At 67.3% G+C, this 57,671-nt stretch carries 44 protein-coding genes, 1 other RNA gene and 4 pseudogenes (2 of these 49 cut by a window edge); 29 read left to right on the top strand and 20 right to left on the bottom strand.

What is annotated here, in order from left to right; all coding sequences use genetic code 11:
- The 8 genes and pseudogenes from ACCQ00_RS21805 to ACCQ00_RS21770 form a co-directional block, all read left to right on the top strand.
- Positions 1 to 546 (top strand): annotated as a pseudogene (locus tag ACCQ00_RS21805) (MFS transporter) (it extends 765 nt beyond the left edge of the window).
- Positions 547 to 571: 25 nt separating this feature from the next.
- A complete protein-coding gene (locus ACCQ00_RS21800) occupies positions 572 to 1,741 on the top strand; it encodes a glycerate kinase (RefSeq protein ID WP_039571247.1) in 1,170 nt (389 codons plus the stop codon).
- A 237-nt stretch (positions 1,742 to 1,978) separates the two neighbouring features.
- Positions 1,979 to 3,169 carry a sugar diacid recognition domain-containing protein gene (locus tag ACCQ00_RS21795; protein ID WP_039583611.1) on the top strand — a complete coding sequence of 397 codons (1,191 nt, stop codon included), beginning with the start codon at positions 1,979 to 1,981 and terminating at the stop codon, positions 3,167 to 3,169.
- Between the two features lie 113 nt (positions 3,170 to 3,282).
- A complete protein-coding gene (locus tag ACCQ00_RS21790; RefSeq protein ID WP_039571241.1) occupies positions 3,283 to 5,031 on the top strand; it encodes a sensor domain-containing diguanylate cyclase in 1,749 nt (582 codons plus the stop codon).
- A gap of 109 nt (positions 5,032 to 5,140) precedes the next feature.
- Positions 5,141 to 5,530, top strand: a complete 390-nt coding sequence (locus ACCQ00_RS21785) for a DUF2628 domain-containing protein (RefSeq protein ID WP_008573104.1) — start codon at positions 5,141 to 5,143, stop codon at positions 5,528 to 5,530.
- 200 nt (positions 5,531 to 5,730) lie between these two features.
- Positions 5,731 to 5,923, top strand: a pseudogene (locus ACCQ00_RS21780) (hypothetical protein).
- 284 nt (positions 5,924 to 6,207) lie between these two features.
- The gene (locus ACCQ00_RS21775) at positions 6,208 to 6,336 is read left to right on the top strand and encodes a hypothetical protein (RefSeq protein ID WP_256359328.1); all 129 of its coding nucleotides are present in this window, start codon (positions 6,208 to 6,210) and stop codon (positions 6,334 to 6,336) included.
- Positions 6,337 to 6,569: 233 nt separating this feature from the next.
- Positions 6,570 to 8,959, top strand: a pseudogene (locus tag ACCQ00_RS21770) (GH92 family glycosyl hydrolase).
- 687 nt (positions 8,960 to 9,646) lie between these two features.
- Here the strand turns inward: ACCQ00_RS21770 and ACCQ00_RS21765 are convergent.
- The 5 genes from ACCQ00_RS21765 to ACCQ00_RS21745 all read right to left on the bottom strand — a co-directional run bounded on the left by ACCQ00_RS21765 (position 9,647) and on the right by ACCQ00_RS21745 (position 14,068).
- Positions 9,647 to 11,059, bottom strand: a complete 1,413-nt coding sequence (locus ACCQ00_RS21765) for an amino acid permease (protein ID WP_372354034.1) — start codon at positions 11,057 to 11,059, stop codon at positions 9,647 to 9,649.
- Between the two features lie 225 nt (positions 11,060 to 11,284).
- Positions 11,285 to 11,665: a hypothetical protein gene (locus ACCQ00_RS21760; protein WP_017156001.1), complete on the bottom strand. Its 381-nt coding sequence runs from the start codon at positions 11,663 to 11,665 to the stop codon at positions 11,285 to 11,287.
- A gap of 119 nt (positions 11,666 to 11,784) precedes the next feature.
- Positions 11,785 to 12,405, bottom strand: a complete 621-nt coding sequence (locus ACCQ00_RS21755) for a glutathione S-transferase family protein (RefSeq protein ID WP_039571234.1) — start codon at positions 12,403 to 12,405, stop codon at positions 11,785 to 11,787.
- Positions 12,406 to 12,568: 163 nt separating this feature from the next.
- Positions 12,569 to 12,799: a hypothetical protein gene (locus ACCQ00_RS21750; RefSeq protein ID WP_017156003.1), complete on the bottom strand. Its 231-nt coding sequence runs from the start codon at positions 12,797 to 12,799 to the stop codon at positions 12,569 to 12,571.
- Positions 12,800 to 13,135: 336 nt separating this feature from the next.
- Positions 13,136 to 14,068: a LysR family transcriptional regulator gene (locus ACCQ00_RS21745; protein ID WP_039571284.1), complete on the bottom strand. Its 933-nt coding sequence runs from the start codon at positions 14,066 to 14,068 to the stop codon at positions 13,136 to 13,138.
- A gap of 96 nt (positions 14,069 to 14,164) precedes the next feature.
- Between ACCQ00_RS21745 and ACCQ00_RS21740 the strand changes: the two genes are divergently transcribed.
- The 6 genes from ACCQ00_RS21740 (at position 14,165) to ACCQ00_RS21715 (ending at position 19,507) form a co-directional block, all read left to right on the top strand.
- Positions 14,165 to 15,172: a zinc-binding alcohol dehydrogenase family protein gene (locus tag ACCQ00_RS21740; RefSeq protein ID WP_039571231.1), complete on the top strand. Its 1,008-nt coding sequence runs from the start codon at positions 14,165 to 14,167 to the stop codon at positions 15,170 to 15,172.
- Between the two features lie 228 nt (positions 15,173 to 15,400).
- Positions 15,401 to 16,933, top strand: a complete 1,533-nt coding sequence (locus ACCQ00_RS21735; RefSeq protein WP_180301640.1) for a DNA recombination protein RmuC — start codon at positions 15,401 to 15,403, stop codon at positions 16,931 to 16,933.
- A gap of 215 nt (positions 16,934 to 17,148) precedes the next feature.
- The gene (locus ACCQ00_RS21730; RefSeq protein WP_039571219.1) at positions 17,149 to 17,526 is read left to right on the top strand and encodes a hypothetical protein; all 378 of its coding nucleotides are present in this window, start codon (positions 17,149 to 17,151) and stop codon (positions 17,524 to 17,526) included.
- A gap of 153 nt (positions 17,527 to 17,679) precedes the next feature.
- Positions 17,680 to 18,225, top strand: a complete 546-nt coding sequence (locus ACCQ00_RS21725; protein WP_039583607.1) for a glutathione peroxidase — start codon at positions 17,680 to 17,682, stop codon at positions 18,223 to 18,225.
- 30 nt (positions 18,226 to 18,255) lie between these two features.
- The gene (locus tag ACCQ00_RS21720) at positions 18,256 to 18,423 is read left to right on the top strand and encodes a hypothetical protein (protein WP_157926379.1); all 168 of its coding nucleotides are present in this window, start codon (positions 18,256 to 18,258) and stop codon (positions 18,421 to 18,423) included.
- Positions 18,420 to 19,507, top strand: a protein-coding gene (locus ACCQ00_RS21715) for an IS3 family transposase (protein ID WP_372354033.1) whose coding sequence is annotated in 2 segments (ribosomal slippage) — positions 18,420 to 18,672 and positions 18,672 to 19,507 — 1,089 coding nt in all. Because the reading frame shifts where the segments join, the coding sequence is not laid out codon by codon here. Before ACCQ00_RS21720 ends, ACCQ00_RS21715 begins: the two co-directional genes overlap by 4 nt.
- Before the next feature lie 271 nt (positions 19,508 to 19,778).
- Here the strand turns inward: ACCQ00_RS21715 and ACCQ00_RS21710 are convergent.
- From ACCQ00_RS21710 to ACCQ00_RS21685, 6 genes are read right to left on the bottom strand one after another with little or no spacing between them, the layout of a single operon-like run.
- Positions 19,779 to 20,834 carry an MlaA family lipoprotein gene (locus ACCQ00_RS21710; RefSeq protein WP_039569025.1) on the bottom strand — a complete coding sequence of 352 codons (1,056 nt, stop codon included), beginning with the start codon at positions 20,832 to 20,834 and terminating at the stop codon, positions 19,779 to 19,781.
- A 10-nt stretch (positions 20,835 to 20,844) separates the two neighbouring features.
- Positions 20,845 to 21,135 carry an STAS domain-containing protein gene (locus ACCQ00_RS21705; protein ID WP_039569023.1) on the bottom strand — a complete coding sequence of 97 codons (291 nt, stop codon included), beginning with the start codon at positions 21,133 to 21,135 and terminating at the stop codon, positions 20,845 to 20,847.
- A complete protein-coding gene (locus tag ACCQ00_RS21700; protein WP_011349189.1) occupies positions 21,125 to 21,787 on the bottom strand; it encodes an MlaC/ttg2D family ABC transporter substrate-binding protein in 663 nt (220 codons plus the stop codon). Before ACCQ00_RS21700 ends, ACCQ00_RS21705 begins: the two co-directional genes overlap by 11 nt.
- Positions 21,784 to 22,329, bottom strand: coding sequence for an outer membrane lipid asymmetry maintenance protein MlaD (gene mlaD / locus ACCQ00_RS21695; protein ID WP_005912377.1), 546 nt, complete (start codon positions 22,327 to 22,329; stop codon positions 21,784 to 21,786). The genes ACCQ00_RS21700 and mlaD overlap by 4 nt, the downstream gene beginning before the upstream one ends.
- Before the next feature lie 11 nt (positions 22,330 to 22,340).
- The gene (locus tag ACCQ00_RS21690) at positions 22,341 to 23,090 is read right to left on the bottom strand and encodes an MlaE family lipid ABC transporter permease subunit (RefSeq protein ID WP_011349188.1); all 750 of its coding nucleotides are present in this window, start codon (positions 23,088 to 23,090) and stop codon (positions 22,341 to 22,343) included.
- Entirely contained in the window at positions 23,090 to 23,884 is a 795-nt protein-coding gene (locus tag ACCQ00_RS21685; protein ID WP_017156015.1) for an ABC transporter ATP-binding protein, read from the bottom strand. Before ACCQ00_RS21685 ends, ACCQ00_RS21690 begins: the two co-directional genes overlap by 1 nt.
- A gap of 381 nt (positions 23,885 to 24,265) precedes the next feature.
- On the opposite strand from ACCQ00_RS21685, the gene ACCQ00_RS21680 reads away from it, so the two are divergent.
- Positions 24,266 to 24,553 (top strand): DUF6916 family protein, encoded by a 288-nt coding sequence (locus ACCQ00_RS21680; RefSeq protein WP_017158959.1) that lies wholly within the window; start codon positions 24,266 to 24,268, stop codon positions 24,551 to 24,553.
- A gap of 18 nt (positions 24,554 to 24,571) precedes the next feature.
- Here the strand turns inward: ACCQ00_RS21680 and ACCQ00_RS21675 are convergent, their stop codons facing one another.
- The 4 genes and pseudogenes from ACCQ00_RS21675 to ACCQ00_RS21660 all read right to left on the bottom strand — a co-directional run bounded on the left by ACCQ00_RS21675 (position 24,572) and on the right by ACCQ00_RS21660 (position 26,851).
- The gene (locus ACCQ00_RS21675) at positions 24,572 to 25,120 is read right to left on the bottom strand and encodes a GNAT family N-acetyltransferase (RefSeq protein ID WP_039569019.1); all 549 of its coding nucleotides are present in this window, start codon (positions 25,118 to 25,120) and stop codon (positions 24,572 to 24,574) included.
- Between the two features lie 9 nt (positions 25,121 to 25,129).
- A pseudogene (locus tag ACCQ00_RS21670) lies at positions 25,130 to 25,665 on the bottom strand (phage tail protein).
- Positions 25,666 to 25,724: 59 nt separating this feature from the next.
- The gene (locus ACCQ00_RS21665) at positions 25,725 to 26,252 is read right to left on the bottom strand and encodes a phage tail protein (protein ID WP_039569016.1); all 528 of its coding nucleotides are present in this window, start codon (positions 26,250 to 26,252) and stop codon (positions 25,725 to 25,727) included.
- Positions 26,253 to 26,299: 47 nt separating this feature from the next.
- Complete coding sequence (locus tag ACCQ00_RS21660; protein ID WP_017165353.1) at positions 26,300 to 26,851, bottom strand: phage tail protein; 552 nt, start codon at positions 26,849 to 26,851, stop codon at positions 26,300 to 26,302.
- Positions 26,852 to 27,148: 297 nt separating this feature from the next.
- On the opposite strand from ACCQ00_RS21660, the gene ACCQ00_RS21655 reads away from it, so the two are divergent.
- From ACCQ00_RS21655 to xopQ, 7 genes are all read left to right on the top strand, one after another.
- The gene (locus tag ACCQ00_RS21655; RefSeq protein WP_039569012.1) at positions 27,149 to 31,888 is read left to right on the top strand and encodes a putative Ig domain-containing protein; all 4,740 of its coding nucleotides are present in this window, start codon (positions 27,149 to 27,151) and stop codon (positions 31,886 to 31,888) included.
- A gap of 352 nt (positions 31,889 to 32,240) precedes the next feature.
- Positions 32,241 to 35,645 carry an exodeoxyribonuclease V subunit gamma gene (gene recC / locus ACCQ00_RS21650; RefSeq protein ID WP_039569011.1) on the top strand — a complete coding sequence of 1,135 codons (3,405 nt, stop codon included), beginning with the start codon at positions 32,241 to 32,243 and terminating at the stop codon, positions 35,643 to 35,645.
- Positions 35,642 to 39,628 carry an exodeoxyribonuclease V subunit beta gene (gene recB, locus ACCQ00_RS21645; RefSeq protein WP_039569010.1) on the top strand — a complete coding sequence of 1,329 codons (3,987 nt, stop codon included), beginning with the start codon at positions 35,642 to 35,644 and terminating at the stop codon, positions 39,626 to 39,628. The genes recC and recB overlap by 4 nt, the downstream gene beginning before the upstream one ends.
- 187 nt (positions 39,629 to 39,815) lie before the next feature.
- Positions 39,816 to 42,323, top strand: a complete 2,508-nt coding sequence (locus tag ACCQ00_RS21640; RefSeq protein ID WP_372354032.1) for an AAA family ATPase — start codon at positions 39,816 to 39,818, stop codon at positions 42,321 to 42,323.
- A 264-nt stretch (positions 42,324 to 42,587) separates the two neighbouring features.
- On the top strand, positions 42,588 to 42,701 hold the full coding sequence (locus tag ACCQ00_RS21635) for a hypothetical protein (RefSeq protein WP_017156024.1): 114 nt from the start codon (positions 42,588 to 42,590) through the stop codon (positions 42,699 to 42,701).
- Between the two features lie 17 nt (positions 42,702 to 42,718).
- Positions 42,719 to 43,009 (top strand): HigA family addiction module antitoxin, encoded by a 291-nt coding sequence (locus tag ACCQ00_RS21630; protein WP_017156025.1) that lies wholly within the window; start codon positions 42,719 to 42,721, stop codon positions 43,007 to 43,009.
- Between the two features lie 354 nt (positions 43,010 to 43,363).
- Positions 43,364 to 44,752, top strand: coding sequence for a type III secretion system effector XopQ (gene xopQ, locus ACCQ00_RS21625; protein WP_039574546.1), 1,389 nt, complete (start codon positions 43,364 to 43,366; stop codon positions 44,750 to 44,752).
- Positions 44,753 to 44,854: 102 nt separating this feature from the next.
- Here the strand turns inward: xopQ and ACCQ00_RS21620 are convergent, their stop codons facing one another.
- From ACCQ00_RS21620 to ACCQ00_RS21605, 4 genes are all read right to left on the bottom strand, one after another.
- Complete coding sequence (locus ACCQ00_RS21620) at positions 44,855 to 45,034, bottom strand: hypothetical protein (RefSeq protein ID WP_039574549.1); 180 nt, start codon at positions 45,032 to 45,034, stop codon at positions 44,855 to 44,857.
- Positions 45,035 to 45,101: 67 nt separating this feature from the next.
- Complete coding sequence (locus ACCQ00_RS21615) at positions 45,102 to 47,027, bottom strand: M61 family metallopeptidase (RefSeq protein ID WP_039574551.1); 1,926 nt, start codon at positions 47,025 to 47,027, stop codon at positions 45,102 to 45,104.
- A 176-nt stretch (positions 47,028 to 47,203) separates the two neighbouring features.
- A non-coding RNA gene (locus ACCQ00_RS21610) (sX9 sRNA) lies at positions 47,204 to 47,280 on the bottom strand.
- Between the two features lie 61 nt (positions 47,281 to 47,341).
- Positions 47,342 to 47,674: a hypothetical protein gene (locus tag ACCQ00_RS21605; protein WP_003482333.1), complete on the bottom strand. Its 333-nt coding sequence runs from the start codon at positions 47,672 to 47,674 to the stop codon at positions 47,342 to 47,344.
- A 214-nt stretch (positions 47,675 to 47,888) separates the two neighbouring features.
- Between ACCQ00_RS21605 and ACCQ00_RS21600 the strand changes: the two genes are divergently transcribed.
- Together ACCQ00_RS21600 and ACCQ00_RS21595 are read left to right on the top strand one after the other, a co-directional pair.
- Positions 47,889 to 48,239 carry a hypothetical protein gene (locus ACCQ00_RS21600; protein WP_236493384.1) on the top strand — a complete coding sequence of 117 codons (351 nt, stop codon included), beginning with the start codon at positions 47,889 to 47,891 and terminating at the stop codon, positions 48,237 to 48,239.
- A gap of 427 nt (positions 48,240 to 48,666) precedes the next feature.
- Entirely contained in the window at positions 48,667 to 49,185 is a 519-nt protein-coding gene (locus tag ACCQ00_RS21595; protein ID WP_039574553.1) for a hypothetical protein, read from the top strand.
- Positions 49,186 to 49,550: 365 nt separating this feature from the next.
- Here the strand turns inward: ACCQ00_RS21595 and ACCQ00_RS21590 are convergent, their stop codons facing one another.
- Positions 49,551 to 50,294, bottom strand: a complete 744-nt coding sequence (locus ACCQ00_RS21590; RefSeq protein ID WP_039574556.1) for an SDR family NAD(P)-dependent oxidoreductase — start codon at positions 50,292 to 50,294, stop codon at positions 49,551 to 49,553.
- Positions 50,295 to 50,378: 84 nt separating this feature from the next.
- On the opposite strand from ACCQ00_RS21590, the gene ACCQ00_RS21585 reads away from it, so the two are divergent.
- The 5 genes from ACCQ00_RS21585 to uca form a co-directional block, all read left to right on the top strand.
- Complete coding sequence (locus ACCQ00_RS21585; RefSeq protein WP_017158948.1) at positions 50,379 to 50,951, top strand: TetR/AcrR family transcriptional regulator; 573 nt, start codon at positions 50,379 to 50,381, stop codon at positions 50,949 to 50,951.
- Between the two features lie 116 nt (positions 50,952 to 51,067).
- On the top strand, positions 51,068 to 51,637 hold the full coding sequence (locus ACCQ00_RS21580) for a TetR/AcrR family transcriptional regulator (RefSeq protein ID WP_039574571.1): 570 nt from the start codon (positions 51,068 to 51,070) through the stop codon (positions 51,635 to 51,637).
- 63 nt (positions 51,638 to 51,700) lie between these two features.
- Complete coding sequence (locus ACCQ00_RS21575; RefSeq protein WP_039574558.1) at positions 51,701 to 52,177, top strand: nuclear transport factor 2 family protein; 477 nt, start codon at positions 51,701 to 51,703, stop codon at positions 52,175 to 52,177.
- Positions 52,178 to 52,526: 349 nt separating this feature from the next.
- Positions 52,527 to 54,326, top strand: coding sequence for an allophanate hydrolase (gene atzF, locus ACCQ00_RS21570; protein ID WP_039574561.1), 1,800 nt, complete (start codon positions 52,527 to 52,529; stop codon positions 54,324 to 54,326).
- A gap of 83 nt (positions 54,327 to 54,409) precedes the next feature.
- A protein-coding gene (uca, locus tag ACCQ00_RS21565) for an urea carboxylase (RefSeq protein ID WP_039574563.1) crosses the window boundary here: on the top strand, positions 54,410 to 57,671 show its 5' portion. The gene runs 386 nt beyond the window's last position; 3,262 of the gene's 3,648 nt are visible here — the first part of the coding sequence; its start codon is at positions 54,410 to 54,412; its stop codon lies beyond the right edge, outside the window.

Below are 57,671 nucleotides of genomic sequence, written 5' to 3'. Positions count from 1 at the left end.
CTGGGCACAGTGTACTTCTGCATCCAGAGCGGGGTGTATGCGATCAACTTCTGGCTGCCGTCGATCATCCAGGGCAGCGGCGTCACCGACCCGATCCGCATCGGTCTGATGAGCGCCATCCCGTACCTGGCTGCCGCGGTGTTCATGGTGTTGATGGGCCGCTCGGCCGACCGCCGCGGCGAGCGGCGCTGGCATCTGGTGGTTCCGCTGCTGATGGGCGCGGCCGGCCTGTGCATCGCCGCCAGCGTCACCGACAACCTGGGCCTGGCCTTGTTCGGCATGACCCTGGCCACGATGGGGGCGGTCAGCGGCTTGCCGCTGTTCTGGCCGCTGACCAACGGCTTTCTCACCGCCGCCGCCGCGGCCGGCGGGCTGGCGCTGATCAATTCCACCGGCCAGGTGGCCGGTTTCCTCAGCCCGTATCTGGTGGGCTGGATCAAGGACGCCACCCACAGCACCGAGGTGGCGCTGTACGTGCTGGCCGGCGCCATGCTGCTGGGTGCCGCGCTGGTGCTGCGGGTGCCGGCGCGCGCGGTGAACCGGTGATGCGTCCGTCCCAGCGAGTGTGCCCATGAAGATCGTCATTGCCCCCGATTCGTACAAGGAAAGCCTGTCTGCGCTGGACGTGGCCACGCAGATCGAGGCGGGCTTTCGCGAGGTCTTCCCCGACTGGCAGTACCACAAGGTGCCGGTTGCCGACGGCGGCGAAGGCACCGTCGACGCGCTGGTGGCCGCCACCGGCGGGCGGGTGGTCGCCTGCACCGTCAGCGGCCCGCTCGGCACCCCGGTGCAGGCGTTCTTCGGCCTGACCGGCGACGGCCGCACCGCGGTGATCGAAATGGCCGCCGCCAGCGGCCTGGCGCTGCTGCCGCCGGCCGAGCGCGCGCCGCTGCGCACCAGCACCGCGGGCGTGGGCGAGCTGATCCTGGCCGCCTTGGACGCCGGCGCACGGCGTTTCATCATCGGCATCGGCGGCAGCGCCACCAACGACGGCGGCGCCGGCCTGGCGCAGGCCTTGGGCGTGCGGCTGCTGGATCGCCAGGGCGAGGCGATCGGTCCGGGCGGCGGCGCGCTGGCCACGCTGGCGCGCATCGACACCGAAGGCATGGATGTGCGGCTGCAGGATTGCCAGTTCGAAGTGGCCTGCGACGTGGACAACCCGCTGATCGGGCCGACCGGTGCCTCGGCGGTGTTCGGCCCGCAGAAGGGTGCCACCCCCAGCATGGTGCGCCAGCTCGATCGCAACCTGCAGCACTACGCCGACCTGCTGCAGCGCGACCTGGGCGTACGGTTGCACGCGCTGCCCGGCGGCGGCGCGGCCGGCGGGCTGGGCGCGGCCTTGGTGGCGTATCTGGGCGCGCAGCTGCGGCCCGGAGTGGAGATCGTCGCCCAGGCGCTCGGGTTGGATGCGCTGGTCGCCCAGGCCGATCTGGTCATCACCGGCGAAGGTCGCCTGGACAGTCAGAGCCTGCATGGCAAGACCCCGGTCGGCGTGGCGCGGGTGGCGCAACGGCATGCCAAACCGGTGATCGCCATTGCCGGTTGCCTGGGCAACGGTGCTGCGCTGCTGCATGGCCACGGCATCGAGGCCATGTTCGCGGTGGTGCATCGTGCCTGCACGGTGGAACAGGCATTGGCCGAGGCCGCCAGCAATGTGCGCATCGCCGCGCGCAACGTGGCGGCAACGCTGCAGCTGGGCGGGGCATTGGCACAGGTCGGATCGGGGAGCGGGCGGGGCTGACGGCAGCGCCCGGACGGCTCGGACGGGCGGGGCGCATGCGCTCGCTTTCGAGTCGGGCCTCCTGGACAGCGGGCGCGCCCACTGCGTGTACAACCAAGCCGCGCGAAGGCTGCCGGCAGTCTTTGCACCGACCCGGGGCATCGGCCGCTGCGCCTCCACCGTCATACGCGTACGGAACACGTGCGACGCGAACATTCCACCGTAACCGCCCCCGATCGCGGCAACAGACCCCAGCCCATGCTCACGCTCGACCGCACCCTGGCGCAGTCCATCGTCGACCGCGCAATGACCATCATCGATGGCAACGTCAATGTGATGGACCACGCCGGCGTCATCATCGCCAGCGGCGAACCGGCGCGCATCGGCCAGCTGCACGAAGGCGCGCTGCTGGTGCTGTCCCGGCAGGGTCGGGTGGAGATCGACGCGGCGCTGGCGCAGCAGCTGGATGCGGTGCGCCCCGGCGTCAACCTGCCGCTGATCGCCGATGGCCGCATCGTCGGCTGCGTCGGGCTGACCGGCGACCCGCAGCGGATCGGGCAACAGGCCGAGCTGGTGCGCATGGCCGCCGAAGCGATGCTGGAACAGGCCGGGCTGCTGCGCCTGCTGGCGCGCGACGCGCGCTTGCGCGAAGAAGTCACGCTGGGCCTGATCCGTCCCGACGGCCCGACCCCGGCGCTGGCTGGCTGGGCCGAGCGGCTCGGCATCGCGCTGGACCTGCCGCGTGTGGCGGCGGTGATCGAAGTGGAAAGCGACAGCCTGGACCTGGACGCGACGCTGGTGGAACTGCAGCGCCTGCACACCCTGGTGTCCACGCCCGAGCGCGGCAACCTGATCGCCGCTACCGCGCTCAACGAGCTGGTGGTGCTCAAGCCGGCACTGGACCGGCGTGGCCACTGGGACGTGGAGGAGCAGCGCCGTCGCGCGCACAGCCTGCTCGAGCGCATGCGCGCCAGCAGCCGGCTGCGGATCCGGCTGGCCCTGGGCCAGTATTTTCCGCAGTCCAACGGCCTGGCGTTGTCGCACCAGATCGCGCGCACCACCATGCGCATCGGCAAGGCGCGCACCCCGCAGGCCGACGCGTTCTTCTACGACGATTACCGCCTGCCGGTGCTGGTGGACGACCTGCGCCAGGCCTGGCAGGCCGAGGAACTGCGCAAGCCGCTGCAGGCACTGCTGGCGCAGGACCGTCGCAGCCAGTTGCTGAAGACCTTGTCGGTCTGGTTCGGCGCAGGCATGCGCATGGCCCCCACCGCCAAGGCGCTGGGCATTCATCGCAACACCCTGGATTACCGCATGCAGCGCATCCAGGAACTGTGCGCGGTGGACCTGGGCAATACCGACGACTGCATGCGCCTGTACCTGGCGCTGCAGATGCGCGACGACAGCGCCGCGACCGTGGCCAATACCGACGCGCACGCCCCCGACTGAGCGAGGCCACAACCGCCCCTCACGCTGCGCTGTGCGGTGGCGCACGCAATGCCGCCTTGGCGGGTATGCGCAGTCCGCTAGACTGCGCGGATTGCCCGGCTGCGAGCGCTCCGTTGAACCAGTGCGATACCGTCGTGTCATCTGCGTCCAGCGAGGCCCAGCGCCTGGCACGTCTGGCGTTGTTGCAGGTGGTCGACACCGCCGCCGAGCCGTTCTTCGACGCCTTGGCCGCTGCCGCGCAGGCGATCGCCGGTACCCCCATCGCGCTGGTCTCGCTGGTGGACGAACATCGGCAGTGGTGGAAGGCCAACATCGGCCTGCCGGGGGTTTCGGAAACCCCACGCGAGCTGGCGTTCTGCGCCTACACCATCCAGGGCGATGCGGTGATGGAAGTGCGCGACGCGCCGGCCGACCCACGCTTCCACGACAACGCCCTGGTCACCGATGCGCCCGGTATCCGCTATTACGCCGGCGCCCCCATCGTGCTGCCGGATGGCCTACGCATGGGCACGGTATGCGTGATCGACCAGCGCCCGCGCGCGCTGGAGCCGGCGCAGTTGCAGGCCTTGCAGCAACTGGCCAGGGTGGCGGCCGAAGGCCTGGAGCAACGCCGCGTGATGCTCGAGCGCGAGACCGCCAACGCCCAGCTGCAGCAGCGGCTGCGCGAGAGCGAAGCGTTCCTGGAGCGCACCGGGCGGGTGGCCGGGGTCGGCGGCTGGGAGGTGGACGTGGCCAGCGGTACGCTGATCTGGTCGGACCAGACCTGCCGCCTGCACGATGTTCCGCCCGGTTACCGGCCCAGCCTGACCGAGGCGATCGGCTTCTATCCGCTGGAAGCGCGCGCGGTCATCACCGAAGCGGTCGACGCCTGCGTGCGGGACGGCACGTCCTGGGATCTGGAGCTGCCGCTGACCAGCGCCACCGGGCGGAGGCTCTGGGTGCACAGCACCGGCTCGGTGGAACATGTGGATGGGCGCAAGCGCCTGATCGGTGCGGTCCAGGACGTGACCGACCGGCACCGGGCGGTGGACGCGCTGGCCGCCAGCGAGCGCAAGTTCCGCAAGATGTTCCAGTACAGCCTGGGCCTGATCTGCACCCACGACATGCATGGCCGGCTGGTCAGCATCAATCCGGCCGCCGCACGCTCGCTCGGCCGCAGCGTCGAGCAGATGGAAGGCCGCTCGCTGGTGGAATTCGTGCGCCCCGAGCGCCACGCCGCCTTGCGTGGGTACCTCTCGCGGATGGTGCTCGATGGCCAGGATTCGGGAGTGATCGAACTGGTGGCCGGCGACGGCAGCCTGCGTCACTGGCAGTACCACAACGTGCTGGACGTGGAATCGGACGCCACGGTGGTGCTGGCGCATGCCCAGGACATCACCAACCAGTACCGGCAGGAAAAGCAGCTGCTGGAATGGTCGTTCACCGACCCGCTCACCAACTGCTACAACCGCCGCTTCCTGGACGAGCTGGACAAGCGCGATCCCAGCGTGCGCTGGGGCTGCATCGTGGTGGATCTGGACAAGTTCAAACTGGTCAACGACACCCACGGCCACCAACGTGGCGACGAGGTGTTGGTGCAGATGGCGTGGTTCCTCAACCAGCCGCTGCGCACCCAGGACCGCCTGGTCCGCCTGGGCGGCGACGAATTCCTGGTATTGCTGCACCAGGCCACCCAGGCACAGCTGGATGCGTTGAAGCGCGACTACGTGGGGGCCATCGACGACGCGCCGATCCGCTTCACCCTGGGCACGGCCCTGCGCCAGGACGGCGAGGCGCTGGCGGCGGTGGTCGATCGCGCCGACCACTCGCTGTACTCGCTGCGTCGCGCCCGCCGCGGCACCGGCACCAGCGACCAGCGCTGAGCCTGCGCGCCCACCAAAGCTGCACCGAACCCATGTCCGGCTACGGGGACACGTGCCGATGAATACGCGATCGCCTATCATGTAAACGTTTACAACTACATGGATTGGAATGGATACCTTCGATCGCACCCAGCTCAGCCCCAAGTGGCAGTTCCGCTTCGCCTTCTTCGACCGTCACGGCGGCCCCAGGGACCCCGCCTACAAGGAGGCGCTCAAGACCCTGCCGTTCGGGGAGAAGCTCAAGGTGGGCATGAACTTCTACGCGTTGTTCTTCGGCTTCATCTACTTCTTCATCCTGGGCCTGTGGCGCAAGGCGCTGGGCCTGATCGGCGTCGGCCTGGTGGTCGGCATCGTGGCCTCGTTCCTGCCCGCATCGATCGGTAACGCGCTGAGCATTCCACTGGCCCTGCTGGCCGGCATGAGCGCCAACTACGCCTACTACCTGGACAAGGTGAAGGGCAGCACCAGCTTCAACCCGTTCGAAGGCATGCGCTGGTAAGTGGCGCATCCGGGCGCCGGACCCTCCCACCGACGCCCTGCCCCAAGCCCGGTCCTGTGACCGGGCTTTTTTGTGGGCGCGGTGTCGGTACCCGCAGTGTCAGCGACCCGACCTCAATGTCTTAGCATCATTGCCCGCCAGATGGCAGACGATCGCAGTAGAAGCGCTTCATTCCTCGCCGCCCTCGCATCCCGCTGGCGGTGAGGTCGTCGCCGCAACGCCAGGATTCGAAAACAGGCCTCGCTGCAATCGCATGCGTCCTGAGGCAGGTCTCTCGTGCATGCGCTGCGAGCGTGTTGCCGATGCACCTCCCTTCTCTTGCAGGTCCGGCAGCGCGACTGCTGCCCAGCGGCGCTGGGTCTGGAGACCGGCACCGGACCGACTGCCATCTAGGCAGCACCTGGGCCACAGCCCGGACGCATTGCTAGCGCAGCAGGTAAGCAGTTGTAATGAAAATTTTAACCCGTTGATTAAAAAGACCTATCTCCCTTGAAGATCCGCTTGAGTCCGCCCGGATTGTTGCGTCGCGGCGTGGTGCAGGTGCCGCCGCGTGCTTAATCTGTTCCAACAGGTAACCTGCCACATCTAAATTTAGATCGATCCAAACGCCCAACCATCCGCAGTGCTTGAAAGACGTGGTGTGTCCGTCGCACCGCCACCTTCGACGAGACGCTTGAATGACCGCCTCCCGCCATTGTCGCCACACCCCCCTTCCGCAGGCGCTGCTGCTCGCATTGCTGCCGCCCGTGGCTGGGCTGGGCCCGGCCCGGCGCGCGCTCGCGGCAGAAGCCATGGTCGATCCTTGAAGCGGGCAATTGGCTGGCCGCGGGTCGGATGCAGACGGGTCGTGCGCCCGGCATCGTCCAGGCACGCAAGCTGCCTGCCGATTCCGGACACGGCCGAACCGCACGACCATGTCGGCGCGTGGTGGCATCGTCTTGCGCACACGCGTGTGGTGCGTCGGTTGCTGCGTCGCGCGGCGGCGGGCACGCGCCTTCCACCTGCGGCTTTGTCCGCCCTTTCCCCCAAGGTGTCCTGCATGCTGTCAGTCGTCTCGCCCAATCGTTCTACCGCACGTGCTGCGCGCACACCGTTCTGGCGCCGCGCCGCCGTGGGTCTGTGCCTGCTTGGCGTGGCCATGTCCGGGCCGCTGGCCGCGCAAGACCCGGCGCAGGTCAACACCTTCATCGGCAGCAAGGACGACGGCAACACGTATCCGGGCGCCTCGGCGCCATTCGGCTTGATCCAGGTCAGCCCGATCGGCGCGCACTACGCCGGCTGGCGCTACGACGACCCGAGCATTCGGGGGTTCGGCCATTCGTTTCTGTCCGGCGCCGGCTGCTGGGAGCAGGGCGGCCAGGTGTCGGTGCTGCCGGTCACCGGCAGCATCGGCCCCGGCGGCGACTTCGACACCACCGATGCCAAGGCCTTCGACCAGAAACGCTACGCCGCCCGCTACACGCATGATGGCGAAGTCGGCCAGGCCTCGCACCGGGCGCCGACACCGGCCATGTGCTGGTCAACGTGGCGCAGGCCAACGACCGCCATGTGGTGATCGGCAGCCAGGTGCAGATCGTCGGCGACCGCGTGGTCGAGGGCAAACTGACCACGCAGAGTTTCTGCGGCGGTCACGAATACACCACGTGGTTTCGGCTGGAATTCGATCGCCCGTTCACCGCGCATGGCGTCTGGGGCGAAGAGGGGGGCGTGCCCGGCGCGCGTCACAGCATGGGCGGCGAACTCAAGCCCAACGGCGCCTGGCTCAGCTTCCCGCTGGGCAAGGACAAGACCGCGCGTGCGGTGACCGTGGTCAGCGCCATCTCGCATGTGGATGCACAAGGCGCCCGCAGCAACCTGCGTGCCGATGGCATGCAGGACGGCAAACTGCTGAGTCTTGAACAGATGCGCCAGCGCGCGCAGCAGGCCTGGCGCAATGCGTTGGCCAGCATGCAGGTGGAAGGCGCCAGCAACGACGACCGTTCCGTGGCCTATACCGCGCTGTATCACGCCTTGCTGCAGCCGCTGACCGGCAGCGATGCCGATGGCCGCTATCGCGGCTACGACGACGCGATCCATCGCGCCGATGGCTGGACCTACTACGAGTATTTTTCGCTGTGGGATACCTATCGCTCGCAAAACCAGCTGCTCGCCCTGCTGCAGCCAGCGCGCGCGCGCGACATCGGCCGCTCGCTGCTGGCGATCCATCAGCAAGGCGGCTGGCTGCCGCGTTGGGGCTATGCCAACTACGACACCAACATCATGACCGGCGACCCGGTGACCCCGTTCCTGGTGGATCTGTGGCGCTTCGGCGCGCTGCAGGGCAATGAAGCGCAGGCGTATGCAGCGCTGCGCCAGAATGCGTTCGGCCAGCCGCCGATCAATTCGCGCCACGCCGGGCGCTCGGGCAATGCCAACTATCTGGCCAACGGCTTCGTGCAATACGACCGTGCGTTTCCCTCCAAGGGCATGGACGTGGACCCGCACCACGGCGGCTCGGCCACGCTGGAATACGCGTTGGCCGATTGCGCGCTGGCACAGATGGCGCAAGCACTGGGCCATGGCGAGGACAGCGCGCAACTGCGCACACGCGGCGGCAACTGGCACCGCGTTTGGGACGTGGATGTGCGCGATACCGAGACCGGCTTTACCGGTTTCCCGCGTCCGCGGCTGGAAGACGGCAGTTGGTATGCGCCCTCCGACGATCGCTACAGCCCACGCTCCGAGCACGGCTTCCACGAAGGCACCGCCTGGCAGTATCAGTGGCTGGTGCAGCAGGACATCCCCGGCATGCTGCAGGCCATGCATGGCCGCGAACAAACCGGCAAGCGGCTGGACGCCTTCTTCGCCTACGACGACCTGCTGAGAGATCCGCTCACTGCCGCACGCACGCACTGGGTGGTTGGCCCGTACAGCTATTACAACCAGTACCGCTACAACCCCAACAACGAACCGGACCTGCACGCACCGTGGATGTACACGCTGATCGGGCAACCGTGGAAGACCGCCACCGTGGTGCGCGCCGCGCAGCAGTTGTTCACCAATGCGCCTAACGGCGTCACCGGCAACGACGACCTCGGCACCATGTCGGCCTGGTATCTGTTCAGCGCGCTCGGCCTGTATCCGGCAGTGCCGGGCAGCGGCGAATTTCTGCTGCATGCGCCGCGCTTCAAGCGGGTCACGCTGAATCTGGGCAACGGCAAGCGCCTGCGCATCGACGCCCCCGGCGCCGACGGCCGCGCGCTGCAATATGTGGACAGCGTGCGCTGGAACGGCAAGCCGCAGCCGCAGGTCTTCCTGGATTGGGCGCAGCTGCAGCAGGGCGGCACGCTATCGTTTGCGCTCGCCAAGCAGGCACCTACGCAAGGTTGGGGCACGCAAGCAGACGCGTTGCCGATCTCGTTCTGTGCCACGCCAGCAGCATCGCGGTAACAACCGGCTGCAGCCATCCAGTCACTGCAAGCCCAGACGCCGCAAGCACTGACCAGCGGCACGCCGCTCAAAAGCCCCCCTCCACCGGGAGAGGGGGTGACGGTACGGGGCGAAGCGCCTGACGAATTGGATGACACGTGGCTTCGCCCGCACCCTCATCCGGCCCTTCGGGCCACCTTCTCCCGATGGGAGAAGGGCAATAGCGCAGTAGCGCTAAAAGAGCAGCAGCGCTAAAGCCCCTCTCCCCTCGGGAGAGGGGTTGGGGTGAGGGTACGGGGGCAACGCCCCTGACGAACTGGATGACACGAGGCTTCGCCCGTACCCTCATCCGGCCCTTCGGGCCACCTTCTCCCGACGGGAGAAGGGCAATAGCGCAGTAGCGCTAAAAGAGCAGCAGCGCTAAAGCCCCTCTCCCCTCGGGAGAGGGGTTGGGGTGCGGGTACGGGGGCAAAGCCCCTGACGAATTGGATGACACGAGGCTTCGCCCGCACCCTCATCCGGCCCTTCGGGCCACCTTCTCCCGATGGGAGAAGGGTACAGCTCGCCTATATCGATTTATTCTTGAAGGCGCGTGGCGACGCGTTCGTCATTGCTGGCATTCGCTGGATGTGCGGCGCCCCTCATCCGCCCTGCGGGCACCTTCTCCCCCCATAAACGAGGACAATGTCCCGACGGGAGAAGGGCGGCTCACCCCACGTGCAACCGGCTATTGCGTCGCCCATAGGCCAGGTACATCACCACGCCCAGCGCATTCCACAGCAGGAACCAGCCCTGCGTCTTGCTCGGCAAGCTCCAGAACAGATACAGGCAGCCGCCGATCGCCACCGGTCCCACCACCCACGCCAGCGGCGTGCGGAAGGCGCGCGCGCGGCCAGGTTCGCGCACGCGCAACACCAACAGGCAGGCCGCCACCGCGGTGAATGCGGCCAGCGTGCCGGCATTGGCCACCGCGGCGATTTCGTCCAACCGGGCCACGCCCGCCAGTGCTGCCACCAGCACCGCGGTGAACAGTGTGATCGCCACCGGCGTGCCGGTGCGTGCGTTGACCTTGGATAAGCCGCGCGGCAACAAGCCATCGCGCGACATCACGAAGAAGATGCGGCTCTGCCCGTACAAGAACGCCAGCAATACCGTCGGCAACGCAATGATCGCTACCGCGCCGATCACCAGCGCCGCCTTGCCGTGGCCGAGTTCGCGCAGGATCAGCGCCAGCGGTTCCGGGCTCTTGCCGAACACGGTAAAGCTCATCGCGCCGACCGCCGCCAGCGCCACCAGCACATAGATCAACGTGCAGCCAATCATCGAACCGACGATGCCGATCGACAGATCGCGTCCCGGGTTCTTGGTTTCTTCGGCGGCGGTTGAAATCGCATCGAAGCCATAGAACGCGAAGAAGATGATGGCCGCCGCGGCCATCAAGCCGCGCTCCACGCCGTCGGGACCCACCGCCTTGGAGAAACCGTACGGCATGAACGGTTGCAAATTCGCGCTGTTGAAGGCCGGCAGCGCAATGGCCACGAACACGCCCAGCGCGATGATCTTCAGCACCACCAGCACGGCATTGAGCGTGGCGCTTTCCTTGGTGCCGGCCATCAGCAGGCCAGCCACCAGGAAGGTGATCACCACCGCCGGCAGGTTCACGATACCGCCGGCATGCGGCCCGGCAATGAGTTCGTGCGGCAATCCCACCCCCAGCCATTGCAGGAAGCCGACGAAATAGCCCGACCAGCCGACCGCCACCGTGCTGACCACCAGCGAATATTCCAGCACCAGGCTCCAGCCCACCACCCAGGCAATGCTCTCGCCCAGCGCGGTGTAGCTGTAGGTGTACGCGCTGCCGGCAGCCGGCATCATCGTGGCCATCTCCGCATACGCCAGCGCCGCGCAGGCGCACACGATGCCGGCGGCCACGAACGACAGCAGCACCGCCGGTCCGGCCTTGTCGGCGCCCACGCCGATCAGCGTGTAGATACCGGTACCGACGATGGCGCCGATGCCCAGCGCGATCAGATGCGGCCAACTCAGGCTGCGGACCAGTTGCCGACCGGCCTCGTGCACGGTGACCTGATCGATGGATTTGCGCCTGAGCCAAGACGACATGCGGACCTCGCGGGGGATCAAAAGAATGCGCGAGTGTCGCCCAACGCAGCGCAGCAAAGCTATCGGTCCAAGGTCATGCGGCGGCGCTGGTCGGGCAGGGTAGACGCGCCACCCGCATCACCGTGGCGCGCGCATGCCCTAACCAGTCCTTCGACAACCTAGAACGTCTGCCGTCCAGCGCTTCTACGAATCCCAAATCCCTACGCACCAATCCCGCTTGATCGCTCACTCAACCGACGGACGATGCGGCGGACGCGCGTTGCGATAGATCAGCTGCACCGCCCAGGCCCCGGCAAGCCCGACCACGCCGGCAGCGAAGTGGCTCCAGTCCAGCACACGCGGCGCCGCGCCATTGGCTTCATGGCCCCATAGGTTGAACCACAGCAGCACCAACGCGGTGATGCCCATGCCCATCCAGAACCACAGCCGGGTACCGCCGATCGCATAGATCAAAAACGGCAACGCCGCTCCGATCAGGAAATGCACAGGGAAAAAATACGCCGTGCCGTAGGGCCGCATCAGATACCAGACGATCGCTGCGAACGTGCCCAGAAAGACGAACAGGCCAATGGCCAGCAGGCGGGTTTGGTGGGTGGCAGTGGTCATCGGCAAGCCTCGCAAAAGCAGATCCTCACCCTACCTACGCCCAGGTCAATGCAGTGCGAGCGTGCGGCATGCATCGCGTCGGTGGTCTTGTTCGCTTCGCACAAAGGCGACGCGCAGTATCACGGTGCCGTGCAACCATGGCGCTGGAATCCGGCGCGTGTCTTCAAGTGTGCGTAATACGCCGCCACCGCAGGCAACGCCGCATGCGCGATGGGGCTGGCGACCCAGCGCTGTGTCGACAACCCCAGCACGATGTCGGCAAGCGTAAAGCGTGCGCCGAGGAGGAACGGACCGCCGCGTTGTAGTTGTGCATCCAGGATCGCCATGTGCCGGTTCCACTGCTCCACGCTCGCCGCAATCGCCTGCGCATCGGTATGCGCTGCACTGCCACGGACAGTGGCCATGAACGCGTAGCGCCAGGCTGTATTGAGTTCGGTAGCCTGCCAATCCATCCATCGCTCGACCAATGCGCGTGCGGCGGGCGCGGCCGGCAGCAGATCGTGGCGTTGGCTGCGCGCGGCCAGGTAGCGGCAGATCGTGTTCGATTCCCACAGCACCAGTTCGCCTACGCGGATGACCGGCACCAGCGCATTGGGGTTGAGTGCGCGAAATTCCGGCGTCTGCACCGACGCAAAGCCGCTGCCATAGGCATGCAGCGTGTAGTCCAGCGCCAGCTCGTCGCACAGCCACAACACCTTGCGCACATTGATCGAGCCCGGCTTGCCGTAGATCTCCAGCATGTGTTCCTCGGTGCTATGCGTGATGGCCGGCGATTGGCGGCGGTGACATGCGCTGCATGCGACGCCGCACGCGCCTGATGCGGCGAGCGTCGCCGCGTGCATCCACGCACGCGGCGGCCAATCGCAGGGCGCAGTGCATTCTCACCGCTGCACTCTTGCGCCGCTACAGCGCGCGCTTGCCCGCATATGCATCGCGCACGCTCTGGCTGATATAGGTGCTCAGCCCGCGCCCGGCCGCGGCAAGCCGCTGCATGGTCGCAACCACCTCGGCACCCGCACTGTCGGCCGTATACACATAGGTCTCGCCGCTGCGAAAGCGCACCGCGATGGCGTCATCGGCCAGCGCGTAGGCCACCACGCCCGAGTGGCCGTTGCGATTGCCATAGCGCTGCATGCGAACCGGGCGGGGGGTGGTCATGCTGGCAGGCTAGAACCGCTGCAGTGATGGGCGCTTCAACGAACGCGGCAATAGCGTGCGCAGCTGCGCCTCACCCCACGCGCAATCGAAACCGGTGTGCACACCCTTGGCATCGCGGTGTAGCAGGCATATCGCATTCAAGCGCAGGGAATAGGAAAACAGCCGGTCGCACGTGCCGCGAGCGCGGAAGACGCCGCACCCCCAAGCGTTGCGGCGTGCGGATGGCAGGCATTGAACCTACAACCCCTCAACCACCTCCACGCGGCCCAGCAAACAGGCCGTGCCGATGACGCCGCTGCGTTCTCCACCGCATCATCCCGCACCCACTGCATCGGCCTGCAGCGGGTACAACGCCGTCAGCGCCCGGCAGCGTTGCGCAAACAGCGCATGCAATTGCCGGATCGCCGGCGAAAACTGCTTGCGGTGCGGGCACACCAGCTGCAGCGGCAGCCGATCGCCGCACTCGGGCAACAGCACTTCCAGCCGCCCGGCCTGCACGTCGGCGCACACGTCCAGCCACGACTTGTAGGCGATGCCTTCGCCGGCGACCGCCCAGCGCCGTACCACATCGGCGTCGTCGCACAGCATCGCGCCGCGCACCGGCACCACGTGGCGGCGGCCGTCCAGGTCGAATTGCCAACGGTCGTAGGCGCGCCCGGCCAGCACGTACAGCAGGCAGGCGTGCTCGCGCAGCGCATCCAGCGTGGCGGGGCGCCCGTGGCGCTGCAGGTAGGCCGGTGCGGCCACCAGCACGCGGCGGTTGCCCGCTGCCACCGGCAGTGCCACATGGTCTGCATCGTCGATACGGCCTAGCCGAAATGCCACATCCACCGGCGCGCGATACAGGTCGGCCACCTGGTCCGACAGGTGCAGGCGCAGGGTCAGCTTCGGATGTGCAGCGCGGAATTCGGTCAGCCACGGCAGCAGCACGTTGCGGCCCAGGTCCGATGGTGCCGTCACCTGCAGCACGCCGTGCAGCGCACTGTCGGCGCCCCGCACATGCTCGCGCCCGTCGCGCAGCAGCTCCAGCACCTGACGCGCGTACGGCAGGTACTGCTCGCCCTCGGCGGTCAGCCGCAGGCTGCGCGTGGACCGGGCAAACAGGCGCAGATCCAGCGCGCGTTCCAGCCGGGCCACTGCCGCGCTGGCCTGTCCCGGCAGCAGATCGGCCTCGCGCGCCGCGCTGGAGAAGCTGCCCAGCGCCGCGGTACGGACGAACAGCGCCAGATCGTCGAAGCGGACCATCTTCACTCCAATCGTGAAAGTGCTTGCGCAGTTTGCCGGTTTTTCCGTGAATCCAGGTGACCGACCATGCAGCTCCCTCCCGCACGACGCCCTGCCATGAAAGCCATCGCCTATCCGCAACACGGCCTGCCCATCGACGATGCGCGCGCGCTGGTCGAACTCGAGCTGCCGCTGCCAGAACCCGGTCCGCGCGATCTGCGCGTGCGCATCCACGCTGTCTCGGTCAACCCGGTCGACACCAAGATACGCAGCAACGCCGCGGTGGACACCCCGCGCGTGCTTGGCTGGGACGCCAGCGGCGTGGTCGATGCAGTAGGCAGCGATGTCAGCCTGTTCCAGCCCGGCGATGCGGTGTACTACGCCGGCACCTTGAATCGTCCGGGCACCAATGCCGAATACCACCTGGTGGACGAACGCCTGGTCGGGCGCAAACCGGCCACGCTCGACGACGCTGCGGCCGCCGCATTGCCGCTCACGGCCATCACTGCCTGGGAACTGTTGTTCGACCGCCTGCGCATCGCCGAAGGCGGCGGACAGGGCCAGACGTTGCTGGTGGTCGGGGCGGCCGGTGGCGTCGGCTCGATCCTGGTGCAGCTGGCGCGCTCGCTGACCCAGCTGACCGTGATCGGTACCGCCTCGCGTCCGGAAACCCAGGACTGGGTGCGCGCACTCGGCGCGCATCACGTGATCGACCACAGCCAGCCGCTGAGCGAAGGCCTGCAGCGCATCGGCATCGCGCAAGTGCAGCACGTCGCCAGCCTCACCCACACCGACCAGCACTTTTCCCAGCTGGTCGACGTGCTCGCGCCGCAGGGCCAGCTGGCCCTCATCGACGACCCGGCCACGCTCGACGCGTTGCCGCTCAAGCGCAAGAGCGCGTCGCTGCACTGGGAATTCATGTTCACCCGCTCGCTGTTCGAGACCGATGACATGATTGCCCAGCACCACTTGCTCAACCGCGTCGCCGCGCTGGTGGACAGCGGCACGCTGCGCAGCACGCTGGGCGAGCACTACGGCCGCATCACCGCCGCCAACCTGCGCCGCGCCCACGCCGCGCTGGAATCGCACCGTACCCGCGGCAAGCTGGTGCTGGAAGGGTTCTGACCTAAACGCCTCAAGACCAGGCAGCGGCGCGCATCGCCGCTGTCTGGCTGTTGCATTCGGCCGCGCCGGTGCGCAGTGCCGCAGGCGCAACGTTCCACGCGCTTGCGACGGTGAGCACCGACCACGCAACCGGCATCGCACTGACGCAGCTGTTGCGACCGGCGCCGCTACACTGCGCGCATGTCATCCCAATCCCTGATCCTTCTCGGGCTGCTTGTCGCAGTCCTCGTGTTGCAGCTGCTGGCGCTGCTGCGACGTCCGTCCACCACCGCGCTGGAGCATGCACTGCGCGCCGAGCAACGCGACGGCCGTGGCGAATTGCGCGAGCAACTCGAAGGCCTGGCGCGGCAGCAGGACGCCCGCCTGGAAACCTTCGCGCGCAACCTCACCGAGCTGTCCACGCGCACCGACCAACGCCTGGACCTGCTGCGCGATGCGCTCGGCGAAGATGCCCGCAAGGCACGCGAAGAAAGCGGCCTTGCACAACAACGCACCGGCGAGCTGCTGACCCTGCGGCTCACCGAATTGCGCACTCAGCTCGAAGGCTTCGGCCAGCAACAGGAAACCCGCATCCACGTGTTCGGCCAGCAACTGACCGAACTGATCGCGCGCACCGACACCCACATGGCCGCGCTGCGCGAAGCGTTGGCCGAAGACGCACGCAAGGGCCGCGCCGAAGCCGGCCAATCGCAACAGCGCTTCACCGAAGCGCTGGGCCAGCGCTTGAACGAACTCACCCAGCGCAACGAATTGCGCCTGGGCGAGATGCGCGCCACGCTCGAGCAGCAGCTGGCCAGCCTGCAACACGACAACGCCAGCAAGCTCGAATTGATGCGCGCCACCGTCGACGAAAAACTGCAGACCACGCTCAACACGCGTCTGGATGCCTCCTTCAAGCTGGTCTCCGAACGGCTGGAACAGGTGCAGCGCGGCCTGGGCGAAATGCAGCAGCTGGCCACCGGCGTGGGCGACCTCAAGCGCGTGCTCAGCAACGTCAAGGACCGCGGTGGCTGGGGCGAAGTGCAGCTGGACAACATCCTCGAGCAAACGCTGACGATGGAGCAGTACGCGCGCGGCGTACGGGTCAAGCCCGACAGTGCCGAAGCGGTGGATTTCGCCATCCGCCTGCCCGGACGCGGCGACGAGAAGGTGGTGTGGCTGCCGGTGGACGCCAAGTTCCCGCGCGAGGACTACGAACGCCTGATCGATGCGCAGGAAAAGGGCGATCTCGACGCGATCAAGCAGTCGACCGCGCAACTGGAACGCGCCATCCGCATCCAGGCCAAGTCGATCAGCGACAAGTACGTCTGCCCGCCGCACACCACCGACTTCGCGGTGATGTTTCTGCCCACCGAAGGGCTGTATGCCGAAGTGATCCGCCGTGCCGGCCTGGTCGATCTGCTGCAGCGCGAGCACCGCGTGGTGCTGGCCGGCCCCACCACGTTCACCGCCTTGCTCAACAGCCTGCAGATGGGTTTTCGCACGTTGGCGATCGAAAAGCGCTCCAGCGAGGTCTGGCAGGTGCTGGGCGCGGTGAAGAGCGAGTTCGGCAAGTTCGCCGGCATTCTCGAAAAGGCCGAGCGGCAGATCAGCACCGTCGGCAAGAGCCTGGGCGAAGCCAGCCGCAAGACCCGCACCATCGAACGCCGCCTGCGCGGGGTGGAAACACTGGCCGGCGATCAGTCGCAGGCGTTGCTGGACGATGGCAGCGACGACACCGGCACCAGCAGCGAAGACGATAGCAACGACGAGCAGGCGTGATCCGGCTGCAGGCGGTGATGCATGGCGTCCGCGCGACAGCACAACGTAGGAGCGCATCCGGGCGCGATGAAGCGTTATCGGTAGAGCTGGTCGCGCCCGGGTGCGCTCCTACGCATGCAGGTTTGCGGCATGTGCTTGCGCCGATAGCCAGCACATCGCGCAGACATCGCCACCGCGATGCTTGCACCCACACGATTCAAGACGAGAGTTTCAATATGGCGACCCGATGGATCCACGCAGGGCTCTGCGCGCTGCTGCTGACTGCCTGCAGCAATGCGCCAACCACCTCTCCTGCCTCGCCAGCCGCGCAGGCCCCTGCTGCACAAACGAGCGCCGACGCCGCTGCCTGCACCGCAAAGGGTGGCCAACTGCGCCCGGTCGGCCGCATGCAGATTCCGCGCTGCATCGTGCCGTATGCCGATGCCGGCAAGACCTGCACCGACAACAGCGATTGCAGCGGCGACTGCCTGGCCACCAGCATCGTGCCGACCGGCGCGGCGGCCACCGGGACCTGCCAGCGCGACAGCGATCGTTTCGGTTGCCGCCAGGAGGTGGTCGGCGGCAAGGGCCAGGCGACGTTGTGCATCGATTGATGGCCTCGACGGTGGCCAGGCGCGTGCATGGGGCGGTCAGCCGGTCGGCCCATGCGCCTGGCCGCAGACAACGGCCGGCAGCGTGAGCCAGCGGCATCGCTCGCGCCACGTTGGCCGTTTATGCTCTGGGCTCTCCCTGCCCAGGACGCATCGATGAGCCAGACGCTTTACGACATTCCCGTGACCCGCATCGACGGCCAGCCCGCCACGTTGGCGGACTATCGTGGCAAGGTGCTGCTGGTGGTCAACGTCGCCTCCAAGTGCGGCCTGACCCCGCAGTACGAAGGACTGGAAGCGCTGTATCGCGACAAGCGCACGCAAGGTCTGGAAGTGCTGGCATTTCCGGCCAACGACTTCAACGGCCAGGAGCCGGGCAGCGAAGCGGAGATCGCGCAGTTCTGCCAGCTCACCTACGACGTCACCTTCCCGATGTTTGCCAAGATCGCCGTCACCGGCGACCAGGCGCATCCGCTGTATCGGGCGCTGACCAGCACGCACCCGCACACCACCGGCGACGGCCCGATGCGCGAAAAACTGGCCGGCTACGGCATTGCCCCCAACCCCGCACCCGGGGTGCTGTGGAACTTCGAAAAATTCCTGATCGGCCGCGACGGCACGATCATCGACCGCTTCGCTCAGGACATCCCCGCCGACGATGCACGCCTGCGCGACGCAGTGGATGCGGCGCTGGCTGCTTAAAACTAGCGATTGTTTTTATAGGAGAATTTCATGGAAGAACGAAAAGTATCAAGTCTGGACGAACTGGAAAAATGTGCAGAAGCGCTTAAAAATGATTGTGCTGCAAGGTCTTTGGACGGCGACCGGGTAATCCCCCCGCCCATTAGCAGACGCCAGAAGTGGAATTTTCTCGTATCCTTTCTCGAGGAGGTTCCATGAAGAAGTCCCGCTTTACCGACAGCCAGATCATCGCCGTGTTCAAGCAGGCCCAGGCCGGTGCGCCCGTGCCGGAGCTGTGCCGCGAGCACGGCATCAGCTCGGCCACGTTCTACAAGTGGCGCAGCAAGTTCGGCGGCATGGACGTGTCCATGGTCGCGCGCATGAAGGAGCTGGAGGAGGAGAACCGCCGGCTCAAGAAGATGTACGCCGAGGCGCAGCTCAGTACCGACCTGCTGAAGGAAGCGCTCGCAAAAAAATGGTGAGGCCATCTCAGCGACGCGAGATGGCCCAATCGGCAGTCACGAGCGGGCGTACGAACATCCGCCACGCCTGCCAGGCCTTCGCGGTGAGCGAGACCTGCTTCCGTTACCAGGCCAAGGCCAGCGAGCAGAACGCCCGGATCGCCGACTGGCTGATCCGCCTGACGACCGCCCATCGCGACTGGGGCTTTGGCCTGTGCTACCTGTACCTGCGCAACGTGAAGGGCTTTGGCTGGAATCACAAGCGGGTCTACCGGATCTACCGCGAGCTGGAGTTGAACCTGCGGATCAAGCCGAGGAAGCGGCTGGTGCGTGAGCGGCCCGAGCCTCTGGCGGTGCCGGAGGCTATCAACCAGGTCTGGTCGATGGACTTCATGCACGACCAGTTGGCCGACGGCCGCAGCTTCCGGCTGTTCAATGTGCTCGACGACTTCAATCGCGAGGGGCTGGGGATCGAGGTCGACCTGTCGCTGCCGTCAGCCCGTGTGATCCGATCGCTGGAGCAGATCATCGAGTGGCGCGGCAAGCCCGCCGTGATCCGCTGCGACAACGGCCCTGAATACATCAGTGGCGCGTTGCTGTCCTGGGCGCAGCGGCATGGCATCCGGGTCGAGCACATCCAGCCGGGCAAGCCACAGCAGAACGCCTACGTTGAACGCTACAACCGCACCATCCGCTACGCCTGGCTCGCCCAAACCCTGTTCGACACCATCGACCAGGTGCAGGACAAAGCCACCCGCTGGCTATGGACGTACAACCACGAGCGTCCGAATATGGCGCTCGGCGGCATCACGCCTGCCATGAAGTTGGCGATGGCCGCTTAGCTCCACTTCTGGCGACCGCTAGAAGTGGGGGGATTACCGGGGGAGCGGCAGACAGGCAAGATAGGTTGGATAAGTTTGTTATACCCGCAAGGCTTAGGCGAGGTATTTTGCGCCAACTTGATGCAATGAATATCAACCCTTTTTCTCTGTTTGGTACGGAAGAATCCCTCATGCAAATGCTGGCTTTTCGAGAAATGGCTGACTAAGAGTTAGTGCCATAAAAAAACCCGGGATCGCTCCCGGGTTTTTCAGTTCACAGATCAGGTGCGGATCAACGCACCCAGTTCGGGATCGGCATGGCGTTACCCGGCACGGTATTGTCCTTGTCGTCGCGCAGGTAGTCCGGCAGCTCGTTGTTCTTCTCGCGATGGCTGCGCAGATCGCGGGTGATCTGGTAATTGCGGCGCTGCATCCATGCATCGCGGGTCAGCGCGTATTCGTCCGGCGCCTGGTCGCGCAGCGAATCCAGCGACATCAGCTGCGCGCGCGTGTCCACCAGCTGCAAGCCCTGCAGGGCGAAGCGCGTACCGCCGTCGTCCACCTGGCGAATCCACGACAGCGGAATATCGCCCGCCAGCCCGAAGGTGTCGCGCACGGTGCGCGGCCCGAACAACGGCAGTTCGAAGTAGCGCGAGTTGCGCCAGCCCCACGCGCCCAGCGTCTGGCCGAAGTCTTCGCTGCGCCGCGGGATGCCGGCCGCCGAGGCAGGGTCGAACAGGCCGGCCACACCCAGCGTGCTGTTCATCACAAAGCGCCCCAGCGACTGCATTGCATGGACCGGGTGGCCTTGCAGCAGCTGGTTGACCATGGTCAGCGGCGTGCCCAGGTTGTCGAAGAAGTTGGTCACGCCCAGGCGCGCCGGGCTCGGCACCACCTTGGTGTAGGCCGTCGCCAACGGACGCGCCACGCCGCGGTCCACCGCCATGTTGAAGCGGTGCATGCCGCGGTTGTAGCGCTCCCACGGGTCGTATGCCGGCGCCGCGCCCGGTTGTGCCGGCGCGCCGTTGGCACCCTGCGGGGTGGTCGTGCCGTACAGCGCGTCGAAGTCGCTTTCGGCATCGGTGGGCGCGCCTGCCGCGGCGGTGCCGGTGCCCGCCGCGGCCTGCGGATCGGCAGCAGCAGCGCTGGCCGGCAGCGCGTCCGGGGCGGCCATGCCGGCGGCGGCCGGCTGCGCGGTCACTGCGGCATCGTCGCGGACCGGCGCATCGGCTGCAGGCGTGATGGCGGTTGCGGTACCGCCCGACGGCGGCGCGGACTTGGGCGCCTGGCTGGCGCAGGCACCCAGCAGCAGGCTGGCCAACAACGGAAGAGAACGGAACTGGGTCATGGGCTGGCGCTCAGGCCTGAAAATCGAGAGTGGGGGACAACCGGTAGGCGGCGCGCAATTCGTCCAGACCGGACGCCTCGCCCACCACCGCGCCGCTGCCGGCTTGGCGCAACCGGGCAGCCAGTTCGGCCAGCATTGCCGCGCCGGCGCTGTCCAGGCGTTGTACGCCCGACAGGTCCAGCGTGCGCGCGCCATCCAGCTGTGCGATCGCCTGCGGCCAGGCCGCGGTAACCGCCGCACGGTCGAGCACGCCGGCGATGACCAGCGCCTCGCCCGTGCGTTGCACGGTATTAGTTGCCATTGGCCGGTGCCGTACCGACCTGCAGGTTGCCGCTACGCAGCTCGGCGGCCACCTTGGCAATGCCCTTCTCGCGCAGCGGGCCGTCGAACTGGGTCTTGAAGGTCTGCACGTAGGAAATGCCTTCGATCATCACGTCGAAGATCTTCCACTGGCCGCCGGTATTGCGCATCAGGTAATCGACCGGGGTCGGGTCGTTGCCGGCACGCAGCAGGTCGGTGGACACCTTGACGCCTCGGTTGCCCGGCAGCGCGCTTTCGGACTTGGCGCGGAAGGTCGGCTTGCCTTCGAAATTCAGCAGCGCGGTGCCATAACGCTGCATCAGGTTGTCGGCCAGCGCATCGGCAAACAGCTTGACGTCGGCATCGGAGGCGCCGCGGCCATGCACGCCCAGCACCAGGCGGGCCGAGTAATCGCGGTCGAAGGCCTTGTTCAATTCGCCGTTGATGAACTGACGCAGCGCCGCCGGATTGCTGCGGAACTCGGCGCGGCGCTGGTCCAGCGTGCTCAGGATGCGGGTGCTGCTGTCGATGACGGTCTTGGTCGCCGCGCCTTGCGCAGGCGCGCTGGCAGCGGCCGGCTGCGCCAGCACGGTTGCCGGTGCGCACACCAGCAGGGTCGAGGCCAGGACGGCAGAAAGCACAGTGGTCTTCATTGATGTGGTTCCGTAGAGGGAGGAGCGGTTTGCGCAGGCGCAGGCGCCTGGCCGTTGGCGGCGGCCGGGGCATTGCTGCCGCCACCGCCACCACTGAACATGTATTTGCCGACCAGCTGCAGCAGATCCACCGCCGGCTGGGTGAAGCCGATTTCGTCGCCCGGCTTGAGGGTGTCCGGGTCGCCGCCCGGCTGCAGCCCGATATAACTCTCACCAAGCAAGCCGCTGGTGAAGATGCCGGCCGAGGTGTCGGCAGGCAGGTCCTTGTATTTGGTATCCAGCGACAAGGTCACGATCGAATCGAACTTGGTCGGGTCCAGGCTGATGTCGGCCACCTTGCCGATGGTCACGCCGCCGATCTTTACCGGCGCCTGCGCGCGCAGCTGGCCGATCTGGCTGAAGCGGGCGGTCAGCGTGTACTGGCTGGAGCCAAAACCCCAACGCTGGTTGGTCGAGGCCACCGCCAGCACCAGCAGCGAGGCCAGGGTCAGCAGCAAAAAGGCGCCGACGGCGAATTCGAGTCGTGGTCCACGCATGGCCATAGTTATTCCACTCACCTAAACAACATTGCAGAAAGGACGAAGTTGAACATCAGCACCAGCAACGAGGCATTCACCACCGCGCGGGTGGTGGCGACCGAGGTGCCTTCGATGGTCGGTTCGGCATGGAAGCCCACGTAGGCGGCAACCAGTGCGGCGGTGCCGCCGAAAATGGCCGACTTGAGCATCGCCACGCCGAAGTCGTCCCAGACGTCCACGCTATTGCTCAGCCCGGACCAGAAGGTGCCGTTGTCGATCCCCAGCACATGCACCGCTTCGAAATAGCCACCGGTAATGGCCAGCGAGCAGAACACGCCCGTCAACAGCGGCACCGTCAGCACCGCCGCCCAGAAGCGCGGCGCCACCGCCTTGGCTACCGGGTCGATGGCCATCAGCTCCAGCGCCTTGATCTGGTCGGTGGCGCGCATCAAGCCGAGCTCGGCGGCGATCGAGCTGCCGGCGCGGCCGATGAACAACAGTGCGGTCAGCACCGGCGCCAGTTCGCGATACAGCGACAGCCCCAACAGCGTGGACAACGCATCCGATGCACCGTAGGTGGTGAGCGTGCGATAGCCCTGCAAGGTCAGCACCAGGCCGACGAAGGCGCCGCCCACCGCAATGATCGGCAGCGAGCGCGCGCCGACTTTGTAGATCTCGCGGACCAGTTCGGCAATGAAATCGCGCGTGGGCAACGAGCCGCGCAGCACCGTCAGCGAAAACAGGCCGGCGCGGCCGAAGGCGCGAATGGAATCGGCGAAGGCCATCAGGCAGCACTCCGGTCGCGGCGCGGGGCGGCATCGAAGGCGATCGGGCCATCCGGCTGGCCATGCAGGAACTGCTGCACCAGTGGGTCGGTGCTGTCCTGCAACTGCGCAGGGGTGCCGGCGAACACGATGCCGCCATTGGCGATCACCACCGCCTGGTCGCAGATCGGCAGCGTCTCGTGCACATGGTGGCTGACGATGATGCTGGTCAGGCCCAGGCTGTCGTTGAGGCGCTGGATCAGGCTCATGATCACACCCGAGGCGATCGGGTCCAGCCCGGTCAGCGGCTCGTCGTAGATCATCAGCGGTGGGTCCAGTGCCAGCGCGCGCGCCAGCGCCACGCGCCGCGCCATGCCGCCGGACAACTCGCGCGGCCAGGCATCGGCGGCGGCCAGCAGGCCGACTGCATGCAGCTTCATCTGGACCAGGCGCTGCAGCACCGCTGCCGGCAAGCGCGTGTGGGTGCGCAATGGCAGCGCGACGTTCTCGGCCACGCTGAGGTCGGTGAGCAGGCCATTGCCCTGCAGCAGCACACCGACGTTGCGCCGCATCTCCAGCAGCGCGCGGCTGCCGGTGGGAATCGCATTGCCGAACAACGTGACCGTGCCGGCAACCGGGCGCAGCTCGCCGGTCAGCGCCGCCAGCATGGTGGACTTGCCGCTACCGGACGGACCGAGCACGGCCGTGATGCTGCCGCGTGGCACCTGCAGCGACACATCGCGCAGGATCGTGCGCCCGCCGCGGTCGATGCGGACACCGGACAACTGCACGACAGGGGAAGCGGAAGCCGTCATCGGTGCCTTTAACAAAATTACAACGCGATAGAGTAGCCCGCACAGCGCTGAACATAACCAGACTGGCGCGTGCAGTATTGTCGCATTCACCCAATGGCGATGTGCGGGTTGCGTGTCGCTGTCTGCGTAACAGCGTGTCCTGCAACGCAACCGGTCTACACGCATGCGAGCGGAATCGAGAAACGTACGCTGCAGTAGGGACGTCGGCGACAGTTTCCACAGCGCGCCGTGTCTCCCTGCAGCTTGGCGCGTGCGTGCCGTGTTGCCTATCGCTGTCGCGCCACGATCTGCCGAGCACGTCGCGTTGTCGGCAGCGGCAGCTTGTCGAACCGGCCACAAAACGTGACGATCCACGCTACTTCGTCGCTGCAGGAATCTTCCATGGAGTTGCTGACGCTTGAACACTTCGCCGGTAGCGTCAACGAGACCTTTGCCGCCGCATTGAATGAGGGCGAGGTGCCGTTCGTGCTGGTGGAAGCTCGGCCCTTGCAGCAGGCGCGCCCTTCGCAACGTGCGCCGTTCTCCCTGCTGTTTCGTAATGGCTCGGCCTTTCTGTTTCCCCAGCAGACCTATCAGATGCGGCATGCGCGGCTCGGCGAGATCGGTATCTTCCTGGTGCCGGTGGCGCGCGAGCGCGACGGGTTCCTGTATCAGGCCGTCTTCAATTGAACACGGCCAGCTGCGCGTTCAACTGAGCAGGTGATCGCGTGGATGCCAGTGCATCTGCAGATGGGTCTGGGTGCTGTCGCCTGCAACGAATCCGTGGCGGGCATACAGGCGTCGCGCAGCGGGGTTGGCGTGCAGCACATGCAATGACAAAACACATCCGGCATCGCGGGCGCACGCCTGCGCATGCGCGATCAGGTGCGAGCCGATGCCTTTGCCACGCCAGTCCGGCAGCAGGCTGATATCGACCAGCGTGTGGTGCGCGGTGGCGCGGTGCAGATAGAGCCGGCCGATCGATAGACCGTTGGCCTGCACGATCAGAAAGTCCGCGTCGGCAAACTGTTGCCGGTAATGCGTGCGCTGCAATGCGAACTGCTGCAGCAGGAAGGCGCGCTTGGCAGCCTCTGGCCACGGTATCGGTGCGAGCTCGTCGCTGCGCGTGCTGGCATAGAGCTCCTGCAACCAGGCCAGATCGTCGGGTTGCTCCGGCCGCAGCGCAAGATCCGCTGCGGCCGGCGCGTCAGCGCAGAGGCGCGCGTGTGCTCCGGCCTGCGTCACGCGTCCGGGCATTGGCATCGCCTAATCGAACACAGGGTAGTCGCCCTGCAGCGCGATGCAGAAGTTCACCGCCAGATACGGCTGCCGGTTCTCGTGCGCCTGGCCGATACCGGTCGGCATCAACATGGTCGGGGAGAACTGCTTGTCCGGCGCGACCGTCAGGAACGGCCGCTCGCTGTTGATGCTCAGCGACGACAGGGTCACGCCGCTGGCGGGTGTGCCGGTCCGTTTGGTCGGGTCCGATTGCGAGTATGCAGTGACGCCGTGCTGGTGCAGCGGGATCTGCGAACTCTGCAGGCTCACCGAGGCGGAGCCGACGCTGCTGCCCAGCGTATGCGGAGACAGGCCCGGTCCCTGGCCCTGTTGGAAGCCGGCGCGCGCGCAGAAGTTCGGCAACTGGAACGTGCTGCTGCCGTTGCCGCCATAGACCACGCCCAGGAGCGAATACAGGATGGTGTTCTGCGCGACGGGCAGTACGGCGCCGTTGCAAGGGCCCAGCCATAGGGGTTGTAGTCGAAGCCGAACAGCTGGATTTCGCCGATGTAGGGTTCGGTCATGCGCGGATTCCTCGGATGGAGCGGATGCGTGCCGCAGCCGGATCGGCGCGGCGCATGGATCAGGCCTGCTGCGGAAAGATGCCGGTGGTGGCGATGCAGTACTGCACCGTCAGCGTCGGCATCAGGTTGTCGTGCGGCTGGCTGCCGCCGGCGTACGAGGTGCTCTGCCCGGACATCGCGACCTGGCTGGCACCGGTCACATCGCTGGCGTAGAACAGACCGCCGTTGACGGCGCCCGGCACTAGCCCGGCGGGCGCCGCCGACGTGGCCGCTGCGGTGGTGGCCTGGGCGGTGTGCGTGTGCGCCGGCATCTGCAGGTCGACCAGGGTCACCGTCTCGGTGCCGGCGCGCTGGCCAAGGACGTAGTTGTTCAATCCAGGCCCCTGGCCCTGGTGGATGGGCAGACGCCCGCGCAGGTCCGGCACGCCGAAGGTGCTGGTGCCATTGCCGCCGTAGGTGGTGCCGAGCAGCAGGTACAACGGTTCGTATTCGGAGATCTGCAGCAGCGTGCCGTCGCATGCCTGCCAGCCCTGGGGGGTGCGGCCGAAGCCGAACATGCGGATTTCGCCGATGAATGGAGTGCCCATGTGGTCCTTCCTGGTCGATGACGCGCCGCGCGCGAGTGCGGAAACGGCTAGTTGCGCGAGGGGAAAATGCCGGACAGCGCGATGCAGAAATTCAGCGTGGTGTACGGCTGCAGGTTCGGGTGCGCCTGGCCGCCGCCGCTGTTGGCGATCGTGGACTGGGCCAGCGGCACCATCGTGCCGGGCGCGGCATACAGTGGGTGCGGCGTGCCCGGACCTGGGCTGACGACATTGTTGGCAAACAGGCGCCCGGTCGGCACGCGGTTGTCGCCATTGGCGCTGCTGCAATCCATGAGGTGCAGATGTGCCGGCAGGTTGTCGCCGACCAGCGTCACCGTCTCCGCACCGGCGGCCTGCCCCATCGGCACCGCAGGCGGTTGCCAGGCCGGATCGACAGAGGGGCTGTAGCCGATGGGCGTGCGGCCGCGCAGGTCGGGAAGGCCGAAGGTCGTCCTGCCATCGCCGCCATAGCGCGTATTAAGCAGGCTGAACAGGGCCTGGTTCTGATTGATCGGCAACAACTGCCCGTTGCACTGCGCAAAAAACTTTGGCGCGAACGCGAAACCGGTCAGCATGATCTGACCAACGAAAAACTCGCTCATCCAAGCCCTCCCCGAGTAGGTGACCGCCCGACTGCATGTCGGAAAGTGGTCTACACATACCTGTCGCGCCTGCGCGCAGCAAGCCGCCGCGCACCAAAAGTGGGATGAAGTATTAATTTTTTGTTCTTTAACTGGCAGTCAGTTCCTGCTTCAATGGCGCCGCAGCGCGGATATGTGCCGACAGGCATGAGCAGCGCGCTGATCTGAGGCACCAGGACTGCTGCCGGCGCCGTGGGACGGCGTGTTTCTAGGGGATTAGCGATGTCTACGAATTGCCATGCCGTCGGTGGCGTGCACTTGGCCCTGCGTTGGCTGATGGCACTGCTGCTATTAGCGAGCTCTCATACCGCCTTGGCAGCCTATTGCCCGGCCCCCAAGAGTGCCACCGTCAGCTCCGGCGGTTCGGTGACGTTCGACGTCAGCGACTGCGATGGCCCGTTCAATGCCGGCATGGCCGACGGTGCGCAACCATCGCATGGCAGCTACTCCCTCACCGGCCAACTCGACAGCGCCGGGACCGAGCGGGTGACCTACACCAACAACGGGGATGGCGCGACCTCGGACTCGTTCTATCTGCTGGACGAGGACAATAACCAGGTCGTCTTCAACATCACCATCAACCCCTCGCGCACCGCCAGCATCGCGGTCAGCCCGTCCGCCGCCAACGAGGACAGCGGTACCTCCTTGGTCTACACGGTGACGCTGAGCCAGACCAACAGTTCGCCGACCACGGTGAACCTGACCCGCAGCGGTACCGCCACCAGCGGCACCGACTACACCGGCACGGTCAGCAGCGTGGTGGTGCCGGCCAACGCCACCTCCGTCAGTTTCAGCATCACCCCGGTCGCCGACACGACGGTGGAACCCGATGAGACGGCGATCTTCAGCGTCGCCAGCGGCACCGACTATTCGGTCGGCAATCCGTCCAGCGCCACCGCCACCATCGTCAACGACGACTTCCCGGTCGCCACCATCACCGTCTCGCCGGCCAGCGTGTACGAAGACGGTGCACCCAACCTGGTCTACACCGTCGCGCTGAGCCAGCCATCGCCGTCGGCGCTGTCGATCGGCTTCAACGTCGGCGGGACCGCCACCAACGGCACCGACTACGCCACGATCAATTCGCCCTTGGTGATCGCGGCCGGCCAGACCAGCGGCACCATCACCGTCAACCCAACGCCCGACACCACGGTCGAACCCGATGAGACCGTGGTGATCAGCCTCAATGCCGGCAGCGGCTACACGGTTGGTTCGCCGAACAGCGCCACCGGCACCATTCTCAACGACGACCTGCCGGGGCTGTCGATCAACGATGTCTCGGTGAACGAAGGCAATGCCGGCACCACCAATGCCACCTTCACCGTGTCGCTGAGCGCGCCGGCCGGCGCCGGCGGCGTCAGCTTCGATCTCGCCACGGCCGATGGCACAGCCACGGCGGGCGTGGATTACGCCGCCTCCAGTCTGACCAGGACCATCCCCGCCGGCAGCAGCAGCGCCACCTTCACCGTGCTGGTCAACGGCGACACGCTGGCCGAGCCGGACGAAACGTTTTTCGTCAACGTCAGCAACGTCACCGGTGCCACCGTGAGCGACGGGCAGGGCCTGGGCACGATCGTCAACGACGATGCGCAGCCGGCCCTGTCGATCGACGATGTGAGCGTCAACGAAGGCAACAGCGGCACCACCACGGCCACCTTCACGGTGAGCCTGAGCGCGGCCAGCGGCCAGACGGTCACGGTCAACTACGCCACCGCCGACGGGACCGCCACCGCCGGCAGCGACTATGTCGCGCGCTCCGGCACGCTGAGCTTTGCGCCGGGCGTGACCGCGCAGGGCGTGGCCGTTACGGTCAATGGCGACACCGCGGTCGAGCCCAACGAGACCTTCAGTGTCGGCCTGTCCGGCGCCAGCAATGCGACCATCGCCCGCGCCACCGGCACCGGCACCATCCTCAACGATGATGCGGTGGTGACGGTCTCGCCGGCGTCGCTGCCCGCAGCAACCGCAGGCACTGCGTACAGCCAGACGCTGACCGCCAGCGGTGGCACCCCGGGCTACAGCTTCGTGATCAGTGCCGGGACGTTGCCGGCCGGAATGACCCTGAATGCCGCCGGGGTGCTGTCCGGTACGCCGACCGCCAGCGGCAGCTTCAACTTCACCGTCACCGCGACCGATAGCGGGGTGCCGACCAGCGGCAGCCGCGCCTACACCCTGACCGTGGCCGGCGCCAACGTGACCTTGCCGGCCACCACCTTGCCGGCCGGCACCGCGGGCCAGGCCTATTCGAGTGCGATCACTCCGGCCACCGGCGGCATTGCGCCCTACAGCTACGCGCTCACCGCCGGCGCGTTGCCCGCCGGCATCACGCTCAACAGCAGCAGCGGGACGTTGAGCGGCACCACCACCAGCGTGGGCAGCTTCAACTTCAGCGTCACTGCGACCGACAGTACCAGCGGCACGCCCTCGCAAGGCACGCGCGGCTACACGTTGAACATCGCCGCGCCGACGATTGCGCTGGCGCCGGCCACGGTCCCCACCGCAACACGTGGCAGCGCCTACAGCCAGACGCTGACCGCCAGCGGCGGCACCGCGGCCTACACCTATGCGATCACCAGCGGTGCATTGCCGGCCGGCATCACCTTGGCCAGCAACGGCACCTTGTCGGGCACGGCCACCCTGGAGGGCACGTTCAACTTCACCGTGCAGGCCACCGACGCCAACAGCTTCACCGGCACGCAGGCATACAGCCTGACCGTGGCTGGCCCGAACCTGGTGTTGCCGGCGTCGACCTTGCCGGCAGGGACCGCCGGGCAGGCCTATGCGGCTGCGGTCGCCCCGGCCACCGGCGGCACGGCGCCGTACAGTTATGCAGTCACTGCCGGCGCGCTGCCGGGTGGCGTGGTACTGGACGCTGCAACCGGCGGCCTCAGCGGGACGCCGACGGTATCGGGGACCTTCACCTTCACCCTGACCGTCACCGACAGCACGCCCAGCCCCGCCGCGCAGGCCAGCCGGAGCTACGCGCTGACCGTCAACGCCGCAACGCTGGTGCTGGGGCAGCCCACCTTGCCGGCGGCCGTGCGTGGCAGCGCCTACAGCCAGGTGCTCACCGCCAGCGGCGGCATTGCGCCGTACCGCTACAGCATCGCCAGCGGCACGTTGCCGGCCGGATTGACGCTGGCCAGCGACGGCACGTTGTCGGGCACGCCAACGGTACAGGGCACCTCGTCGTTCACCATTGCGGTGGCCGATGCGGGCAATGCCACCGCCACGCAGGCCTACACCTTCACGGTGAACGATGCGGCGCCGGTGGCGGTGGCCGATGTTGCCGCCACCATGACCGACACCGCCGTGACCGCAGCGGTCACCGCCAACGACACCGGCAGCATCACCGCGATCGCCATTGCCAGCGCACCCACCAACGGCACGGCCGTGGTCAGTGGGCTGGAAGTGGTCTATACGCCGAATGCCGGCTTTACCGGCACCGACGTGCTGAGCTACACCGCCACAGGCGCAGGCGGCATCTCGGCCGCGGTGACGTTGACCATCACGGTCAACGTGCGGCCGGTGGCGGTGTCGGTGACTGCAGCGGCAGTGCCGGGCGAAGCGCAACAGGTGGATATCACCCGTAACGCCACCGGCGGGCCGTTCGTGGCCGCTGCAGTGGTTGCGGTACTGCCGGCCTCGGCCGGTACCGCCACCATCACCCGCGTGGGCGGCACTGCCACTGCGGCGGCGGCGCGTGCCTCCGGCCTGTCGCCGGCCGCCACTGCAATGGCCGAAGCGCCGACCTTTACCCTGACCTTTACGCCCAACCCGGCCTTCGTCGGCCAGGCCACGGTGCAGTTCACCTTGTCCAACGCATTCGCCACCTCGGCTCCGGCCACTGTGGTGTTCAACATCGCGCCACGGCGCGACCCGAGCGTGGATGCGGAAGTGCGTGGCCTGATCGATGCGCAGTCCGAGTCCACGCGGCGTTTTGCGCGGGCGCAGATCGACAACTTCCAGCGCCGTCTGGAAGCCACGCATCGCGGCGGTGGCAGCTTCACCAACGCAGTGAGCTTCCAGCCGACCTCGCACTGCCGCCAGGCCGAGCGCGGCATCAGTGCGCAGCCGTGCAGCCCGGACACGCAGGACGCCGACAACGACTTCCGCGACGCGCCCGCAGTTGCCAGCAGCACCGGCAGCAGCGCGCAGACGCAGGGCGACCTGGGTCTGTGGGTAGGCGGCGCGATCCGCTCGGGCAGCCTGAACCGGCAGACCAACAGCAACGGGGTGGATTTCCAGACCGATGGGTTGAGCGTGGGTGCCGACTACCGTGTTGCCTCGTCGCTGGCGATCGGTGCGGGCCTGGGTTGGGGCCGCGACGACAGCGATGTGGGCAACAACGGCAGCCATAGCAAGGCCACCGCCTACACGATGGCGTTGTACGCCAGCTTCCATCCGGGCAAGGCGTTCTTCTTCGACACCTTGGTCGGCTACCAGATGCTGTCTTACGACCTGCGCCGCTTCGTCACCGATGACAGCTCGCTGGCCGAGGGCAACCGCGACGGCAAGCAGTGGATCGCCTCGCTGTCCACCGGTGCCGATCTGCAACGCGGCACGCTGCAGATCACCCCGTACGCACGGGTGGATGTGGCGCGCGCCACCTTGGACGGTTATGTGGAACAGGGCGTGGCCCCGTTCGCACTGCGCTATGCCGACATGGACGTGGCCACCACCACCGGAAATCTCGGCCTGCGTCTGGAATGGCGTCGCGAGGTTGCCTGGGGACGGCTGAGCCCGCAGTTGCGCGTGGAATATCAGCGCGACTTCCAGGGCCGTGGCGATGCGATCCTGAGCTATGCCGACCTCACCGGTGGTCCGTTCTATCGCACGGCGCAGAGCGCGTTCGACCGCAACCGGTTGATGGTGGGCATCGGTGCGGCGCTGCTGACCGAACAAGGCCTGTCGACGCGGCTGGAATACCGCGGCATCACCGACGGCGACAGCAACAACGACCAGACCTGGATGATCAATCTGGAAAAGAAATACTGATCGGGTTGCACGCCGTGCAGTCATGCAATGCGATGGGCCGGGCGAACACCCCGGCCCATCGCGTTTGTGATGTCGACGGCGCGTTGCTGGCGTGGTTGCGCTGACGCTTGGGTACTGCGCCACTGGCTGCGTTGGGCATTGGAAGGTTGCGCGTAACCACGGCAGTACGTCGTCTGCGGCGTGAGACCTGATTGCAGTTGTCGATGCACGGTGTGTGGCGCGCCGTTGCTCGGCATCTTCCGCGCAGCGCTGTTGCACGGTGTCGCGCGGCCTTGCGTTTCAGCGCGGCCACCGGGCGCCGACACGGCGGCAAACAACGCCTCACGCGCGCATCCGGCACAATGCGCCACGCATGCACGCCACTTCCGCGCCCGATTTCCGTCTTTATCCATCCAATGCGCTGGATACCCTGGCCGCCTTGCTCGCGCAGGAGTTGCGCCGGCCGATGCCGGGGCAACCGTTGCTGCAGCCGGAGGTGGTGCTGATTCCGCAGGTGGCGATGCGGCGCTGGTTGCAGTCCACGCTTGCGGCCGAGCACGGTGTTGCGGCGAATCTGGAATTTCTCACGCCCGGCGAATTCGTCGCGCGTGCGCTGGAGCGCAACCTCGGCGCGGCCGACGACGATCTGGACATGGCCACCACGCAGTGGCGGTTGTATGCGGCCCTGCAATCGGACCTGGGCCGCGATGCGGCGTTGGCGCCGCTGGCCGGCTATCTGGCCGATGGCGATGCGCTCAAGCCGTGGGCGCTGGCCGGCGAGTTGGGCAGCGTGTTCGAGAAATACCAGGCTTGGCGCCGCGACTGGCTGCTGCGCTGGGAAGCGGGCGCCGACCCGGATGATCCGCAGGCCCGGTTGTGGCGCAGCATCGCCACCGGCCGGCAATACCGCGCACGGCGCATCGGCCAGTATCTGGATCGCTACGCGCGTGCCGATGGCCCGTTGCCGCAAGGCCTGCCGCCGCGCGTGTTCGCGTTCGCCATCTTGAACATCTCGCCGGACGTCTTGCGCGTGCTGGCCACGCAGGCGCGCGTGGGCACGCTGCATTTCTATCTGCCCACACCGACGCAGGGGTACTGGGGCGACCTGCAGAGCGTGTGGCAACGTCGGCGCGAAGATGGCGCCGTGCAGCTGTTCGCCGAGCAGGTGCAGGAAAACCCCTTGCTGCAGGCCTGGGGCGCAGCCGGGCGCGATTTCATGGCATTGGTGGGCGACTACGAAGTGGTGCACCCACTGGCGGAAATTGCCGCCTACGCCGACCCGCTGGATTCCGGGCGCCGCACGCTGGCCAATGGCGGGCTGGGCGACAGCCTGTTGCGGCGCATGCAGAGCGATCTGTTCCATCGCCGCGCACCTGCGGCGGACGCGGTATTGCCGGCGGTGAATCTGCACGACCCCAGCCTGCAGGTGCACGCCTGCCACACGCGTCTGCGCGAGTTGCAGGTGTTGCACGACCAACTGCGCGCGCTGCTCGACGACCCACGCTTCGACCCGCCCCTGCAGCCGCGCGAGATCGCGGTGCTGTCGCCCAATATCGACCCGTACGTGCCGTATCTGGATGCGGTGTTCGGCAGCCATGGCAACGACGACGCGCTGCCCTATGCGCTGGCCGATGCCAGCCCGTTGGCGAGCGAGCCGCTGGCCGAGGTGTTCCTCACCTTGCTCGGTTTGCCGATCGCGCGTTTCGGGCTGCATGAAATCCTCGACCTGCTGGCCAGCGCGCCGATCGCCGAAGCCGCCGGCCTGGACGAAGCCGGGCTGGAACGCCTGCGCAATTGGCTGCACGCGGCCGGCGCGCGCTGGGGCCTGGATGCGGCGCACCGGCGCCAGCACCAGGCACCGGGCGACGACGCCTATACCTGGCGTTTTGCGCTGGACCGGCTGCTGCTCGGCCATGCCAGCGGCGCCGACGAGGACATCGAGGGGATAGCGCCGTGGCCGCAGCTGGAAGGCAGCGCGCTGGCCGCACTCGACACCTTGTTGCGGCTGTTGCGCGTGCTCGAACGGCATCAAGCTGCGCTGGCCGAGGCGATGACACCGGTCCAGTGGCGCGAGCGTTTGCTGGGCCTGCTCGAGGCATTGATTCCGACCACGCCGACGGCGCCGCGCGCGCAACGCGCGCTGGATCGCTTGCGCACCTTGATCGACCAATTCGCCCGCGACGCGGTACGCGCCGAGTACGCCGGCATGGTGCCGGCCGAGGTGGTGCGTGCGCATTTCGCGGCGGTGCTGGGCGAATCGGATACGCGCGCGCCGCTGCTCACCGGCGGCATCAGTTTCGGGCGCATGGTGCCGATGCGCTTGCTGCCGTTCCGCGTGATCTGCCTGCTCGGCATGAACGATGGCGATTTCCCGCGGCGCGACCCGGCCGCCGGGCTCAATCGCCTCACCGCGGAACTGGGGACCGAACGTCGCCGGCACGGCGACCGCTCCACGCGCGAGGACGACCGCTTTTTGTTCCTGCAGTTGTTCGCCTCCGCGCAGGAGGTGTTCTACCTCAGCTATCTCGGCGCCGATGCGCGCGATGGCAGCGTGCGCGAGCTCTCGGTGCTGGTCAGCGAATTGCTGGCAAGCGCCGCGCAGTACCACGCCGCCAGCAACGCGCTCGACACGCTGGTGGTGCGGCACCCGTTGCAGCCGTTCGCCGCCGCCGCGTTCGGTGCGCTGGGCGACGACGGCGCCGACCCGCGCCGTTTCAGTTATCGCCGGCAATGGCGCCCGGCGGTGGACAGCCTGGTCGGCCAGCGGCAGCCGCTGGCGCCGTGGGTAGCCAGTGCATTGCCGGCTGACGAGATCGTGTTGCCGGCCAGCGTCTCCATCGACGCGTTGCGCCGGCTGCTGACCGACCCGGCCGGGCAGTTCCTGCGTCATCGGTTGGGCATGCGCCTGCCCGATCCGGCCGGGCAGGACAGCGATCTGGAACCCTTGCTCGCCCCCACGCGCGGGCTGGATCAATACGGTTTGCAGCAGCAGATATTCGACGCTGCACTGGCAGGCGACACCGAGCACCTGTACGCGCGTCTGCGTGCCCGCGCGCTGCTGCCGTCCGGGCCGCTGGGGCAGCGCCAGCTCGACGAGCGCGTGGCGCAATTGCGCCCGTATGCCGACGCGTTCCGCCAGTGGCGCGGCGAGTCCCCAGCCCAGTCGCGCCGGTTGCAGGTGCAGATGGACGAGATCGAAATCCACGGCCGTGTGCCGGGCTGGTACGCCAGCGGCGTGGGGCGCGTGCAGGTCGGCGCGCTCAGCGGCCGCAGCGCCATCCGTCATGGGCTGGAATGGCTGCTGCTGCGCGCCGCCGGCGAGCACGCGCCGTACGTGCGTTTCTTCGAACACGACGACGGCCTGGGCCCGCATCCCATCGATGCGCAGCCGCTGTCGCAGACACAGGCGCGCGCCGCATTGGCCGAACTGCTGCAGCTGTATCGCCACGGCTTGCAGGCGCCGCTGGCGTTCGCGCCGTACAGCAGCTGGAAGTATCACCAGGCCGCACGCAGCGGCGACCTGGACAAGGCCATCAAGGAGGCGGCCGGGCAGTGGCAATCGGGCTTTGGCTGGAGCGAATCGCACAGTCCGGAACTGCGCCTGGTCACCCGCGGCCGCGACCCGTTTGCCGACGCGCAACGCTTTGCCGAGTTCGCCGCCACCAGCCACCGTGTGTATGCATTGCTCGAACAGGGACACACCGGCGCGCCGCTCGAGACCGAGCGCGTGATCGACAGCTGGCGGCATTGGCACGGCGCGCAGGAGGACGCCGAATGAGCGTCGACTCCGTCACCGACCCATACCTGCAGTTGCCGCTGCACGGCGTGCGCCTGATCGAGGCCAGCGCCGGCACCGGCAAGACCTTTACGCTGGCCACGCTGTTCACCCGGCTGGTGGTCGAACGCGGCTTGCGCATCGGCCAGATCCTCGCGGTGACCTTCACCGAAGCCGCCACCCAGGAGCTGCGCCGCCGCATCCGCGAACGCCTGGTGCTGGCCGCAAGCCTGGTCCCCGATGCGCCATCGCTTGTCGTAGCAGCGGCCCAGGCCGCGACCGACCTCGCCGACGACCCGTCGCAGCCAGGTCCGCTCCTACACGCCCCCCCCGACGTGCTGCTCACCCGCGCCATCCTGGTCACGCACCTGGCCGGCGGCAGCGAAACGCCCGCCGCCTTGCGTCGCCGCCTGCAGCAGGCGGTGGAAGAAATCGATCTGGCCGCGGTGTTCACCATCCACGGCTTTTGTGCGCGCGTGCTGCGCGAGCACGCGCTGGAAAGCGGCCAGGCGTTCGCTGCGCCGGAATTGCTCGCCAACGATCGCCAATTGCTCGGTGAAGTCGCGGCCGACCTGTGGCGGCAACGCGCCGCCGATGCGGTGATGGCCGAAGATCTCATCGCGCTGTGGTCGGGTGGCCCCGAGGCCTTGGCCAGCGATCTGCGCACGTTGGTGCGGCATCCGACGCTGTTGCCGGCAGTCGCCACGACCACCGACGATGCGCCCGCCTTGTCGCAGGCCGTGCACGCGGCGGCCAACGCACTGGCTGACGCATTCAACACGCATGGCACCGCATTTTTCGAGGCCATCATGTCGGCCATCGAGGGCGGCATCCTGAGCAAGGTCAGCTACAAGCCGGAATGGCTGGCATCGCTGTGGCAGTGGTTCGAAAGCTTCGCTGCCGCGCCATCGTCCAACACCGCGCCACACGCCAAACTGCTCAAGTTGACCGCGGCGGAACTGGCCGCCGGCACCAACAAGAAGTTTCTCGATCGCACGCCGTCTTCGCCGATGAGCCACCAGATCGATGGCTATCTCACCGCGCTGGCGCACGTCGAAGCGTGGCGCAGCCGGCGCCGTATCGCCCTGCTGCACGCGCTGCGCGACGATGCCATCGCACGGCTGGCGCTGCTCAAGCGGCAACGCCGCGTGCAGACCTACGACGACCTGGTCGATGGGGTCGCGCACGCATTGCAAGGCGCACAGGCCGACGCCTTGGTCAAACGCCTGCGCACGCAATACGCCATCGCGCTGGTGGACGAATTCCAGGACACCGACGACCGTCAGTGGTCGATCTTTTCCAACGTGTTCGGCGAAGGCCCGCTCGCACAAGCAGCAGGGCTGGAACCGGCGCTGTTTCTGATCGGCGACCCCAAGCAGGCCATCTACGGCTTCCGTGGCGGCGATGTGCGCACCTATCTGGCCGCTGCAATGACCGCCGAACTGGCGCCGCCGCTGAGCCACAATTTCCGCTCGCGCCCGGGCGTACTGGCCGCCATCGACGCGCTCTACGCGCAGGCCGGCTACACCAATGCCTTCCTCACCGACGGCATCGCCTTCCACCCGGTGCGGGCCGGGACCAAGCGGGTGGATGAAGACCTGCAACGCGATGGCGTCGCTGCGCCGGCGTTGACGCTGTGGCGCGCGCCGGAACCGCCGCCGCCTGCGAAAGGCAAGCCCAGGCCCTGGAGCGCCGGCCGCGCGCGCGAGCTGGCCACCGCCGCCTGCGTTGCCGCGATTCGCGGCTGGTTGGCCGCTGCCCGCGACGGCACGGCCACGGTGTGCGGACGCCCGGTGCAGGCCGGCGATATCGCCGTGCTGGTGCGCAGCCACGGCGAGGCCACGCGCATCCAGCAGGCGCTCGGCGCGGTGGGCATCCCGGCGGTGGCCGCCGGCAAGCAAAGCCTGTTCGCCACCGAACAGGCGCTGGAAGTGCTTGCCTTGCTGCAGGCCTTGCTCGACCCGGGCGACGACAGCCGCCTGCGCGCCGCCTTGGCCACGGTGTTGATCGGCGAAGACGCCATCGCCATTGCCGCACTTGAGCGCGACGGCGAGCGTCACCGCCGCTGGCAGCAACAGGCGCTGGACTGGCGCGAACGCTGGCAGCGCGGTGGCCCGCTCGCCCTGCTCGGCGAGCTCGGCGCCACGCACGGGCAACGCCTGCTCGCCTTGGTCGATGGCGAGCGCCGCCTCACCAACTATCTGCAACTGGCCGAACTGCTGCAGGAAGCCGACGCGCGCGCGCTCGGCCCGCATGGCCTGGTCGACTGGCTGGCGCGGCGCATCGCCAATGCCGACGACAACGACGAAACCCAGCAATTGCGGCTGGAATCGGACGCGCGCCGCGTGCAGATCGTCACCCTGCACAAGAGCAAGGGCCTGGAATATCCGCTGGTGTTCCTGCCGTATGTCGGCATCGGCCGCAGCGACAAGGGCGCCGGCCGCCATTGCGTGGTGCATGCGCCGGACCTGGGCCGTCAGCTGCACTGGAAGACAGAGCGCGACGACCCGAGCTGGAGCGCCGCCGAAGCTGCCTGGAAGCAGGAACAACGCGCCGAAGATGCGCGCCTGCTGTATGTCGGTCTCACCCGCGCCGAGCACGCGCTGTGGATCGCCAGCGGCCCGTTCCATCAGCACGAACGCACCGCGTTGTCGGGCATGTTGCGTGCGCTCGATGCGCTGCAGGGCGCGGCGGGCGAGGGCACCGTGGTGGTGGACACCAGTACCCCGCCGGCCCACCTGCCGCGGCTGCCGGCGCCGAGCGAGGCGCAGGTGCCGCCCGCGCGCAGCGCGCAACGGCACATCGCTCCGGAATGGTGGGTGTACAGCTTCACTCAACTGGCCAACGCCGACGCCGGCGCGGTCACCGACCCGATGGCCAGCGCCACCGTCGTCGGCAGCGGCGGCAGCGATGAACCGTCCGGCAGCGAGGCGGTTGCCGTGGCCGTTGCCAGCGACGCCGAACCGTTCGATCCCCGCTTCGCCGGCAACCGCTTCGGCGTGGTGATGCACGACGTGTTCGAACGTTGCGACTTCGCCGCCTGGCAGGCCTGGCGGCCGGGCCAACCTGCGCCTGACGGCCAGGCCGCACCCATCCTCGAGGCCCTGCAACGCGGCGGCTACGCCCAGGACGACCTCGACGACGGCCTGCGCATGCTCACCGCGCTGATCGGCCACACGCTCACCGTGGCCTTGCCCGAAGGCACCCGCCTGGCCGACGTGCCCGAACCGCAGCGCCGCAACGAAATGGAATTCCATTTCGCCATGCGGCCCACCCGTGTCGATGCGTTGCTGGCCCTGCTGCATCGGTTTGGCGTGGTCGGCGACCGCCAGGCCTTCGGCGCGCGCCAGCGCCTGGAAGGCCTGATGACCGGCCTGATCGACCTCACCTACAGCGTGGACGGGCGCTGGTATGTGCTGGACTACAAATCCAACCGACTGCCCAGCTACGACGCCGACGCCCTGGCGCGGGCCATGGCGCACAGCGAGTACGAACTGCAGGCGCTGATCTACACCGTGGCGTTGCACCGCTGGCTGCGCTTCCGCCTGGGCGACGCCTACGACTACGCCCGCGACTTCGGCGGCGTGCGCTATCTGTTCTGTCGCGGCCTGGATGCCGGGCGCCCCGCGGAGGGTGCCGGGTCGGAAGCCGTTGCCGAAATCCCTGGCCATTCCATCGCGGGCCAGCGCACGTCCGCACCCACGCGCGATTCCACCGGCCACAGGCCCGACTCCGCTCCGAACGCCGGCGCCACGACCGCCGGCGTTCCGGGCGCGCCGCTTGGCGATCCGGCACCGGGCATCCACGCCTGGCGCTTCGAACCAGCGCTGGTGCACGCCGTGGACGCCTTGTTCGCCGGCAAGCCTGCAGATGCGCTGTCCAATGACGCGCCAGCGCAAGGTGCCGCCCACGACCCTGAGCCCCTCTCCCCCCGTGAGACGGGCTGGGGTGAGGGTACGTCCGCACCAGGGACACCCACCCCATGAACCAATGCACCACGCCAGTCGCATGGCCGGCCCGCACCGCGTCCGCGCCTCTCAGCGATCGCGCCGGGCACGCACCGCCCGCGCTCCACCGGCGTCAACGCTGCTGCGCGCCCCCACTGCATGCCAGCACAGGTGTGCGCAGCATGACCGGGCGCGAGCGCGTATCCGCCAACGGAATGCCAACGCCATGACCCCCCCAAACCTGTTCGCCGCCCTCAACCAGAGCGGCGCCCTGCGCACCCTGGATCTGGCCTTCGCGCAAAGCCTGCAACGCCTGGAACCGGACACCGATCCACAGGTGCTGGCCGGCGCTGCGCTCGCCTCGCTGGCGGTCACCAGCGGCCACGCCGGGCTGGACCCCGCCCGCGCCGCCATGGTGCTGGACGCGCGCGACGGCCCGCCGCCGACCTTCCCGGACCCCGCCGACTGGCAACGCAGCCTGGCCGCCTCGCGCTGGGTCGACCAACCGCAGCCCGAGGCCCCGGCCGCCGCCGATTGCCCGCTCGTCCTCGAACGCGGCCTGCTCTACCTGCGCCGCTATCGCGAGTACGAACGCCGCCTGGCCCTGGGCCTGCAACGCATCGCCGCGCAAGCGCCGCCGCCGGTCGACGTCGCCACGCTGGCGCCGCTGTTCGCGCAGTTGTTCCCGAACGCCACCGCAACGCCTCGCAGCGCGGCCCCAACCCCTCTCCCCCCGGCAGAGGGCGCCCGCAGGGCGGGTGAGGGGTCGGCCCTGCCCGCGCCCTCCCTCCAGCAAGAGGGCACAAATCCGCCTGCGCCGTCCATCACGGGGGCGAACCAGGCAGCGCCAGCCCGCAGCCCCGACCGCCAAGCCCAGGCCGCGGCCCTCGCGCTGCGCCGCATGCTGCTGCTGGTCACCGGCGGCCCCGGCACCGGCAAGACCACCACCATCGCCCGCATGCTGCTGCTGCGCATCGCCCAGGCCCGGACCGCCGGCACATCGCCGCCGCGCATTGCCCTGGCCGCGCCCACCGGCCGCGCCGCCGAGCGCATGGCCGAGAGCCTGCGCCTGGCCGTGGCCCGCGCCATGGAGCAAGGGCTGCCGCCTCCCCCCGCCACACCGACCCCGGAGACGTCCCCCCTCCCACCTACCGCACCGGACCAAGACGCTTTCCCTCTCCCGCCTGCGGGAGAGGGCGGCCGCAGGGCGGGTGAGGGCAGTGCGCCCACCGATCTCCCGTCCACCGCACCGCACCCAGACGCTTTCCCTCTCCCGCTTGCGGGAGAGGGTGCCCGCAGGGCGGGTGAGGGCAGTGCGCTCATCGACCCGCACGGGAACTCCGCCCTGCCCAGCGGCGCCAGCACCCTACATCGTCTGCTCGGCGTCATCCCGGATTCCCCGCACTTCCACCACAATGCCGACAACCCGCTGCCGTTCGACCTGATCGTGGTCGACGAAGCGTCCATGGTCGACCTGCCGCTGATGTGCAAACTGGTCGAAGCCGTCGCCGATGGCACCCAGCTGATCCTGCTCGGCGATGCCGACCAGCTGCCTTCGGTGGAAGCCGGCGATGTGCTGGCCGCCATCCTGCAGGCCGCCGGCCCGGGCGATGCCCTGCAGCCAGAGGATGCCCAGGCCCTGCAACCGCTGCTCGGCAGCGCGCCTGTCGATCCGCCTGCGGTCACCTCCGCCACCCGCAGCGGCGGCCTGGCCGGCCACCGCGTGCACCTGCTGCGCGGCTATCGCCAGGCCGAGGATTTCGCACTGGCGCCACTGGCCGACGCCATCCGCGCCGGCGATGCCGACACCGCCTTGGCCCTGCTAGGCAGCGGCGAACTGCCCGGCGTGTACTTCCACGAAGACGGCGAAGACCCGCTGACACTCGGCCGCGATGCGCTGCTCGCCCACTGGCGCGCGCTGGCCAACGCGCAAGACCCCGCCGCCGCCCTGCGCGATGCCGCCCGCCTGCGCCTGCTCACCGCGGTGCGCGCCGGCCCGCAAGGCGCGCGCGGCCTCAACGCCCGCATCGAACAACTGCTGGCCGACACCGGCGCCGGCGCCCGTCGTCTGGGCGGCGCCTCGCCCTGGTTCCAGGGCCGCCTGCTCCTGATCACCGAAAACAGCTACCGCCACGGCCTGTTCAACGGCGACGTCGGTATCTGCCTGCGCAGCGACCCGGGCGCCTTGCCTGGCCGCAGCGACGCGCGCCCGGCCCCCGGGCAGGGCGATGCAAGTGCCGTGACCACGCGTGGCCACGCGCCACCGTCGCCAAGGCCGGGCCACGCCGGCGACCGCGTACACCATGACGCCCCCGCCACCGACAGCCGTGCCCAAGGCCCCTTGGTCGCCTGGTTCGAAGGCGACGGCGACGGCCAGGTGCGCGGCTTCCATCCCGCCGCACTTCCCGCGCACGAAAGCGCCTTCGCCATGACCGTGCACAAGGCCCAAGGCAGCGAATTCGACGAGGTCTGGCTGCAACTGCCCACCCGCGACGCCCGCGTACTCAGCCGCGAACTGCTCTACACCGGCCTCACCCGCGCCCGCCGCGCCCTGCACCTGGCCGGCAGCGAAGCGGTCATGCGCGCCGCGCTGGCGCGGCACGCCGCACGCATCTCGGGGTTGGCGTGGCGCTTGGGTGCAAAAGACGACAAGCCACCGCCAGTTCCAGCACCCACGCCAGCGCCGCTTCCACAACCGCCGCCTAGTGCGCCTGTGCAAGGTGCGCTGTTCTGATCCAATCCAGTCGGTGCCGGCGCTCGTCCCGCAATGGCAGACTGCACGTTCGTAACGGGTTGCGTCATATAACGCAGGCCGTTATGGCTGTCACATGATCAGGAGCTTTATCGACAAGGAAGCCGAGAAGATCTGGCTGGGTGCGCGTTCCCGCCGGTTGCCTGCCGGCATCCAATTGGTCGCGCGCCGCAAGTTGCGCATGCTCAATGCCGCCGCGCCCATCTTGACGATCTGCGGATCCCGCCCGCCAACCGGCTGGAAGCGTTGAAGGGCGAGCGGCGCGGCCAGTACCGCATCCGGATCAACGATCGATGGCGCATCTGCGTCCGATGGATGGAAGGCGATGTGGTCCAGGTCGAAATCATCGATTACCACTGAGCACGAGGCATCTGTCGATGACGGTCCTGCCCAATATCCACCCTGGCGCAATTCTGCTTGAGGAGTTTCTCCAGCCTCTGGGCATCAGCCAGAACGCACTGGCACGCGCCACCGGCGTCCCGCCGCGCCGTATCAACGAAATCGTGCTGGGCAAGCGCGGCATCACTGCCGACACTGCCGTGCGTCTGGCCGCCGCGTTGGGAACCTTCGAGCGCTTCTGGCTTGGCCTGCAGGCCGACGACGAGCTGGAGCAGGCGCATCGCGCGCTGGGCGACTTGCCGGCGCGGATCAAGCGGCTGGCGGCATGATCCGGGCGGCTTCCAGCACATGCTGCTAAGTCGGCGCAGCGTCTGCGCTGCTCGCCAACACCGGCGTCGGGTTGGGTCGATGCGGCGGCGTGCTGGCCGGTGACGCTTCGTCGCCGCACACAGGAATTCACCACGCCGCCATGGCGCTGGGTTGGACGTGGGTAACGTTGCGCGCCTGGCCGTCCGCTGGATCGCGCGATCGCGCCGCACGCAGGGCCGCGGCCCACTGACGCACGCGTCAGCGCTGACACGCGACTGTTTCGCGCGGCGTTGCGCCTGCATGGCCGTGAGCCCGGTCTGTCGTGTTGCCAACAGGCGCTGCCAGCACCGCCGTTCACTCTCAGAGGTCCTCCCATGCAGCCCACCGCAATCCGTTCCACCACCGGCTTGCCCAGCGCAGACATGACGGCTGACCTGCGCGATCCTCCACCCGTCTCCGCGCAGGCACAGTCCTCCGCCGCCGCGGCGCCGCCGGACGCCTTGCAGGCGATGATTGGCCGTGCTCCCCGCCCGGACGCGCCACGGCACCGACGCACGCAGAGCCTGCCCGCGCGATTGACGCCTGCCCAGCGCAGCATGCTGGCCGAACTCGGCGTCGCCGACACGCCCGTGCTGACGCCCACCGAGGCGGCCGTGCTGCGGGAGCTGCGTCTGCACCGGCCGCAGCTCCCGCTGGACACGGCGCTGTTCACCGACCCGAACAAGGACCCCGACGATGTCGTGACCTACACCATCGCCAAGCAGCTGCAGGTCGAAGGCTTTTTGCGTCTGACCGATGTCGTCGTCACCCTGGGCGATGCCGCCATGCGATCGCAACGCGCGCAGCTGGCAAAAGGTGTCTTCGATCGCCTGGCTTTGCCGGATGTGCGCGTCGCGCGCGGCCAGGACTATCCCATGACGCCCACGCAGGCCCGGGAGCATTCCAAATTCCTCGCCGAGGGAGCCGCGCTGCGTGCGGCGCCGGACGCGGTGCACACCGATGGCGTCCGTGCGATGCGTCAGCGCCTGGCGCGCTCGCCCCACAAGCTCGGCATGGTGGTCATCGCCGGAATGACCGATGCCAGCGCCCTGCTTGCCGAGGCGGGCGATCTGGTGCGGGACAAGGTCGCGTCCATCACCATCATGGGAGGCATCGACCCGGCCAAAGACGCCGATGGCCTCGTGCAACCGGATACGCGCGCCTACAACAACGCCACCGACATCCACGCCGCCCGTGCGCTCTACCGCCGCGCGCAGCAACTCGGCATTCCCCTGCGCATCCTGAGCAAGGAGGCTGCCTACAGGGCCGCCGTGCCGCCGGCGTTCTACGAAGGCATCGCACGCAATGGCCACCCGGTGGGCGAGTACCTGCGCGATGTCCAGAAAAACGCCTTGAAAGGCCTGTGGGAAGGCATCCAGGCCAACCTGATCCCCGGCCTGGATTCGGCGTGGTTCTTCCGTACGTTCGTCACGGCAGAAGCCCAAGAGGCTGCGGCAGCGGGTCGGCAAGCTGCCATGAGCTTCGACGCCATCTGGCCGCAGGTGACCAAGCTCAATCTCTACGATCCGCTGACCTTGCTGGCGGCGCTGCCCGGCACCGCGCGCCTGCTGTTCCAGCCAACGCCCATGCACCGCGAGGGAGCCAGCCCGGTGGAGCACGTGGGCCACGCCGAGGTTGTGCGTCCGGAAAAAGCCAGGTTATTGCTGTCGGCGCTGGCCAAGGCCGCGCTCGCCCAGCAGGACCAGGGGCAACACGCGCGCTGAGCGGTTGGCAGCATTCGCGGAGTGGCGCCGTCCGGCGTCATCCGCGAAGCGCGAGGTTGGGCATCCCCTCCAATTCGTCCGCCTGCGACCAGGTCGGGCGGCTTACTTGCCCCTCTTTTCCTGCTTGGCCGCGCGCTTTTCTTTCAGCGTCTTGGTCGGCTCTTTCTTCTGGTTCTTCTTCTGGTCCATCCCCTTGCTCATGACACCCTCGTGGTTGCTGGATTGAACGCGCTGGCAGCGCCGGACCCGGCGCGCCAGCGCACTGTAAGGCTTGTGCGCCATCGAAGGGCAGAGGGTCTGGCGCAGTGGAGCACGTGACACCCGGTGGCGGCCGCCGGCCCCCATCGCCTCAACGTGGCGCAAGCAGCCTGGCAAGGGTATCGGGCCGCCCGGCCAGCCGTTCCAGCCGTGGGTAGCGCAGCGGCCCGGTGTACTGGATCTGCACGTCCGCGCGCTGCCCGTCCTGCGCAATGCCCAACACGATGGGGCGGCGTGCCGCGCCGCGCACCGCATCGCGCAACGCGTCCTGCGAGAACGGCGATCCATTGACGGTCGACACGCGCGTGCCCGGCCGCAGCCCGGCGGCGAAGGCGGGGCCGTTCCAGGCCACCGTGCGCAGCATGCCGTCGGCGCGCGCCGTCAATCCGATCGAGTAGGTGAGATCGGCAACGCCAGCTTCGTCTTCGCTGGCACGGAACGCCGCCGTCGGCGTGTCGGTGTAGACCAGCGACCAACCGTGCTGGGTCAGGCCGCGCGTGGTGTCCAGTTCGTCGTGGGCATCGATCCATCCGCGCAGGAAGCGTGCCCAGTCCGCTGGCGCCACGGCATGCAAGGTGGCGCAGATGTCCTCGAACGTATAGGTGCGCGTGGGCGCGTCCGGGGCGGCCCCGGCGAAGAAGCGCTGCGCGAAATCGTCGATGCTGCGCTTGCCGCCGCTGCGCGCGCGCAGTTCGGCATCCACCGCCAGCCACAGCATCACGCCTTCGGCGTAGTAATCGCGCCGGCGCTGCCAATCGCGCCACGCCACCGGCTGGCGCAACATGAAAGCCGGGTAGTGCACGTCGTCGGCTAAAGAGCGCCATGCCCGGCCGGGCCGCGTTGCGATCTCCGCCGCTTCCAGCGCCAGGCGGTCGCGCACCTCATCGGGCGTGAACTGGCCGGCCCGCGTCGCCAGCACCCGTCCCCAGAACTCGGTCTGTCCTTCGTACATCCACAACAGGCTTCCGGAGACCGGCACGTTCGGCGTGGGTGCCCATAGATCGGCAGGCGTCCGGTAAAAGCCGTTCCAGGCATGCACGATTTCGTGCGCAATCAGGTCGCGCGAGAGGAGTTGGCCCGGCCAGTCCTGGAAATGCGACGACGCCAGACCGTTCTCGCTGGAGGCGCGATGCTCGGTGCCGCCGGAAGCGCCTTCGTCGCTCAGCCGCGCCAGGATGGCGTAACGCGCAAACGGTGGCGGACCGAACACCGCGCCTAGCTGCGCAAGCAGCGAACGGAGTTCGGCCACACGTGCGGGCGGCACCTGCAGGTCGGCGGGCCGCTGCGCCACGATATCCAGCGACACCGCCCCGGTCAGCGGCAGCTGCGCGGCAAATCTGCCGGCAAGCACCGGCGTGTCCAGCAGCGTTTCCAGCGATGTCGTCTTGAAGGCGTAGTGCATGCCGCGCACGCGCTCCACGTCCAACGCACTGAACGGTCGCAGCCCGTCCGGCAGCGTCAGCATGGCGGCCACCGCAATGTTGCGGGCATACCACCCGGCCGGATACAGCACCAACCGCTGCCAGGGCACCGACACGATGTCGCGTGTCAGCAACTCGCCGCCGGCCAGCATCTGGAACCGCACCTCAATCTGCTGCACACCGGCCGGCACATCTACATGGAAGGCATGCGGTTCGTAGGCATCGCGCCGCCATGCCAGGCGGCGGCCCGCTGCGCTGACCTCCAGGCCGGCAAGATCGGTCACCGTCAGACTCGGCCCATGGCTGGCAGCCTCCCAACGTGGATACAGCAACGTCACGGCACCGCTGGCGTCTACCGGTATCTGCTGGTGCACAGTGAAGATGCGGCGCGCGACGTCGGTGGCATCCACGTCCGCGCGCATCACCCCGGCAAAGGCGCGGTCCACCGGCGGCGCAACCGTCGGCGTCGGGGCAACGTAGGTCGGGCCGCGACTGGATTGCGCGAACCCTTGACCTGCGAACAGTGCGAGCACCACCGCCAAGACCGACGCACGCGCAAAGCAAAAAGGGGGGAAGTGGCTTGAATGGATGCGCATTGCACGGCCTTGAACAAGGCCGTGATCCTATACGCCTGCAACACCCTGCAGCCATCTCGAAAACAGCGCGCTGCTCCAGCTCGCTTTTAGCGCGTTCACCCGCATCGAAAGACCGAGCGCCCGCGCGACCGTCAAGGGTTACACGCGGGCGCCGGTGACAACTGCGGCCTTGGAGCGGCTTACACCACGTGGCGAGCAATCGTCAGGTGGGCGCGGACAGCGCGCTCAAAACCGCAGTGGACGAGTGCTACATGCCGATTCCGAGCACCGGCCGCGCCCGCCTGGCGGCTGCGCCGTCGTTTTGTTCGCTGCCCTTATTTGGCCGGCACGCGCTCGTACTGCTCTCCACCGGTGTTGAGATGGCCGTTGCTTTCGTCGATGGCGAAGTTCACCGTCTCGCCATCGTTGGTCACCTGCAGCGCGCCGTCCTTGTAGACCGCCGGGTAGCTCTCGGTCTTGGGCTGGCGGCTGAAGAACTTCGGCGTGGTGCTGCGCACCATGAAGGTCTCGCCATTGCGCTCGATGTCCATCGTCTCGTCCTGCGACTGCAGGTTGACCCAATGCCCAACGAACTTCTCGCCTTCCACCTTGGCGCAACCGCTCATCAACAGTGCCGCGGCCAGCGCGGTGCCCATCCACTTCATCATCGTGCATTCTCCAGTTGAGGCTGCAGCGAGGATGGCGGGTGGGGGATGTATGGGAGGTCAAGGAGCCGCCATGATCCATGGCGCGCAGCCCTGATGTACTTTTGAGCGAGATAACAACGCCTCTGGCCGGGTTGATCGCTCTGGTAGTGCTGCGTCTGAAGGGACGACGCCATGGAACAGACACCTGGCGATTCTCCGACCGCCGAGTACCAACGTGTCGCTTGTAGACCATATCCAGATCTCGCACCCCTATCTGGTCCGCGTCGTCCGCTGCGGCGAAGGGTTTGAAGTTACCTTGAGCGATGCCTCCCATGCAGAATTCCGTGTCTTCGAATTATGTCCCGCAGCAGAAGTTTGGCCCGGCTACAAAGAAGTCGAAAGTAGCCTTGGCGTGATCGAAGAAGATGGCAGCACGTTTTGGCTCTGCGGGACGGGGGGTTCCATGGAGGAGGCCGTGGAAGATGCGTTGATGAAGTTCACCAATTGGGCCGTGCATCCAGCGCATGTCACTGCAAACAACTTCTGCATGCGACCGACGCGTGCTGATGACCTAGCTAGGCATTGATGTATCGTCCGTCGCGCTTGTCTATCCGCCAAGCCCGACAACGCGTCACGTGCGAACCTGTTGCGACAAAACACCCGCTCAAATACGCTGTCGAACTGCCTTCGCAAAGTACGGAGATAACGTGAAGCACATATGGATAGCGGTGCTGGCGACAGGATGTGCCGTTGTCTCGACGTGGGCCGAGGCCGTTGCAATCCGGTGCGACACTTGCCGAGTAGACAGCGATTTTCGTGCTGAAGCGGTGGGCAGGGGACCTGGCACCCACATCGTCTACAACGTAAAAGATAACCTGGTTCAACAGTGGTCCGTTGGATCGGACGGCGACACAGTGCCGGCAGCGGTGAAAACTCCACCGACACCCGTCGTGCCGCAGCAGAGGCCATCAACGGGAGCGACACGACAGGTCGCGAATGCGCACACGTTCCACGTGATCGGCGCGGGCACCATTCGACCTATCTACAATATCCCGATCGAGATGCTGGGATTGAATTCTCTTGCACGCGAGAAAAGCGCATACGATTACGTCACCGATGCAAATCTGAGGGCCATGGTTGAATCTGCCACGGGCAGCAGCTCGCTGATAAAACAGGTCACAGGCTCCGGGACCACGGCGTCGCTGGCCAACCCGCATCGGGCAAACCTGCTTTTCAGGGTTGTCTTCAAGGACGGCTCCTATGTCGGCGTGATCGTTGATGTGAATCGGGCCAACGGAAAATCCGAACCCGGTAGCGAAAGAACAGCAGCGGGCCAATCGATTCCGGGCCAAGCCAGCGAACTCTCTGGCACCTGGACCAACAACGGGGGCGACAACCTGGCCCCGATGGTGGCGCACATGCAACGCCTTGGCGGCACCGTGAGCGACGCGGGGGCTGCGGGCGCAGGCGGCACAATCACCGCCATCGTGTGCGTGGCTCAGCACTGCACGGTCGCGCGTTCGGCGTCGTGATCGATCGTTGGAAGACATTCCAGCGCTGATGACGACCGTTCTTCAGGCGACTGGAGCGCGCGACATGGCACAGGCAGGAAACCGCAAAAAAACCGCGCTCAGGTGTCACCCAAGATCGCGCTGCAGGCTCATCGCCACGCTGGAGCAGATCGATCGGCCCTCCGTGTTGCGCCGCACGGCCAGCGCGCAAGGCGACATGGCGTGGCGACGCGATGCCGGAGTCCCCCGGATCGGCGGCAACCATTGGACAAGGCCACCGAAGAAGTGAGCCCGGCCACGTTGCCCGCCAACATGGCGACAACCGTCACCTGCGCGCGGTCGAGCGCGCGGTCGCTCTGGCTGATCGCAGCGCTCTTGCAGGCGGCCTAAATCGCCATGACCCCGCCATCGATAAACAACTCGTGCCCCGCGATGAAGCTGGACGCATCCGAGGCCAGGAACAGCACCGCCTCGGCGATCTCTTCGGCATCGCCCAAACGCCCGAACGGAATCATCTGCTTGAACGCGTCCTCGGCTCCTGCATTGGCGTCCAGGTAGGTCTGCATGGCCGGTGTGTGCACCATGCCGGGCGACATCACGTTCACGCGGATGCCGCGGCTTTTCAGGTCGCTCGTCCAGGTGCGGGCGAACGAGCGGATGGCCGCCTTGGTGGCGCTGTAGACCGAGAGCGCGCCGATGCCCTTGCTGCCCGCCACGGAGCCGGCCAGGATCACAGCCCCACCGCTGGCCATCAGCGGCAGCGCCTTCTGCACGGTGAAGACCGTGCCCTTGATGTTGGTCGCCAGCAGGCGCTCCAGGTGCGCGATGTCGATCTCGCCCAGCGCGGCCGACTCGGAAACGCCCGCGTTGGCGAAGACGACATCCAGCCGGCCGTGCTCCTGCTGGATGCGCGCATAGAGCCGGTCCAGGTCCTCGGGCACGCCGACATCGCCCTGCACGCCCGCCGCGCCGCCGCCGATCTCCGCCACCGCAGCGTCCAGCCGGTCCTGCCGCCGCCCGGTGATGTAGACCTGCGCGCCCTCGGCCGAAAACGCCTTCGCCGTCACCAGCCCGATACCGTCGGTGCCCCCGGTGACCACGACCACCTTGCCTTCGAATCGCTTGCCCATTGTGCTTCCCTGATAAGTGGAGGATTGCTCCACTTATTATATGGAGGTAGCCTCCACTTCCACAAGTCACGCCGGAAGAGCCAGTTGACCGCCGATACGCCCTTGCGCGCCGATGCCCAGCGAAACCGCGAACGCTTGCTCGCCGCAGCTGAGCAGGTCTTCCTGGAGCGCGGTGCCGAAGCGTCGATGGAAGACGTCGCAAAACGCGCCGGCGTCGGGATCGGCACGCTGTATCGGCGCTTCCCCACCCGCGAGTCGTTGTTTGCCGCGGCCTACAGCGGGCGTTTCCTGTCGCTGGCTGCTGCCAGTCACGCGCGCGCCAGTTCGCTCGACGCGCTGGCTGCGCTGCGCGCGTATCTCGAGGACCTGGCACTGCATACCAGTGTCTATCGTGGGCTGGCTGCGTCGCTGGGCGCAGTGCTGCAGAGCGGCACGCCAGGGTGCGAGGCCGTCAGCAAGCAAGGGCAGCAGCTGTTGCGCAGCGCGCAAAAGCGCGGCGTCGTCCGCCGCGATGTGTCCTTCGACGATCTCGTCGTCGTGGCCATTGCCACCTCGCTGGCCACCGAACAGCTTGGCTCCCCAAAGACGCGCATCGCGCACCTGATCGGGCTGTTCGTCGACGGCATTGCAGCGCCAGGGGCGGGAGCGGCTGCGTAAGTCAGCCGCCAACGCGCTGGCGCCTGGAGTGCTTCATCGTCGTCTTGGGTGATGGCGAGCAACCCACGCAACGCGCAGGCGTTGACATGGGAGAACGATCGTTCTACCTTGGCGCCGTGGACAAGCCAACCAACGACACCCAACAGAAGATCCTGGCAACGGCAGAGGCGCTGATCTACCAGCACGGCATCCATGCCACCGGCATGGACCTGCTGGTGAAGACCTCAGGCGTGGCGCGGAAAAGCATCTACCGCCACTTCGATAACAAGGACGAGGTGGCCGCCGCTGCATTGAACGCGCGCGACGTCCGTTGGCTCGCGTGGTTCAGGCAGCAATGCGACAAGGCCGCCCGTCCCGAGGCGCGCATCCTGCGCATGTTTACGGTGCTCAAGGAATGGTTCCAGTCGGAGGGTTACCGCGGCTGTGCGTTCATCAACACCGCAGGCGAGGTCGGGGACCCCGACGATCCGGTTCGCAAGATCGCCAGGCACCACAAGCAAAAGTTGCTCGACTACACGCTGGAACTGACCGGGCAACTGGCTATCACGCAGCCGGACGCACTGGCGCGCCAGCTGCTGCTTCTCATGGAAGGCGCAATCACCGTCTCGCGCGTGATGGGTGACGAGGACGCCGCAGACACCGCAAGGGATATCGCGCAGTTGTTGCTAAAACAGGCCACCGGCTAGCGGCCTGACGCTCCGCCGCACTCTCAAAACAACGATGTATCCACTTCGATTGGAGGCTTTGCCATGTCCAACGCTCACGCTCGCCCGCCGCTTCCCCCGTTCACCCGCGAATCGGCGATCGAAAAGATACGACTTGCCGAAGACGGTTGGAATTCCCGCGACGCCGATAAAGTGTCGCTTGCCTATTCGCTCGACACACAATGGCGAAACCGTGCCGAGTTCACCAACGGCCGGGAACAAGCCCGGCAGTTCCTTGCGCGCAAGTGGAACAAGGAGCTCGAGTACCGCTTGATCAAGGAGCTGTGGGCCTTTACCGAAAACCGTATTGCCGTGCGCTACGCCTACGAATGGCGCGACGACTCAGGCAATTGGTTCCGCTCCTACGGAAACGAGAACTGGGAATTCGGCGCCGATGGCCTGATGGAACGCCGCTTCTCGTGCATCAACGACATGCCGATCAAGGAGAGCGACCGCAAATTCCACTGGCCGCTGGGCCGTCGCCCGGATGATCATCCAGGGCTGTCTGACCTGGGTATGTGAGAATTCCAGAGCGAACGAGAAAAAAGCCCTCGGCAATGGTTCCGCTCGGGGCTTTTGTCTCGCTCAGGGCCGTGTCATCGGCACGCAAAGAGGACAAGGCCGCAAGGCAGAGGGTCAAGCTCGCCCAGAAAGTCGACCTGACCTCATTTTCGATCACTCAGGATGATTCCTTCGCAAAGGACGTCGTCGCTTCTCGCAAAAAATCCCGTTCCTGCGCCACCTGACGTATCTATGGGCGTCGGAATGCGCGATCACCTCAAGAATTCTCAGATGGGTCTCAGGTGTTGAGTCGACCAGTTGCCGCGCGTGCCGAGGAGCTTCCCGCGACCATCCAACTTGTCGAGTGACCATGACCACCACCGCTTTTTGGACCCTGGCCGATTGGCAATCGGCGTATGCGCAGGGCGCCGCTCCTGCCGAACTGCTGTCTTCCCTCATCGCCGGCCTGCCGCAAGGCGATGTCGCCTGGATTTCCCGGCTCTCCCTCGACGGCCTGCAGTCGCGGCTTGCCGGACTTGCCCAACAACTGATGCGCGTTGGCGGCGACCTGTCCAAGCTGCCCCTCTACGGCGTGCCCTTCGCCGCGAAGGACAACATCGATGTCGCGGGGTTGCCCACGACCTGTGCCTGCCCGGAGTTCGCCTACCAGCCGACGCACAACGCCACCGTGATCGATCGGCTTGAAGCCGCTGGCGCGGTGGTCATCGGCAAGACCAACCTCGACCAGTTCGCCACCGGCCTGGTGGGCACGCGCTCGCCCTATGGCCCGGTGCCCAATGCCTTCAAGGCCGAGTACATCAGTGGTGGATCCAGTTCGGGCTCGGCCTCCGTGGTGGCCCGTGGCCTGGTGCCGTTTGCGTTGGGCACCGATACCGCCGGCTCCGGCCGCGTGCCGGCCGGCCACAACAACCTGGTAGGCCTGAAGCCTACGCGCGGATTGGTCAGCACCAGCGGACTGGTGCCTGCCTGCCGTACGCTGGATTGCATCACGGTGCTGGCGCTGAGCGTCGATGACGCCGATGCAGCGCTGTGCGCGATGGGCGGCTTCGATGCCACCGATGCGTATTCGCGTCAGGCGCCGGTCCGTCCCGCCAGCTGGCCCGCCAAGCCCGTGCTGGGCATTCCCGCCTCGCCCGACTGGTTTGGCGACATCCAGGCCGAGCGCGTCTACACCGATGCGCTGCGACAGTTGGAAACCATCGGCGTGGAACTGGAGCCGATCGACTTCGCGCCGCTGTTCGATGTCGCTGCGCTGCTCTACGAAGGCCCCTGGGTCGGCGAACGCTACGCCGCCATCGAGGAGCTGATGAACGCCAAGCCAGAGGTCGTGCACCCGGTGGTGCGCGACATCGTCCAAAAGGCGACGAATTACAGCGCGGTGGACGCCTACAAGGCCGAGTACCGCCGCATGGCGCTGGCACGCAAGGCCGACGCTCTCATGCAGGGGCTGGATGGCCTGCTGGTGCCCACCGCGCCCAGCATCTACACCATCGAGCAGTTGCTGGCCGACCCGGTGACGATGAACGCGCGCATGGGCGTCTACACGAACTTCGTGAACCTGCTCGACTTCAGCGCCATTGCGCTGCCGGCCGGCATGCGCGCCGATGGGTTGCCGGCAGGCATCACGCTGATCGCACCGGCTTGGCACGAGGCGCGGCTGGTCGCGTTCGGCCGGCGCTGGCAGGCGGCCGCGCCTTGGAAGCGCGGTGCTTCGCAGCAGGAGCTGCCACCAGTCGATGCGCCAGCCGCCCCAAGCCTCGATGGCCAAGTCATCGTCGCAGTCGTCGGCGCGCACCTGTCGGGCATGCCTTTGAACGGGCAGCTCACCGAGCGCGGCGCCACGCTGCTGGAGAGCACGCATACCTCGGCGGCGTATCGCCTCTATGCCCTGCCCGGTACCGTGCCGCCCAAGCCGGGGCTGCTGCGCACGGGCGAGGGCGCGCCCATCGCGGTCGAACTGTGGGCCATGCCGGTCGAGCGCTATGGCTCCTTCGTCGCCCTGATCCCATCGCCCTTGGGTATCGGCAGCCTGGATCTGATCGATGGCCGCACGGTCCAGGGGTTCGTCTGCGAGTCCTGGGCCACGCGGGGAGCGGAGGACATCACTGCGCTAGGCGGTTGGCGTGCGTACGTCGCCCGGAAGAACTAGACCATCGCGCCCGAACTTCACCTACCCATTCGCAGTGGGCTCCGGTCCGAAGCCAAGCCGCTGCATCGTCCGGAGCACGCCATATGTTCAAGAAGGTCCTCATCGCCAATCGTGGGGAGATCGCGGTGCGCATCGCGCGCACGCTCAAGAAGATGGGGGTGACGTCGGTCGCGGTGTATTCCGACGCCGACCATGACAGCCTGCACGTGAGCGTTGCCGACGAAGCGGTGGCGCTGAACAGCGGCGGTGGCAGCAGCGCCGCCGAGACCTACTTGCGTGGCGATCGCATCCTGGAGATTGCCCGCAAGACCGGTGCCGGGGCCGTCATCCCCGGCTATGGCTTTCTGTCCGAAAACACCGCGTTCGCCGAGCAATGTGCGCAGGCCGGCGTCGTCTTCGTCGGCCCCACACCCGAGCAAGTGTGCCGCTTTGGCCTCAAGCACGCCGCGCGCGCGATCGCCGAGGCCGCCGGCGTGCCGCTGACACCTGGCACCGGCCTGCTGCAACGTCTGGACGACGCGATCGTCGCCGCACAGCGCATCGGGTATCCCGTCATGCTCAAGAGCACGGCCGGCGGCGGTGGCATCGGTCTGTCGCGCTGCGATAACGCAGCCGAACTGGCCACGGCCTACGATTCGGTGCAGCGCCTTGGCCAGAACTTCTTCAAGGACAGCGGCGTGTTCATCGAACGCTTCGTTGCCGATGCGCGCCATGTCGAAGTGCAGATCTTCGGCGACGGCAAGGGCCGCGTCGTGGCGCTGGGCGAGCGCGACTGCTCGCTGCAGCGGCGGCACCAGAAGGTGGTTGAGGAGACACCTGCGCCGCACCTGCCGCACGCGACCCGCACCGCCTTGCTGGACGCCGCGGTCAAGCTGGGCGAAGCGGTGAACTATGTCTCGGCCGGCACGGTGGAATTCATTTATGACGCTGCGCGCGATGCCTTCTACTTTCTTGAGGTCAACACGCGCCTGCAGGTCGAGCATCCCATCACCGAAGCGGTCACCGGGCTGGACCTGGTCGAATGGATGCTGCGCATTGCCGCTGGCGAGCCGCCATCCTTCGACGATCTGCCCACACCGCAGGGCGCTGCCATCGAAGTGCGCGTCTATGCCGAGAACCCCGTGCGCGGCTTTCAGCCTGCGCCCGGCGTACTGACCGATGTGCAGTTCCCCGAAGGCGTGCGCGTGGACACATGGGTGCAGACCGGCACCGAGGTGTCTGCCCATTACGACCCACTGATCGCCAAGGTCATCGCCCACGGCTCAGACCGTGAGCAAGCCCGCCAGAAGTTGCTGATGGCGCTGGAGTTGACGCGCCTTGACGGCAGCGCCACCAACCTGGACTACCTGCGCAGCATCGTGCAAAGCAGGGAATTTTCGGCCGGGACGGTGTCCACCTCGTTGCTGGACCGCTACGACTATGTCTCGCCCGTGGTCGAGGTGCTGGAATCGGGGACCTACACGACGGTGCAGGATTACCCTGGGCGTACCGGCTATTGGGACATCGGCGTGCCGCCCTCCGGACCGATGGATGACTACGCCTTTCGCCTGGCCAACAGCATCGTCGGTAACCACGAGAGCGCTGCCGGCCTGGAATGCACGCTGCAGGGGCCGACACTCAAGTTCCATGGCGATGCGGTGATCGCGCTCACCGGCGCGCCGGCACTGGCGACCCTGGACGACGGTGAACCGCTGCCCTGGTGGACGCCGATCGCAGTGCGCGCCGGCCAGGTGCTGCGCATCGCCAAGGCCGGCAGCGGCTGCCGCAGCTACATCGCGATCCGGCGTGGCATCGATGTGCCCGAGTACCTGGGCAGCAAGTCCACCTTCGTGCTCGGGCAGTTCGGCGGCCATGCCGGGCGCACGCTGCGCGTGGGCGATGTGCTGCCCATCAGCCGGCCCGAGCTGGCGGTCTGCGCCACGCCAGCGCCAGCCTGCGTGCCGGCCATGGCACCGCACGAACTGGTGCCCAGCTATGGCAAGCACTGGGACATCGGCGTGTTGTACGGCCCGCACGGCGCACCGGATTTCTTCAGCGAAGACAGCATCGCCAGTTTTTTCACCACCGACTACCAGGTGCACTACAACTCCAACCGCCTGGGCGTGCGGCTGGTGGGTCCCACGCCCAAGTGGACGCGCAGCGACGGCGGCGAGGCCGGGCTGCATCCATCGAATGTGCACGACTGCGTGTATGCCATCGGCAGCATCAACTTTACCGGCGATACGCCGGTGATCCTGACCTGCGATGGCCCCAGCCTGGGTGGCTTCGTGTGCCCGGCAACCATCGTCAAGGCCGAGCTCTGGAAGGTGGGCCAGGTCAAGCCGGGCGACACCATCCGTTTCAGGCGCATGGGCTTCGATGAAGCCCTGGCGCTGGAGAAGGCGCAGGACGAGGCCATCCGCCTGCTGCGCCCGCTGCCGGACCTGCCCGCGCTGGATCTTCCCGCGGCACCGGCGACGGTTTCCGAATGCGTGCTGGCCGAGCTGCCTGCCGAAGGCGAACGCCCGGCCGTGGCCTACCGGCAGGCTGGCGACAAGTACATCCTGCTCGAATACGGTCCCAACGTGCTCGACCTTCGGCTGCGGCTGCGCGTCCATCTGCTCATGGAAGCGCTCAAGGCCGCGAAGCTGGACGGCGTGCATGAGCTTTCGCCCGGCGTGCGCTCTGTGCAAATCCACTACGACAGCCGCGTCATCGCGCAGTCGGTGCTGGTCGAACGCCTGATCGCCTTGGAAACGCAATTGCCCAGCGTGGAGGGTCTTCAGGTCCCGAGCCGCATCGTGCATCTCCCAATGGCCTTCGAGGATTCGGCCACGCTGGGCGCGGTCACGCGCTACATCGAAACGGTGAAGGGCGACGCCCCCTGGCTGCCCAACAACGTGGACTTCATCCAGCGCATCAACGGCCTGGACAGCCGCGAGGATGTTCGCACCACGGTGTTTGAAGCCAGCTACATGGTGCTGGGCCTGGGCGACGTCTACCTGGGCGCGCCCTGTGCCGTGCCGCTGGACCCGCGCCATCGGCTGCTCACGTCCAAGTACAACCCGGCACGCACCTTCACGGCTGAAGGCACGGTGGGCATTGGCGGCGTGTACATGTGCATCTATGGCATGGACTCGCCCGGCGGCTACCAGCTTGTGGGCCGTACGGTGCCGATTTGGAACACGTTCCTGAGAAACCGCCAGTTCGGCGCGGAACCCTGGCTGCTGCGCTTCTTCGACCGGGTGCGCTTCTATCCAGTGACCGAAGTCGAACTGGATCGGTTCCGGGCCGATTTCCGTGCCGGCCGCACGCACATCAAAGTCGAAGATGCCGTGTTTGATCTGGCCGAGCACGAGCGGCTGC

Origin of the sequence: Xanthomonas sp. NCPPB 3761 (assembly GCF_041475705.2) — a bacterium.
GTDB lineage: Bacteria > Pseudomonadota > Gammaproteobacteria > Xanthomonadales > Xanthomonadaceae > Xanthomonas > Xanthomonas phaseoli.
This window is presented reverse-complemented; position numbering and strand designations above follow the sequence as displayed.

Bases quoted from the DNA above. Each gene is read 5' to 3' on its own strand.
- ACCQ00_RS21800 (WP_039571247.1), top strand. From the start codon at position 572: ATGAAGATCGTCATTGCCCCCGATTCGTACAAGGAAAGCCTGTCTGCG.
- ACCQ00_RS21795 (WP_039583611.1), top strand. From the start codon at position 1,979: ATGCTCACGCTCGACCGCACCCTGGCGCAGTCCATCGTCGACCGCGCA.
- ACCQ00_RS21785 (WP_008573104.1), top strand. From the start codon at position 5,141: ATGGATACCTTCGATCGCACCCAGCTCAGCCCCAAGTGGCAGTTCCGC.
- ACCQ00_RS21775 (WP_256359328.1), top strand. From the start codon at position 6,208: ATGACCGCCTCCCGCCATTGTCGCCACACCCCCCTTCCGCAGGCGCTG.
- ACCQ00_RS21765 (WP_372354034.1), bottom strand. From the start codon at position 11,059: ATGTCGTCTTGGCTCAGGCGCAAATCCATCGATCAGGTCACCGTGCAC.
- ACCQ00_RS21760 (WP_017156001.1), bottom strand. From the start codon at position 11,665: ATGACCACTGCCACCCACCAAACCCGCCTGCTGGCCATTGGCCTGTTC.
- ACCQ00_RS21755 (WP_039571234.1), bottom strand. From the start codon at position 12,405: ATGCTGGAGATCTACGGCAAGCCGGGCTCGATCAATGTGCGCAAGGTG.
- ACCQ00_RS21750 (WP_017156003.1), bottom strand. From the start codon at position 12,799: ATGCAGCGCTATGGCAATCGCAACGGCCACTCGGGCGTGGTGGCCTAC.
- ACCQ00_RS21745 (WP_039571284.1), bottom strand. From the start codon at position 14,068: ATGGTCCGCTTCGACGATCTGGCGCTGTTCGTCCGTACCGCGGCGCTG.
- ACCQ00_RS21740 (WP_039571231.1), top strand. From the start codon at position 14,165: ATGAAAGCCATCGCCTATCCGCAACACGGCCTGCCCATCGACGATGCG.
- ACCQ00_RS21730 (WP_039571219.1), top strand. From the start codon at position 17,149: ATGGCGACCCGATGGATCCACGCAGGGCTCTGCGCGCTGCTGCTGACT.
- ACCQ00_RS21725 (WP_039583607.1), top strand. From the start codon at position 17,680: ATGAGCCAGACGCTTTACGACATTCCCGTGACCCGCATCGACGGCCAG.
- ACCQ00_RS21720 (WP_157926379.1), top strand. From the start codon at position 18,256: ATGGAAGAACGAAAAGTATCAAGTCTGGACGAACTGGAAAAATGTGCA.
- ACCQ00_RS21710 (WP_039569025.1), bottom strand. From the start codon at position 20,834: ATGACCCAGTTCCGTTCTCTTCCGTTGTTGGCCAGCCTGCTGCTGGGT.
- ACCQ00_RS21705 (WP_039569023.1), bottom strand. From the start codon at position 21,135: ATGGCAACTAATACCGTGCAACGCACGGGCGAGGCGCTGGTCATCGCC.
- ACCQ00_RS21700 (WP_011349189.1), bottom strand. From the start codon at position 21,787: ATGAAGACCACTGTGCTTTCTGCCGTCCTGGCCTCGACCCTGCTGGTG.
- mlaD (WP_005912377.1), bottom strand. From the start codon at position 22,329: ATGGCCATGCGTGGACCACGACTCGAATTCGCCGTCGGCGCCTTTTTG.
- ACCQ00_RS21690 (WP_011349188.1), bottom strand. From the start codon at position 23,090: ATGGCCTTCGCCGATTCCATTCGCGCCTTCGGCCGCGCCGGCCTGTTT.
- ACCQ00_RS21685 (WP_017156015.1), bottom strand. From the start codon at position 23,884: ATGACGGCTTCCGCTTCCCCTGTCGTGCAGTTGTCCGGTGTCCGCATC.
- ACCQ00_RS21680 (WP_017158959.1), top strand. From the start codon at position 24,266: ATGGAGTTGCTGACGCTTGAACACTTCGCCGGTAGCGTCAACGAGACC.
- ACCQ00_RS21675 (WP_039569019.1), bottom strand. From the start codon at position 25,120: ATGCCCGGACGCGTGACGCAGGCCGGAGCACACGCGCGCCTCTGCGCT.
- ACCQ00_RS21665 (WP_039569016.1), bottom strand. From the start codon at position 26,252: ATGGGCACTCCATTCATCGGCGAAATCCGCATGTTCGGCTTCGGCCGC.
- ACCQ00_RS21660 (WP_017165353.1), bottom strand. From the start codon at position 26,851: ATGAGCGAGTTTTTCGTTGGTCAGATCATGCTGACCGGTTTCGCGTTC.
- recC (WP_039569011.1), top strand. From the start codon at position 32,241: ATGCACGCCACTTCCGCGCCCGATTTCCGTCTTTATCCATCCAATGCG.
- recB (WP_039569010.1), top strand. From the start codon at position 35,642: ATGAGCGTCGACTCCGTCACCGACCCATACCTGCAGTTGCCGCTGCAC.
- ACCQ00_RS21640 (WP_372354032.1), top strand. From the start codon at position 39,816: ATGACCCCCCCAAACCTGTTCGCCGCCCTCAACCAGAGCGGCGCCCTG.
- ACCQ00_RS21630 (WP_017156025.1), top strand. From the start codon at position 42,719: ATGACGGTCCTGCCCAATATCCACCCTGGCGCAATTCTGCTTGAGGAG.
- xopQ (WP_039574546.1), top strand. From the start codon at position 43,364: ATGCAGCCCACCGCAATCCGTTCCACCACCGGCTTGCCCAGCGCAGAC.
- ACCQ00_RS21620 (WP_039574549.1), bottom strand. From the start codon at position 45,034: ATGGCGCACAAGCCTTACAGTGCGCTGGCGCGCCGGGTCCGGCGCTGC.
- ACCQ00_RS21615 (WP_039574551.1), bottom strand. From the start codon at position 47,027: ATGCGCATCCATTCAAGCCACTTCCCCCCTTTTTGCTTTGCGCGTGCG.
- ACCQ00_RS21605 (WP_003482333.1), bottom strand. From the start codon at position 47,674: ATGATGAAGTGGATGGGCACCGCGCTGGCCGCGGCACTGTTGATGAGC.
- ACCQ00_RS21590 (WP_039574556.1), bottom strand. From the start codon at position 50,294: ATGGGCAAGCGATTCGAAGGCAAGGTGGTCGTGGTCACCGGGGGCACC.
- ACCQ00_RS21575 (WP_039574558.1), top strand. From the start codon at position 51,701: ATGTCCAACGCTCACGCTCGCCCGCCGCTTCCCCCGTTCACCCGCGAA.
- atzF (WP_039574561.1), top strand. From the start codon at position 52,527: ATGACCACCACCGCTTTTTGGACCCTGGCCGATTGGCAATCGGCGTAT.